Here is a 55167-nt window from a genome sequence, read left to right on the forward strand (position 1 = left end):
GGTGCTCTCGGACCTCGGTCCGAAAATTGACGAAGAGCAACTGGCTCACCTATCCCGAACCGTAGAGCGGCCAGTGGTGCAGCGGCTGGGATACTTGCTGGACTGGCTTGGTCATGGCGCCAAGGCAGAAGCAATGCATCATGTATTGTTGGCTCGCAGCCAGAGCAACTGGACTGAGCTTGATCGTGCAGAAGCACGAGACCCAGACTTCGCGTTCGATCCAATCGACCGCAATCCTCGTTGGCGTGTCATCATTCGCCGCAATCCGGAGGTCGATGAATGATCCCGTCGCAGAACATAGTCGCGTGGGGAGCAATTGCACCATGGGCCGAGCAACGTCAGATCGAACAGGATCTGATCATCAGTCGTGCGCTTGTCGACATCTTCTCCGATGAGATGCTTCGAAAGGAGTTGCGCTTTCGCGGGGGAACAGCTCTCAACAAGCTGCACTTCCCGAAGCCGCTTCGCTATTCCGAGGACATCGATCTAGTCCGTACAACCAACGGCCCCATCAGCGAGCGGCTTGGCGCTCCCTACCCAATGGTGGCTGTTCAACTATTCGATGCGCTCTTGCTCCCACCGAGCGAAGAGGGCGACGACACTGTGTCAACGCCAAAACCTTTGAATGACGAGCAAAGACGTGCGGCGGAACACAGCGGAAAGGCTTTACTTCTGAAGGCCGGACCGGGAACCGGCAAGACGCAAACGCTTGTCGGCCGGCTGTCGGCTCTGAAGAATCGGAGCGTTGACCCGGAAGGCATCCTGCTTCTAACCTTCTCAAACAAGGCGGCCGGCGAAATGACGGATCGCGCCATGGTGGCCTGGCCCGAAGCTGCCGGGTCCGCTTGGATCGGAACGTTTCACTCCTTCGGACTTGATATCCTGCGCCGGTTCCACGATCGCGCAGGTTTGCCATCTGACCCGCGGTTGATCGACGCCACCGAAGCCATTGCGCTTTTGGAAGACGAGTTTCCGCGGTTGAGACTGACACATTTCAACGACCTCTTTGATCCGACCGACAATTTGCGGTCCATTCTCTCGGCCATCTCACGCGCAAAAGACGAAGTCGTCGATCATCACCAGTATCGTGCGCTCTCACAGAAAATGGCCGACATAGCACAAACCGAAGAAGATCGGACTGCAGCAGAGAAATGTCTCGAGATCGCTTCGGTTTACGACCTATATGAGCGACTAAAGGCTGATCTCGGTGCAGTCGATTTCGGTGATCTCGTCGCTCGCCCAACGGCGCTGGTCGAGTCGGACGAGGCTGTACGGGCGCAGCTGCGGGACCGATATGAGCATATTCTCGTAGATGAGTATCAGGACGTAAATCGCGCGAGCGTACGACTTTTGCGTGCGCTGAAGCCGGACGGCGAAAACCTATGGGTCGTGGGTGATGCGAAGCAATCCATCTATCGTTTCCGTGGCGCATCCTCCTACAATATTGATCGGTTCGAGACTGATGATTTTCCAGGTGGGACATCGCTGCAACTCGGTACGAACTACCGCTCATGCCAGGAAATCTGCGATACATTCAGCGAGTTTGCGAAAACGCGCATGGAAGCGCCGGACTTCGAGGCAAATGCATTCAAGGGCACAAACGGCGTGGCGCCGTCGTTCGTTTCAGTCGAGTCGAAAGATCATGAAATCGACGAGGTCACCGCACGCATAACCGCCGCCCTTACCAACTCGATCTCTTGTCGAGATCAGGCAGTCATCTGCAAGGGAAACGCACGGTTGGCAGAAATCGCTTCGGGTCTGGAGGCACGTGGAATACCGGTTCTGTTCCTCGGCCCTTTGTTCGACCGGCCAGAAATCAAGGAAGCATTGTCGCTGCTGTCGCTCGTGATTGATCCGCGAGCGATGGGATTGACATGCATCGCCTCGATGCCGCCGTTTCGGATGCCTATCGAGGACGTCGCCGAAGCCGTTGAGACGATCCGGTGTGCTGACAAGCCTCTCCCACTCGATTGGCGGACTGTTCTCGGAGCGACTCCGGGATTGTCGGAAGAGGGCCGACATTCGCTCAAAGCGCTAACAGACGCCTTCGAAGGGATCGAACCAACGTCCACGGCCTGGCAGGTGGTCACGAAGATCTACCTGGACCGAACCCGCCTGGCAGCCGATATCGCGACCGAGGCTCGGAGCGGCAACGCCAACCCCGCGCTTGCCCTCTGGCAATTCCAGAATTTTCTGCGGTCGGCTCTGCCTGAAAGATCGGGCTACCCGATACGGGACCTTCTGGAGCACATCCGGCGGCTTGTGATCCTCTCGGACGAGCGCGATCTGCGCGATCTTCCAAGTGCCGCTCAGAGCTTGGATGCCGTCCGCCTGATGACGATCCACGGGAGTAAGGGCCTCGAGTTCAAGGTGCTTCACCTGCCGTCTTTGACGAGCAGTTCAATCCCCCGATCAGCCAATCAGAGCCGTGGCCTCGCACCGCCGGACGGGATGATCGAGGGTGCGCCATTCATTGGCAGCGAGGCTATCAAGGCTGGGCATGACGAGGAACAGCGTTGCCTGTTCTTTGTGGCATTGTCCCGAGCGGAAGAGCACCTAACGCTCTATGCACCAAACAAGCAGTCCAATGGTCGGCGGCAGAGCAAATCCAGCTTCATCGACGACATTTCTGGCAAGCTCTGTGAAGCATCGCCGATGTCCGCTCCAGCTGACGTTTTGGCCGCCGACGAATACTTCAAGTTGGAAGTCGACGGGATTGCCCGAGTGTCGCCCTCTCAACTTGCCACCTACGACAAATGCCCCCGTCGCTTCTTTTTCGCACATGTGTTGCAAGTCGGTGGTCGTCGCATGGAGTCCGCCCCCATGCGCATGCACAATGCCGTTCAGGCCGTTGTCGATGAGCTAACGAGACGCCTCGGTGATGTGACGGACCAGCGAGAGTTGCAGGCGATCATGGACACCGCGTGGACTGCCCATGGACCGATTGAACACGGCTACGCCTCGGAGTATCGTCAAATCTCCGGCGAGTTGCTGCAGTTTTTCCTCCGGCTGCGGCAGGGCGAGACCCGGCGCGTGCCGCAATCCCTTTCACTCCGGTTCGGCGATGCGGAAGTCGTGGTGACAGCTCACGAGGAGATCGACACGGGAAACACCACGGTGTTCCGACGCATTCGCACGGGGCGCAAGACAAGCACCGCGGTGACCGCGCTTGATGCGGCTGCGTTTCAAATCGCCGCCGATGGCCGCGGCAAAGCCGAATTCGTCTATTTGACCGGTGGATCGCAAGATCGGTTGTCGATGAAGAGTACGCAACTCGGGAACAAGAAGGCAAAAATCGCAGACGCTGCGATTGCCATCATCGAGGGCCGATTTCCACCCAACCGCAACGACCGATGTGCGCGATGCCCCTACTTTTTCATCTGCAATCCGCCACCATCCGGCACCCTCAGAAAAAAAATCGGATCAGGCTTACCGGATTCTTCCTGACGCCGCGATTGTCCTTGTGAAGGCGCAGACATGGTGTCTGTGGCCTCAAAGTGTACAAGGACTAAAACTATGAAATCGCAAGGAAACACTCCTCGCTTCCCTGTTCTCATCGCCGATGAGGACCTCAACTTCAGAAAGCACGTCTTCGACGATCCCAAAGTCTTGGGGCGCCAGCTTATCGAGGCTGCAGGTGGTCACCCCGTCGACGAGCATGCGGCCATCGCGATCCTACCCAATGGCGACTTCGAAGACATCCGGCTCGACGAAAGCTACGACCTACGTGGCCGTGGTGTGGAAAAGGTGCTCGTCGCCCGTTCCGATCGTAGCTTCAAGTTCAAGATCGACGACGCCGATCTCGAATGGCCTCGGGCGTGCATCAGCGGCTTCGTGCTGCGCAAGTTGGCCAAGTTACCGCCGAACTACAACCTCTGGCAGGAAATCCCTGGGCAGCACGACAAGAAGATCACGGATACGGATGTGATCAACCTGGCGGATGCCGGAGTTGAGCGGTTCGTTTCGCTGATCGACCAGACGACGGAGGGGGATGCCCTTCCGTCGAAAGATCAGATCTATCTTTCTGGTCACGGCTACAAGTTCGAGGTGGTTTCAGAGGGTGGCAACACAGGGATCATCCTGAAGAACCACGCGCTGCCGGACGGAAAATTCAACCACACGGCGGCAGATGTTCTGATTCTGCTGCCCAGGGGATACCCAGACTGTCCGCCTGACATGTTCTACGTCGCGCCAAAGCTGACTTTGGCAGGCACCGGACAAGTGCCAAAGGCTTGTACCGTTGACCTCCGCTTCGGTGGTCGCGTATGGCAGCGGTGACCACGCCGGACGGTTGTTTCTCAATCGCTTCACGCGGTTCTACGGCATCCCCGTTATCGATGTGGGGCTTGCGATGCAGCGGCGCACCGACACAGCCTATGATCTCTTCGCCCGTGTTTCGACACTCGTGCCTGGGCATCCTTGCCTACTTTGCGGCGGCTACGTCGATCCGCCGCGGGCACGTGAAGAAGTTATTAGGCGCGACGACCCTGACGCTTATGAGCGACTGAAAGAAGAAGCCTATGTTTTGGGCGAAGGCGATCCATCTCCGGCAGTGGTCACCTTTACGACCGAAGCGGCGGCGATGGCGGTCAATGAGTGGCTGGCCGGCGTGACTGGCCTCGCTGGAGCGGCCGGTATGGTGCCTACGCGCATGCGGCGCTTTCACGCCAGAGACGAGCGTAGGCCCCTTGTTGAAGTCCGATCCGACTGCCCATGCTGCGACGCGGCGCAGACGCTTGGTCGGGGCGATGTGCAACCCTTTCTGGACATGGTGACCTGACATGAAACAAGCCATCTCACGTCTTTTTCGGAGAATGGGTTTATTGCCATTTGACTTCCTGACGACCCGGGCACCGTCCTTGCAAGACCGAACGGCGCTTCTACCGGAAACGCTTGCCGTCGTGGAAAGTGGCAACGTAAAGAAATGGGCATGCCTCAGATGTCCCGGCGGCTGCGGAGAAGTCATCACACTATCATTGAACCCCAATCAGCGGCCACGTTGGGGTATCTCTGAAGATTTTTGGTCGCGGCCAACGGTGCATCCCTCTGTCCATCAAAAGAATGAGTGCGGATGCCATTTCTGGATCAAAAAAGGACAGGTGAATTGGTGTCGCGGCGGTCGCCCGAAAAGACCGGCCAAGGATCCAGTTCGCGATAAGCGGACACCGACTTGAGGATAGTGCCATGCGATTCGCAGTAAATGAATATCAGCGTGTCGAAGCGACACCGGGCGCAAAGGGCCGATGCCCCGGTTGTGGCGCAGAAGTGATCGCCAGGTGTGGAACCCGGAAGGTCTGGCACTGGGCCCATATGGGCCGCCGTCACTGTGATCATTGGTGGGAGAACGAGACGCAGTGGCACCGGGATTGGAAGAACCACTTCCCGACAGACTGGCAGGAAGTGGCTGCGAGGGACGATCAGGGCGAACTACACATTGCGGACGTCAAAACACCCAAGGGTTTGGTCGTCGAATTCCAACACTCATACCTAAGGCCAGAGGAAGCAAAGAAGCGGACTGAATTTCATCAACCGATGTTCTGGGTCGTCGATGGAACGCGGCGCCAGACCGATCGAAAGCAGTTTCAGTCGGCCATCAAAGATGGTGTAAAGCATCCAACCAAAGACGGGGTCGTGCACCAGCTCTGGATCTTCGATTCGCGATTGCTGAAAGAATGGGTTCATGTCGGCGTCATTGTCGCCTTCGACTTCGGAGAGGACGTTGTTTGGCTTCTCAGGCGTATCAAAGGTGATTGGATCTATGGCTTTGAATACCCGAAGACAAAGCTAGTCCAACACATATCGGAAAACTCCGCGATTCCCGATGTGTTGTTCGGCGAGCCCACCCGGCAAAAAGTGCGCTTTCGCCGCCGCCGCGCGAGGTTTTGATTTGTGCTTCTTAACAGTCTCTCTCGGAACGGAGCACTAGGCCTCGGCACTCGCGTTCGCGTCAAAGTCGAGCTCCAGCTCCGGCAAATCCCGCAGGCTCTGCAGATCGAAGGTCACCAGGAACGTCTCGGTCGTCACGAAGGTATGCGGCGCCCCAGGCCGCGGAGACCTGGGCCCGCTTGCGATCAGGTCTTTGTACCGCAGCCTAGACAACAGATCGCGGCTGACCTCCTTGCCGAAGATGTCCGCCAGCCCGGCTCGGTCGATCGGCTGATGATAGGCGATGGCGCAAAGCACGCCCATCTCCATCTCAGTGAAGGCAAGCGACTGGTCACCGAGATCGGCCGCGGCCTTGATCGCGTCGGCGAACTGCGGTCGCGTCCGGAACATCCAGCCGCCAGCCACCTGCGCCAGCTCGTAGGGCCGCCCGGTGAGCTCGGCCTGGATGTCCTCGATCAGGATCTCGACCGAGGCCCCCTGCCCCACCACCCGCGCCAGATCTTCACGGCCGACCGGTGAGGCGCTGGCGAAGAGCACCGCCTCGATCCGTCCCATCCATTCGCGCCAGCGCAGCTCCTGCGGCAGTTCGTCAAGGTTCCGGTCAAAGACGGCGCCGCCCTCCTCCGCCGGTTTCCGCTTCCGGGTCGCGGTCGTCATGGCGCGATCCCGTAGAGCCGGAAGGTGGACCGACCGGTCAGCTCCCGTGCCACACCCAGCTCGACCAGCCGGTCGCAGAACCGCCGCGCGGCACGGTCCGTCATCGGAATGTTGGTACCCCGGATACGCGGCGACAGCATCGACGCCGGCGCCACGGCATCCTCGGTCAGGAATAGATCGACGGCGGCATCCGATCCTCTTGCCCGCAGCTTTGGTGCAATGGCGCAAAGCGCATCGGCGCGACGAGCAAGCTCTCGCGCCAATCGGATAGTCTCCTCAGTGCTTTCCAGAATCCGGGCCTGAACCGCCAGCTCTGCCCTCTGCCCGCGCGCGGTCAGCTCTCGCAGCACCGCCTTTGTCAGCCTCAACGCCGAAAGCGGCAGCACGGTCTTCCAGTTCAGGGCCCGGGCCAGGACGACATCAGACAGCAGGCAGGCGACCCGCTCCGCCCGGACGTCCACGTCGAGCACGGCGCGTAGGACCGCCAGGCCGCCAGCCAGCGGCCCATGGGTCCGTGCACGTTCTTGTCCGGCGTCCAGCCAGCCAGCCACATCCTCCCCGCGGTCGGGCCCGATCAGGTCTGCGATCTCGCCGGGTCCTTTCAGCCGAAGCCGCACCGCCTCGCGCCAAAACGCCAGCAGATCGCCATCCGGGCCCCGCGCCTCGCCTGGCGGCGTCAGATGGTAGTCATCGCGGATATCCGCCTCCCGCGCCAACCGCCCTTCCAGTTTCGAGGTCGCCACAGCGGCACTCAGCGCCAGTCGGTTGGCGAGCAGTTTCAGCGGCACGCCATACCTAGGATCGCTGATCAGTTGATCGAGCACTGTCAGCGCCGCCCCTGACCGAAAGGCCACAGTTTCAAGGGTTTCCGCACGCCCGGAGGTGACCCATGCGGGCAGCTTCGGTAGGGTGGTCAGGTCGTCGGAGATCGTGGCGGGCTGGTATGTCATGTCACAACACTAGTCTCTCGCGGCGCTTTCGTCCACAATATGATGAGGAAACCGCCCCACCCTGCTGGTCTCTGCCATGTCCAATAATCTTGCCTTATCGGACGTAAAAAGATATGCTGCGAAGCAGGCACAAAATTCGGGAATTTTCGGGGAAAAGATGGCCGCAGACGACGAGAAATCGAGATCATCGCACTCTGCTGCGCCTGATGATGGTCAGGACGACGAGAGAGATCAAGACAAAAGCGAATCCATCGCCCTGCCTTCGCATGTCGCAGGATCCGGCACGCTGGATCGACTGGTCGACACCGCCCGCGACTATGCGCGTGCTGCTGCGTCGGAGAACACGCTGAAGGCCTATTCAAAAGACTGGAAACATTTTGCGCGCTGGTGCCGGCTGAAGGGCACCGAGCCCCTGCCCCCCTCGACCGAGATGATCGGACTCTACCTCGCGGATCTGGCGTCCGGTTCGGGCCCCTCCCCTGCCCTCTCCGTGTCGACGATCGAACGCCGCTTGTCCGGCCTGTCCTGGAACTACGCGCAGCGCGGCTTCACCTTCGATCGCAAGGATCGGCACATCGCCACTGTGTTGGCTGGGATCAAACGCAAGCACGCGCGCCCGCCGGTCCAGAAGGAAGCGATCCTGCGCGAAGACATCCTCGCCATGGTGGCCACCCTGCCCTACGACCTGCGCGGGCTACGGGACCGGGCGATCCTGCTGCTCGGCTATGCCGGTGGCTTGCGCCGCTCGGAAATCGTCAGCCTGGATGTTGGCAAGGACGACACGCCTGACAGCGGTGGTTGGATCGATATCCTTGACCAGGGGGCCCTGCTGACGCTGAACGCCAAGACCGGCTGGCGCGAGGCCGAGATCGGCCGGGGATCCAGTGACCAGACCTGCCCGGTTCATGCGCTCGAGCAATGGCTTCACTTCGCCAGGATCGATTTCGGGCCAGTGTTTACGCGCACCTCGCGGAATGGCAACAAGGCGCTTGAGGACCGCCTCAGCGACAAACATGTCGCGCGGCTGATCAAGCGATGCGTGCTGGAGGCCGGCATCCGGTCTGAGCTACCGGAGAAGGACCGGCTCGCGCTGTTTTCTGGCCACAGCTTGCGCGCAGGTCTCGCCAGCAGCGCCGAGGTCGATGAGCGCTACGTCCAGAAACACCTCGGCCACGCCTCCGCTGAGATGACCCGCCGCTACCAACGCCGCAGGGATCGGTTCCGTGTGAATCTGACCAAGGCAGCCGGGCTTTGATCGGTCAACGCCGTGCTGCGCTGATCTTTGACTTCACGGGTTTTCCCCGTGTCATCGGGATCTCGGCAACAGTGCCATCGGGCATCTCAGCGACAAGCCGCAACCGCCCACCCATGCCTTCGACATAGCGCTCCAGCGTCCCAAGTTTCGCGCCGGTCAGCTCCGCGTTCTCGAACCTTGATACCTCGCCCTGCGCCAAGCCTGTGCGCTCCGCCAGGTCCTTCTGGGTGATGGACAGCGCCTTGCGAATTTCGGAGAGATGCAGTTCCGATGCCATCTCTTTTGCAAGAGCCTCGATCCGAGCCCGTTTTGCCGCCGGAAGACCCCGAATGCGGTCACCGGCGTTCACAAAGGATGCTTTGGTCAACTTTGCCATGGTTTCTCTCCTTACTCCGCCGCGAGCCACTCATCGAAGCGCTTATCGGCGGTCGCAATCAACGTTTTGTAGAACCGCTTCTGGTTCTTGCCTTGTTTATTCCCTCCGACCAGGACGACAGCGTTTCGCTCCTCGTCGAATGCGAAGGCAAACCGCCAGACCCCCTGCCCTTTCACGCGTATTTCCTTCATATTCGCGTGTCCCGAGCCAGCCAGTGTATCGACATGAGGCCGACCTAACTGAGGACCGTACTGCTCAAGCAGCAAGATCACCGCATCAAGCTTGTCACACACCTCTTCCGGCAACCCGTCGCGTTCCCCAACGAAGTCCGGGTGTTCAAGTACGGACCACGTCATGACAGCAATATAGGCTCAAACAGATATCGGTTCAAGATGATATTTCCGATTTTGCCAGCTTCGATTTTAAGATTCATGATCGAGTTACGCGCGAAAGTTGGTGATGCCCTGAGGGGCGGCATATCATGGCGGTGTTCAGACGCCGTCGATTCTCTGCTGAGAAAAGGATATGCCACATGTCAGAGACTACCATTACCCAACTGCCCGATCCATCGGGATTTAGCACCGACGCGTTCACGGATGTCCTCCGCGATGGCGCACGCAAGTTGATCGAACAGGCGATCCACGCCGAACTGGCGACGCTCATGGCCGCCTTTTCCGGAGAAAGGCTGGAGGACGGGCGGGCACGCCTGGTGCGCCATGGTCACCTACCCGAACGCGAGGTGATGACCGGCATTGGGCCAGTGCCCGTGAAAGTGCCGCGCGTGCGGGATCGGGGCGCTGGCGAAGACAAGATCACCTTCACGCCCAGCATCCTGCCGCGGTATCTTCGCAAAGCGAAATCGGTCGAAGAGCTGCTGCCGTGGCTATACCTCAAGGGCGTGTCCACGGGTGATTTCACCGAGGCGCTGGAGGCGTTGCTGGGTCCGAACGCCAAGGGCCTGTCTGCCAAGACTGTCACGCGGCTGAAGGCTGACTGGTGGAAAGACTACGAGGCTTGGCAGAAACGCGATCTCGGCAACCGCCGCTTTCTCTACATCTGGGCGGATGGCGTCTATTTCAAACCGAGAATGGCCGAGGAAAAACAATGCGTTCTGGTGGTTGTCGGGGCCGACGAATATGGCCGCAAGGAACTTCTGGCCATGACCGACGGCTTTCGCGAAAGCACGCAAAGCTGGCGCGAGCTACTGCTCGATCTCAGACGTCGCGGCCTGAAACAGGATCCCAAGCTTGCCATCGGCGACGGCGCCCTGGGGTTCTGGACGGCGCTGCGCGAGGCATTCGCCACGACGAGGGAACAGCGGTGCTGGGTTCACAAGACCATGAACGTGCTGAACGCGATGCCGAAATCCGTGCAGGCAAAAGCCAAGGGCCATCTGCACGATATCTGGCAGGCCGAGACAAAAGCCAAGGCCAACCTCGCCTTTGATTTCTTCGTCGAAAACTACGGAGTGAAATGGGATAAGGCGGTGGCCAAGCTGGTTAAAGACAGGGACGCGTTACTGACCTTCTACGATTATCCGGCGGAACACTGGAAACACATCCGGACGTCAAACCCGATCGAAAGCACCTTTGCCACCGTCCGGCATCGCACCAAACGAACCAAGGGGTGCCTCAGCCGCAAGACCGGTCTGGCCATGGCCTTCAAGCTGATGATGTCGGCGCAGAAGAAGTGGCGCAAGCTCGACGGTCAAAACCGCATGCCCGAGATCATCCAGGGGATTGAGTTCCGCGATGGGATCCGCCAACTTCAAGCTGCCGCCTGATCAAGCGTCACCAACTTTTGCCCATATCTCTTCATGATCCTCTCCTACGCCGTCTGTCCGCTCAATCGGCCATAAAAACTGCGATCCAGATGCAGATCCCCAGCTCTGGCCTTCTCGACCATGCCGCGCAGATAGCCGCCAGGCGATTTGACCTCTCCGGTGGTGTGTTTGTCGAATATCAGAGCGATTGCAGCAGATGCCACAACTGGTCCAAGCGCCTTTTGCGAAAGGTTCCACGCATCCTCGGAAATCCCGGCCATGCCCCTGATCTGACCCGCCGCACGGTGTAATTCGTTCCAGTTTCGGATATATCCGCCGCCAACAGCGCGCGCCATCTCCGCAAAATGCGGACAAGTGGCCATCAGCATCGGAATATCGACCTCTGACGTACGTTTGTTGGTGTGCGTGCTCCAGGCGATATCGAGATTCTCTCCTTCCAGTCTATCAACCCCCTCAGACTTCGGCATTTCTGGCGCAACGCCTGCCGCGTGCTTTGTTTCAAAGCGATTACTATTTACAGGATCATGTTGATTTGTAGTTAGTATATGGGTGTCATTTGAGACACCCGTGGGTGTCATATTTACATTGATTGGAACAATATTGTCCGTCGAGAACACCTGCAGAGGTGATGGTTTTGCGTCCGATTCTTCGGGACAATCAAAAGCGGCTTCGAAAGCTTGCTCTACGCGATCCTTGAAGGCTTTGAACCAGTCTACGATGTCCATAAGCCTGTTGGCCGCTGTCGTGCGCTTGGGAAGCCCCTGTAGTAGCACGGCGAACTCGTCCTCCAATTGCTTCCACGGGCCTCTGAGGCCGCTTTCCAGGGCTCTGTCGATCTTAGCCCGGATAACACGGCGGGTAATCGTCACGACATTCCTCAGCGAGGCGCAGAGCGCGCGTTCCTCTTTCAGCTGCGCATAGAGCGTCTCGAACTCCTCTGTACGTGCTGCGAGCGGCGCCAGATCGAAACCATAGGCCTCCACAATCACACCATCTTCGTCCCTACGACCATAACGCTTGCCGTTGGGGCTGTCCTTGATCCAGATAAGACCCAGTTCTGCCAGCCGGCGCACGTGGCGTCTCAACGTGGATAGCGAGAACCCTGTTTGCTCCATCAGGAAGTTGTTTGAGGCCCATACGATCGGCCGCCTGCCCTGCTCCCAGTCCTGTGGTTGCGTGAACGCGGCGAATGTATCGAGTAAGAGCAAGTCTTGCGCTCGCAGCCCGATCGCGGCTGCTACCCGCTTTGCCGCACTGGTTGCCTGTGATTTGGGTATAGAAAGCTGTTCACCGGCTTGTGCGTGCTTTTCAGCGACCACAAGGCCCGGCGTTGGCTTGCGCCATCCGTTATGTTTCATGGGTGTTGTTCCACCTCCATCAGTTGAATGAAGGCAAAAGGTTCCCGTTCACCAAATCGGTGTTGTTTCGTTGACATCGATCCGCGGGAGAGTTATCTAAAAGCTGCAACACAAATTAGATCAGCTCTCAGGCCGCATGGTTTGGGGGCTTTTCTTTTGCCGTTAGATCACGTGGTGTTCCTCTCTGCTCTTGGCCTCAATAGGGGTCGTACGCCCTTCCATGTCGTTGCAGGCGAACGCTTCATTTTTTCGACCCATGTTCTTGCAGATAAGCGGCGATTACGTCGCCAAGGCCCTCGAGACCCTGCTTATCTAAATCCAGTCCGGCAGCGCTGACTGACAGCTTCCCGCCTTGTGACGACATCGAGAGCTTTCTCGATCCGACTGATCTTGTGACAATCACCTTCTTTGGTTTTGCGGGCGCCTTAGCCTTTGCCTTCTTGGGTTCAGCGAGGCTGGAAACAGCCTTCTGAAGCTCGGGAAAGCTAAGATCATACGCATTCTTGAATTTATTCAAGATCTGCTCACGGTCCCTAAAAACCGATCTCCCTCGCGACACGATGCTCTCGTGGACGCCTATGCGCTTGGCAAAAGAAACGGCGGTGACATTGCTCGAAGCACTACTGGCTTTGAGGTTTTCGAACATCTCTCCAATCGATAGGAGCCGTTCGAACGGGCCGAGGTTTTCTCGCTCTTCGTTCTCTCTGAACCGCATGAAGAGTAGTTCAAATTCTTCATTCTCAGATCCACGTTTTTCCGGCGACGCCAAGACCGCGCGCAGGGGCATATTGAGCAGTTCTGCGATGGCATGCCGTCTTCGCCCTGTGATAAGCTCGAACTTCACCCCATCAACGTTTTCTGGGTCTAGCGGATCTGGCTTCCAATCCGGATCACTGGGCCAGACCTGTATCGGAGTGTCTTGTCCATTTGCTGCGATACTATCTTTTAGAGAGTGAAATGCTTCTTGGCTTTGCCAGTCGGAGCGGCGGTCCGATCCAAGCCTGTCAGTGACCATCTTCCAGTCTAGCGACAGTTCGTGGTGACCGTTGAGAATATCCTCCGCAATCTTTTCGCGGGCTCGATTCAGCGCCGCTTTGTTTTGCTCAACAGCGCCCGCCTTCCACGCGCTTCCAGCGCCGCCAACGCGTGGCTTAGCATCCTTAGCTGGAACCGGATCCGTCGCGTCACGCTTCGGATCGGGCTGCGCTCCCGGTCTTTTGGCTGACCCGTCATCCTGTGGCTTGTTCGTGTCTTGTAGCAAGGAACGCTTGAGTTTCATGCGGTTTCCTCCCCGTCTTCCTCATAGAATTCATTGATCCAGCTCTCCGCATAGCCTCGCTCACGACCTGGCCAGATCCGGGATACAATAGCATCGTTGACGGCGTCAGCATTTGTAATGAAGCGCTCGATACCCTTCTTCTTGCCGCGTGTATCGGGCTCATACTCATAAACTGACTGATAGACGTCTGACGCGTTCGCGATCGCATCCGACCGGAGGTAAAAAACGGGCAGCACTTCTGTTGGACAGTGCTCCAACAGATTAGCTACTTGTTTCAAGTCCTGGTCATTTGTTCGTTGCACGATTGTTGGCAGCAACATATTGGCCCCAGTACCAATCTCGATGCGGTCGTGATCAAGTATGTGATTGATCATCCCGCGAAGCCCAGTGACGAAGGTAGACAGCGTGGCAATGTCAAATCCCTTCATTGTCTGAGGAATAACCAAGTTGGTCGAAGCAACGACGTTGTTCAGCTGAAACAGAGTGAGCGCCGGCTGGTAGTCGATGATCAGGCAATCGAGTGTCTCAACGAGAGCGTCGTTGAGCTTTTCGGTATCGACCGAGCCATTGGACACAAGCTCGTTGGGCACCGTCTTGGGCTGGTGATGGTCACGCCAGCGCTCGACGGAGTCCCGAAGGTATCTGTAGAAAGCTTTATCGGGAGGATTATCGCGGATGAGTCGAGTGATCTGAAGTTCACCTTCAGAAGTCTCTCCGTGCGCAGGCAGGATTCGCAATCCGGGCCAAGATGTCTTCAGGAAAAAGCTGTCCAAGGTATCCGCGTCATGCTCGGTGTAAGGGCTACCATCTTCGCTCATGTACAACCCGGCAAAATCGACCAGTGTCGCCGTATCTTCCGTGGGAAGTTGAGGCAGGCCTTCGCCCCCGACAAAATAAAGTGTGATAGTACTCTGAGGGTCGGCGTCCATGACACCCACGCGCATCCCATAGTTGAGGCTCAGGTATTGCGCAAAATGTGCGGCAGTCAACGATTTGGCCGTGCCGCCTTTCTGGCTCGCAAACGAAATCACCGGGAGCGTTTCACCGGGCTTTCTCCAAGCAAGATAGTCGTACGGTCGCTTAGCAGATGCGGCCAACAACGCTCGGATCTGCATCAAATCCACGAGAGTGAAAACCCGCTCTCTGCCAACATACTCGCCGGCGGGGAAATCATCATTCTCGCGGGCAAACTTTGTGAGGTACTGTATGCTGACATTGAGAAAGCGGGCGCACTGCCGCATGGACCAAGAGCGCTTGATCCGATTTCGAATCGTCAGGTCTTTGTTGACCGACACCATCGTCTTATCGAGACCGCGCGAGAGGTCGTTCAAAAATTGTTCTAGTGTACCGCTCATGATACTTACCACTGCCTCCGATTCTCTTATGGAATCAGTTCTGACTACTTGGTAGCATGGTTTGGTACATGTTGTATAGATATCGCGCTCCTATGCTATATAGACGCTCTTTATGGTCGCCACCGCGGCCGGATTGAGGTCTTGAATATATTCAAGACCGAGGATTTTGACGTTGATCGAGCGCTCACATTCAAAGCATCCGACCCATAATCCACCATCGGCCTGAGCCGCGTATATGCCACCGCCGGGCGGAACGGTCCGACCAGCTTCGAGCGCGCAAGCCGCAGGACATTCTCGAGCGCGTACTTGAAATAACCCGCCGCGGTGAACCCGGCGATCGCGAACACCAGCAGGGCGAAGGTCCACCAGCGGATGTGGAAGGCGAAAAGGACAATGAAGAACACCAGGCGCGCGTCGAAGGACGCGAGGCGCGGTCGCGCCATGGCGTAGCGCCAATGCACGGTGGAGCGATAGATGTTGTATCTGGTCTCGGGCATTGGGGGGCCTCCGGTCATCAGCGGTTCGGCAACAGGACGTTGCCGGTGAACAGGACGCCGATGATCTGGCGTGAGCGCAAAGAAATCAGCGGACCCCTGGGCGCGCTTTGGACAAACTCCCCCGCGAGATCGTTGCCGACCTCCGCGAGGCCCTTGTAGAGGCCTTGCTCGATTGTTGGCGCCCGGCGCGTGACGCCGGTGACGCCGCCGAGATCGATCAGCGATGTGCCGGGATCGGAGAGTGCGTCGCCCACGCCCGACACGAACGCCGCCGCGACCCGCGGCGCGTAGCGTGCGAAGAGACGCCGATCCAGATCGCTCCGCACCGCGAGTGACTTTTGCCGCGCATCGACCGCATAGGCCGATACGGGGACCTGGGTGCCGTCCGCGAGAACCGCGGTGTTGAACCGGACAATGAGATGTGTGTTGCCCTGGTTGGCTTCGAACCCGCCGAGGAGCCGGGCGCCCTTGAGCGGCCCTTTGCGGATTTCAGCGACGACGGGGCCGGGCGTGTCGCTGTCATTGGTGATGATGGTAGAGGCGAGAACGACCTCGCCGGCGCGAACGAGCGGCTCGGAAAGGGCAGGGGGGTCGGCCTGGTGTCTCATGCCATCACTCGCTATCGCAGATGCAGCGTCTTCGCCGGAGACCAGGTCTTCCTCGACGACGACGGTGACGGCCGACGGCTGGGCGCTCCATGCGCCAAGCAGCCCCTGCTGCTGCGTCGCCATCAACTGCGCGAGCTGGTTGATGCGCGCATAGTCCGGTGGTTGCGGCTGACCGGCCACTGGCCGCACCTGTTGCTGCCCCGGTTGCTGACGGTCGATCACAACGGTTCTGGGGGGCTCGGTCTCGACCGGATCGTTTGCCGGGGGTAGCGGGCGATTCGGGTTCGGTGCCGTGGCGGGCGGCTTTTCATCGATCCGGTGCAAAGGCTCGTCCGGCGTCGCGATGAACGAGGTGTCGGACTCCTCTGCCTCGCGGGCGCCGTCCTCGTTCTGTCGGCGCAGATTGTCCCGGTAGCGCTCGGAGTCGCGCAACTGGTCACCGGCGGGCGTATCGTCGACATTGGGCGTTCCGGCGACACGGCTCGGGCCGATCAGCTCCGGGTTCTTCCAGACCTCGTAGCCGACAGCACCGCCGACGGCCAGTATCGCCAGCAAGGCCATGTTTCTGAAGGATAGCAGCCCGCGCTTGCGCTCGCGAATCACGCGCCCCGCGCGGGGCTCCTCGGCCGCCCCGGTTGGATCTCCCGCAGACCCCTCGCCCGCTTCATCATTGTTTTCATTTGCGTTTGTCGGATCGTTCATTCGGATATCCTCACTTTGGAGACGCGCCCGTTCGTGGAGATCAGGGCGACGTTTGTCGGCCGGATCCGGTAGGCTTTGACCTGGCCGGGCCCGGTCAGGATGCCGGAGGCGGGCGGCGAGATGATCGCATGAGCCGATTGCAGATAGATCGCCCCGCCGTAGCGCCAGGCCTTGACGGCGCCGTTATCCGTGGAAAGGCGCACGGCGTTGCCGGGAATGTCGGCGCCGGTGGCAAAGGCCATCATCACGTCGTCCGCGGCGCGGGCGATCGGTTCGCTCTGCCGGGTCTGGAGCGGCTGCTCGGCGGCGTTCGGCCCCAGGCCATGCACCGTGAAGTCACGGCGATAATGCGTGTTGAGAGAGTTCGTGCGCACGTCGAAGACCAGCGGGCGGCTTTCGCCCACGAGCGAGACCACGATGTTGGAGAACCCGTGCGCGATGAGCGGCGTGACCGCCAGCTGGTTCGAGCCTTCCTGCATCGCATAGACCTGGAAGCTCTTTGGCTTGCCGATCACGTAGGACGCGATCGGCCAGGCCGCGCCGGTCCGGTCGTAGAAGGCCATGACACTTACCGTATCCGGACCGGTCAACAGGATTTCCGGATCCTGGGCCGAATCGAGTGTCAGGCGCTTGGCGTCCGTGATGGCATTCGGAAACTGGCCCGAGGGGGGTGTCGCGGCCGCCTTCTGACTTTCATCGACGCGGCGGCGATAGTCGCGGATCATCTCCGGCGTCATCGGGAACTGGCTCTGGAGCGCAGCACCATAGGCGGTGATCTCCTCGGGCGTCAGCGGCCGGTCGAGATCGTCGAGGCTTTGCAGCAACTCCTGTGCGCCGATGATCGGGAAATCACCGGCCTCGACGGGCGGCAGGGGCCCATCCGGCTGCTGGCGCTGGTTGATCTCGTTCTGGGTCAGGGGCTCGGCCCCGGTGGGCAGTCTCTGCTGAGTGGAGGAATCCGGACCGCCGTTCTCGATGGTGACCACCGTGGGCCCATCTCCCTGACCCGGAAGCGTCGCGGTGGGCCGGGCCGCAGGTCGGGGCAGGGGGGTCTGGACCTCGTTGCCGGGCGGCACGGTTTCCTCGCCCTCCGCATCTCTCAACACTTCTTGCGCCTGGGCGGGTGATAGCGCCACGCCGAGCAGGAGAACGCCAAGGACGGCAATCGACCGGCGCGGTAGTTGCATCATTGATCGGACATATACTGGCATCAGGCACCTCCGGGGGCGGCGATGAAGCGCGAGATCGCCATCGCATAAGGGGATTCATAGGTCTGCAGGCGCTCGATATTGACGGTGATCATGAAGTTCTGCCCGGTCACCTCGGAGGCCGACTGGTAGGTGACGCGGAGCGGGATCTGCACGACCCATTCATAGATGCCGCGATCGTTGATGCCCTCGCGCACAATGACCGCGTTGTTGGCAACGGCGGTCGTGTTGAGACGGCGGCTTTGCACCAGCTCGAGCATCTGGCTCTTCTGCACGGCCTCGACGAACTGGTTCCACCCGGCGGGCTTGGTGAAATACTGCAGCGCGTTGTTAAAATCGGCGCGATAATTGGCGAAATCGTAGGTGAGCGACGTCGTGACCGCCTTGACCGCGAAATTGCTCACCTCGGCGGCGGACTGGTGCGGCTTGTCGAGAGGCACGAGGGGCAGCAACTGGCCGTCACTCGTGGTGGCGAAATAGCGTGGCTCGGGCCGGTTGACGGCAAGATAGGCGGTCGAGGCCGCCAGCACGGTTGTCGAGACGGCGAGGCCGAGCGCGACCCTCGCCATGAGTTTGTAGGAGATCTCGAAGGTGCGGGCCGCGCGCAGGATCGATTCGGCGGCGCCCAGATGTTCATTGTCCGGCAGCATCGGCGCGTCCCGTCACTGACCTGCGGGCCGGGCGACGGCGAGGGCGTCCGGCGGCAGTTCCGAGAAGGCGAACTGCGCACCCTGGTCGGTTTCATAGAGGAAGAACGGCACGCCCGGCATCCGGTTGGCGCGCATCCAGTTGATGTTGTCGACGATGCCCTGGATCACGGCCTCGTCGGCTTGGGCCGTATCCATCTGCACGACGGCAGGTGTCCCGCGGGTCTTCGACGTCATATGCGCCATGAAGCTCTGCGGGATGTCTTGCGAATGCAGGATCGACAGGGAGGTGTTGAAGCCCCGGACCCCGGTGATCGGCGCGAAGATGATCCGCAGATCGATCGCGCCGCTGGCGATGGCCTCTTGCATCTGATCGATCGTCCACTGGCATTGCGGACAGTCCGGATCGGCAAGCATGTAGATGACGGGCGCGCCGGGCTTGGGTGTCCCGGCCGAGAACCAGACCCGCTCGTTCCCGGCCTGGCTGAAGAGGACATCGAGCCCCGCCTGTACATCGGCCGAGGGGTGATCGATGGCGGTGAGCGCGGCCGTGGTGGGTCCGCCGCCAGGGGGCGTCTGCGGAGTTTCGGCGTCCCGCAGCTGCGTGGTCCCGCTCGCAGCGCCGGCCTGCAGATCTCCTTGGGATTGGCGCAAAGCAGGTGAGACCGCAACGGACGGGACGCCTTGGGACTCTGGAACCGGCGCCATCTCTTTCCAAGACGTCGTGGCCGGGGCCTGAAGTTCTGCGCTTATCGGATTTGGCACCTTCAGGTCTGGATCGGGTACGGTCGCCAGCAAGGCCGCGGAAATGTCTTCGCCCTGCGGGCCGATGATCCGGCCCAGGATCGTCAGCCCGTCCGGCGTCGTCAGGGCGGTCGCGGGGATCCCGTCCGTATCCTTGATCGCCCACCCGGAAGCGTTGACTGCGCTTGCGGTCGATCTTCTTCTCATAGGAAAAGTCCAATGGCCGCCCGGCGCTCACAAGCGACATCGCATCGTTGGCGGACCACAGATGGGCCAGCATGGCCTGCACCTCCGTGATCAGCAGGCGCCGCTTCGTCGCGAGTTTCTGATCGCCATGCAGCTGAACGCGAATACGCAGATCGGCGCTGATGTTGATGTCAGACGCGCCTTTCATGGCCGCGCCGACGAGGAAATGATCGAATGCGGACAGATCGCTGTCGAAGCGGTTGGGTTCATCCCTGAGGATCGTCACCTCTGAAGCGTTCGGGTCGTCCGGGGCGAGGTCGATCCGGCCCGGATCGATCATTTCGTCACCGCATAGCGCCTCCGCAGCGGCTTCCAGTGCTTGGGGTCGCGCACGAACCGCGCGGTGCTGACGATACGAACCCGGCGTTCGCCGATGAAGAGCTCGTCGCCTTCGCCCGCAGAGCGCCTCTCGGAGGATTCCAGAACAAGCTCTCGGACCAGTCCCGCCTGCACCATCTTTCGGTATTCGACCATGCCCAGATAGTCGCGCTTCAACCGCGCGAAGTTGAGCCCGAGCGCCTCGTCGGCCTGTTCGACCCCGGCCTGCCAGCCTTCCGCGGCGAAGCGGTTGAAGACCTGCTTCTCCTCCCGGTCTTGAGGCAGAAAATCATCGTCCGGTTCGCTCGCCTCTTCGAGCGGAAGGATCAGATAATCCCGCCAGGTCGGCAAGATGGTGACGATGCGCCCCGGGATTTCGAGGCGGTAGAATTCATCGGCGGCCACCGCGGATTGGCCGCTCTCATCCACGTTGATGGCCGCCGTGGCGCGGCTGACAACGGGCGGGAGAATATAGCCCGTCTCTCGCGGGGCGGCATAGGCCACGCGGTTGAAATCAAACGTCCGCGACAGTTTCGGGCTGTCCTGCTCGAGCTGGCGCATGACCTCCCAGACCCGGTGCTGGTAGCCGGCCTGCGCCGCGTAGGAGACAGCAGCCTCGCGCAAGAGATCATAGCGCTCGTCCTCCACCGAGGTTTCGTAATTGCCGCGCTTTGTGCGCCGGGAGAATTCGGCAAAATCGGCAGGGGGTCTGTTTGATCGGTACTGGTCCGGGCCGCCAACGAAGATCGGGTCCGGCTCGACGGCTTCCGGCTCTTTCAGCGTCAGAGCCTCGCATCCGGAGAGAACCACCACCGCGCTGAGCACGATCACGGATGTTTTGAGCCGGCGCATCATGTTTCGGTATCCTCGATATGCGGAACCGGGCTGCGCTCGGGTCTGCTGTAAACGATCGTCATGGTTCTGGTCCGTTGATCGACGATCAATTGCGCGCGGCCTTTGCCCTGGAAGAAGGCTTCGCGCAGCGCGCCCATGGCGGGCAGGTTCTGCTGGACGAGTGTGATCAGGATCGGCGCGCCGGGCTTTTCGCCCTGGGCGATCACGCGGTAACCGGTCTCAAGCGCAACTTTGCCGACAAAATCCTCGACCGGCCCGGTGAAGGCGGAATGGACTACGGTCATCAACCGCGCGTCGGTCACATGAGCGGGGTTTTTCAGCGTGGTGGTGCCGGTCGCATAAGGCTCCAGCACGCCGTCGTAGAGTGCCGCATCAGCGATCTCGCGGTCCACAACAGAGGTTTCCGCCTCGATCAGCGCCGACAGGCCAGTCGACACCGGCGGCCTGGTGGCACCGCAGGCGACACAGCCAAGAAGGCTCAAGGAAACGATCATGGTCCGCGCCAGAATCATACAAACTCCCATCATGCGGGCCGCACCCCGTAATACATCAAGACATTCCCCCGTATATCGCTATATATAACGATATTAAATCCTGAACATGATTGCTTTGACAGGGAGGGTTTATGAACAGGGCGCAGATGGATGAATTCAGGCAAAAACTCGCTGAACTGGCCGCGCGCCAGGACACCAGCCATGCGCTACGGGCTTTCCTGCTGACGGCGGGTCAGCGAGACAGCGTCGATGTGATCAACGAGATCGAAACCCTTGCCGCTGTCATGAACAAGATAGCCGATATCGCTCCTGAATAGCGCATCTCAGGTTCTCAATAGCAACAAATGTTGTTTTTGCGGGTTTGTTGTCTTATGTTTCTGCCAAAGGAGTTTTCCCATGCCCAGGCTTTCCATCGACATCAGCACGCAGGAACATCAGCAACTCAAGGCGATTGCCGCCCTCAGCGGAAAAAGCATCAAGGCCTATGTGCTGGAACGCACCCTCGGGGATGCCGCCGACGCCTCGGAGCTGAGCGAATCGGAGGCGCTGGCGAGTTTGAACCGGTTGCTGTCCAGCAGAATAGCCGAGGCGAGGGCAGGCAAGGTCACTGCCCTGTCACCGCAAGAGATCGGCCAGGAAGCGCGGCGGCGGTTGTCACCGCGACAGATGGCCAAATACCGGCTCACCCACGGTGCCAGGGAAGACCTGATCGGTATCTGGCTCTACACGCATGAGACCTGGGGCGAGGCGTAGGCCGTAATCCTGATAGTCGCCTCCGGCGAAGGCGATGCGGGTGCCGTCGGGACAGTGGATTTCGGTCTTCTTGCGCCGCTCGGCGGAGAGGAAGTTGCGGCTGTCGACCACCGACGCGGTGAGGTTCCTGTGCGAGACCCGTGAGCCCGTCCTCGGCATCCAGATCGATCCGGTCTCTGTGTGGAAATGGGCGGCTGACACATCCCGCATCGCTTCATAGGCGTCGCGATGCTCGATGAGCTTCTGACCGCGCTCGATCTTGCGCTCCAGTTCCAGGCTTTTGACCTCCGAGCCGTCCTGACAGCGGACCAGGGCGCGCTGGTCGAATTCGTTCTCGTCGAGCTGGCGCTCCAGACTGGTAAGGCGGCGATGAAAGATGTTGGTGAGCGACCAGAGCATCTCTTGCAGACCTCTTCGAGCTGGGTGTCAGCGAGCAACATGTGGCTGGCCTCGACCATGGCGGTGATGGCGGTCTCAAGTTGATCCTCTTCGGGCAACCGCATCATCGGTGGGATCAACATCGTCGTCATCCTGATTGTCATTGGTTGCGACCGGCTCCGGAATGTCTTCGGGCCGTACCAGCCCGGTCTCAAGCCGCGGCTCGCCATCGTAGTTGATGGTCACGACACATCCGGCGATGGCGTATTGCTGCTCTGTATAGGCGACGTTTGCCTCCTGGATCGCCTCGATTTCATGGATGCGGTCCCAGATCCGCTCCTCTTCCGCCTGCAACGCCTCCGTCCACGTCTCCTCATCATAGTCGGCTTCCAGGACGTCATGGCGTGCTTGCAGATCGGCCAGCTCGGCTTCGAGCTTGGGATCGGGATCGAGCGGTTCGGGATAGACCCGGCCATAGGGGCGAAAGCTGTCATAATCCGTCTCAAGGTGCGCCTCCGCCCATTTCCAGGTCTTGGCCGCATCCGCTGCCAGTCCCTCCAGTTTCTCCTGGGCGAGACGTTCCAGCAGGTCGGGATCCTCCAGATGCATCGCATCGCGCTCGGCGAAGAGGTCTTCGATGACGGAGCCACCGGCGGCCTTGTAGGCATCGAGGCCGACGAAGTTCGCGAGCTTGGACGATCCGGAATAGGATTGTTCCGTAAGCTTGCTGCGGATCGAATGGGGCGAGGGCGCATAGTGCTGCTTGACGGCCTCCCAGACCTCGACCTGCCGGGCGTGATCATCCGTGAGCGTAAACGCCATTACGCAGTCGAGCGACATGTCGCCATCCCGAAAGATCTGCATCAGATCGGGCGAGACGCTTGCGAGCTTCAGGCGCCGCCGCACGAGATCGGTGGTGATCCCGAACCGGGCCGCGATTTCGTCTTCGGTGCGGCCTTTCTTGCGCAGGGCGGCGAAGGCTTCGAACTGGTCGGCCGCATGCATGGCAACGCGCACCATGTTCTCTGCGGTCGAGGTGTCTTCGGCCTGGTCCGGCTCCTCGATCGCGCAGGCAACCGCATGGCTTTGGGTGATCACCTTGTCGTCCGCCAGCTTGTTCAGCGCGGCAAGACGGCGCCCGCCGGCATGGACATGGAACTTCGCGCCGACCTTGTGCACGAGCAGGTTCTGCTTGAGTCCGGTCTCCTTGATGCTGGCATAGAGTTCGGCGTCTTCAGCCTCGCTTGCAGGCGTCTTGCGCACGTTTTTGGGACTCAGAACCAGCTTGTTGAGCGGGATCATCTGGAGGTCTTGTGGGGCGGCGCTGCCTGCCGGAACGGTGGTGCCCGCGCCCTTCTGGGATTTGCGCTGTGTCATCGGAGTGCTCCTGTTCGGAGCCGGACCGGGAGAGCCTCTCTCTCCCTTCAAAGCCCGGCAACCCGGGCTTTCCCTCCTCTTGCTCTTCGCCGACCTTGTCGCCCAACGACAGGGTCAGAAGGAACGGCGCCAATTGCGTCGTATTTATCTGCATGGGCAGAATTTGCTCACAGCCCTTCTGCGGCGTAGTCTCGCGAAGGACGGCTACGAGATGTTCGTATTGCTGAGTTGCCGACCAGAACGCATGCTGAGATTCCAATCAGAATTGCAGCGCCGCACCCAAATAAAATGCCCGCCCTTCGCCTGGTATGAACGCCGCCTGATCCGGCCGGGCCTGATCAACCACCAATGTCGACGCAGCATATGTCTCGTCGAACAGATTGGTTATTCCACCTTGCAGGACCGCCGTTTCGCTGAGGCGATATTCCGCCTGCAAATCGACCACGACATAGGGATCAGCATAAAGCGAGTTCATATTGTCGACCGGGGTTTTCCCCGGCACCCACCGCACACCGCCAAAGGCGGTCAGATCCGATGTCGCCTCCCAGGCGAAGGCGAGATTGATCAGGTTGCGGGGTGCGCCCGCCAGCCGGTTGTCGCCGCGGACCGGATCATTGTCGAACCGGAAGTCCTGCCAGGTCCAGGCCAGGCGGGCGCTGAGCGTGTCTGTCAGATATCCGCTGATGCCGGCCTCGATCCCGGTATGGGTCGTCTTGTCGGCGTTGATCGATCCGCGCGGCGATGCGGCGGCATCACGCAGTGACAGGATCTCGTTCTTCACCCGCGAATGATAAGCCGTCACGTCCCAGGCAAGGCCAGACGGTGCGCGCCCGCGCCAGCCGATTTCCAGGGTGTTTGCTTCCTGTGCGGCAAGAGCAGCCGTGGAAAATGCCGCTGCGCCGGAAGATGGCACCCCAGGGTTGGGCCGTCCCGGCCCGGAGAACGGCGTGCCGCCGGACGTGGCCAGCAGGTCGTCATGCGTGGGCGGCTCGAAACCGTGCGACAGGGCAATCCACGCGGTCTGGTTCTCGCGCGGCTTCCAACTGAGGGCGAGGCGCGGACTCCAGCCGGAATAATCCAGATCATAGCTGTTGGAAACTGTCGGAACGCTTCCATTGGGCAGTTGAACCGTCTGGTTCGCCGGGTTGAAGCCGACCGTCGGTCGAGTTGCAGCGGCCCAGAGATCATCGTTCCGGCGCGTTGCATGCGTATAGGACAGAGATGGCGACAGGACGACCGAACCACCAAGGGGCAGGTTCGCGCCCAGATAGGCCGAGACTGTTGTCGACTCGAGTTCGTTGGCACCGAACTGCGGCCCGCGACTGCCGCTGACATTGTGATAATAGTCGCGGTCCGCCTTTCCGAATGCGTAGTTGAGTGTTGCCTCGATCAACGGCTGTTCATTGACCGATCCTGGCCGAAACGCGTAGCGGGCGGTCAGGTTGGTATCCCAGCCGTCGGTCACACGTTCACCGGCCGAGATGGGAAAACGAAAGCTGTCATCGGTCTGCGCGGCGCTTATGCCGAGGTCGAACCGGTGATCGTCAAGATCGAAAGAGGTACGCGCCCCGGCGAGAAACTGCGTTGCTTCGCGGCGAGGCCGGTCGCGTGGCACGTTCGGGCCGGGATCTGCGATCATGCCGGGCCCCATGAAGGTCGGGCCGGGATGAACGGCACTTGGATCGCGCGCCAGCCCGGCCTTGGTCAGGGGGCCGGACACATCGAATTGCAGATCGGTATAGGACAGGAACAGTTGCGTCGCAGCCGTGTCGCCGTGCGGAATTTCAACGTTCACACCGACCGAATCGCGCCGTGACGAGTTGTTGAGGTCGCGAAACCCGTCCTTGCGGTTCAACTCGAACTGGAACAGCGCACTGGCTTTTTCGCCACTTACCGAGGTTTGCCCCGATGCACCGACGCGACCAAAACTGCCGGTTGAAAAGCGCAGGCGGGTGCCCGGATCGCTCGACGCGGTGGGCGAGATGAAGTTGACTGCCCCGCCCAGCACCGTCGCGCCCAGCCGGTTGGCAGCTGCGCCGCGCCAAACCTCGATCGCTTCGGCATTGCCCGGCGCGGCGAGACCCACAATGTAGGATCCGTCGGCGCGGTTGACGGGCATGCCGTTCTTCAACACGAGCAGGCCGCGTTCGGTCGGACTTTGTTGCAGGCCCGAGCCACGGATCTGGATGCGTGGCTGATCGTTGCCGCCGAAGAACTCCTGCACAACGACCCCCGGTTGGGTGGCCACGGCATCCGCGACGGTCGGATTGGGGATCTGACCATAGTCCTCGCGTCCGACAACACCCGCGGCGCCCGCGCTTTGCGCCATTTGGTCGCGCAGGCGGTCGGCCTTGCTTTCGGCGTCCAGCACAATCGTGCCCAAGTCATAGACCACGCCGGCTCCGGGCTGCGCGGATTGGGCTGTGGCGGTCGCGCCGGAGAAAACCGTACCGCTGGCAAGCAGCGCGGCTGCGATGGGTCGGATCATGTTTGGTCGGTAGGTCATGTCGCTTCATTTTTGGCGTTCTGCCGGATGGGCTGCCCGTAGACCCACAGCGTTTCTGCGGCCTTCCGGTCACCCAATTCGCAATGCACCAATGAAATGCGGATACACTGCCGAAACCGGCCTGGTTTCATATTTTGAGGTGGGGGAACTGGCGAGAAGCGGGAACCGCAGCGCTGGCTTGTTCTGATGCGAAGTTAGCGGCCTTTTTGGCGGTGACTTTGACCTATGTCAATAACCACCGACAAAAACACTCAACAATAAAATGAATACGCTACGACGGCTTGGCCTGCTGCCGCAAAGTCCAAGCGGCAAGCGGTCATGTCATGGCATAAAAGGCAACGGTGTTTGATCAGTCATTTCGTCAGGATCAGTTTTCCCGCACGCGTGATTCGTAACGTGTAGGTCTGCCCATCCAACACAAGCTTTGCCAGACCGCTTTTTTCGACCAATGCGCGCACATCATAGAGCGGACAACCGTCCTGACGCGGGCAGTCATCGTGCTTGTCCGGCTTGTTGCCGGCACCGCAGATCGGGCATTTCATCTTCTGCTCCTCACATGATCAAGGACCGTTTCCAATGCCATGCCGGGCATGCATTCACAGCGAAACGCTTCTTCGATTATCTCAACAGCGTGTTGTGCAATTGGGCGCGCCGGCTCGCACAGGTTGGACGCGGTGACCTCCTCTGGCTCGAAAGCCAAGGTTGCGCAGGGGATTTCCAGCTTTCGAGCATGCCACATGGCAATAGTTGATAAAAATACTCGGATAATGTCAATTTGTATTTTCCGAACAGGCGCTACCGCGCCTGAAGCCAAGTTTGCTATCATTTCCCATCAATCCTCAGGGTGAAACTGCGCCGTGCGCCTGCCGGGGGTGGCGGAAAAGGGGCGGCCCGGCGGATCTGTTGCAGCGCCACCTGGTCCAGACGGGCCGAGCCGGAACTGCGTGCGATGCCGACAGCCGCCAACGCGCCATTCGCGGCAATGGTGAAACTGACCTGCGCCGAGCCGCGCGCGTTGACACGCTCGCGTCTTGTGCGCTGGATACGGCGCATGACCTGACCCGGATAGTTTGCTGCCGCGGCGTTCCCGGCTTGCGTGGCGGCGCTCTGCGAAGATCCGGCGCGCTGTTGCTGCGCGTTTTCCCGCCCGCTTGCATCACCCGCGCGCGCGTCTCGGTTGGCGTTGCCCGATTGCTTTGGCGTGGATGTGGTTGCCCGCTTCGGCTTTGGTCGGTCCGGGCGGACCTGCGGCCTGAGGGAGCGCTCCGGCGCGGGCGTCCCGGTTTCAGCTACCACGCGGTCAACGGAATCCGGCGACGGAGCAAGGGCCTGCTCGACCGGTTGCGCGCTATCCGGCGCGGGGGCGACGCTTTCCTGCAGCGGGGTCAGGGCGGCCATTGTGCTGGCCTCTGGCACTGTCGATGTGGCGGGCTTGGCCGTGGGCGCCTGTGTTGGTGTTTCGGGCCGGGACGCCTTTTGGGATTGCGGGACCGTCGCGTCGACCGCTCTGGGCGGGACCGCCGGTGTCGGCACTGGCGTCTCGGAAACTGTTGTTTCGGGCGGCGGCGCAGGCGTCTTTACGGGTTCGGCCATTGTCGTCTCTTCGGGTTCGGGTACCGATGCGCCCTCGGCCATGTCGGCGAAGCTGTCGCCCAGCGTCGAGATGCTGGCCGCTCCGCCGCCGCCCTCTATCGCGATCCGCTCCGGCTCTGAGGTTGGCAGGACTGCGATGGCGGCATGCAGCGCCCCGGCCAAAGCCAGAGAGGCCACAGCGATATAGCGGGAGCGTGGGATCATGGCAGCGCCCGTTCGGTCACGACCATCACCCGCGCCGCGCCGCCTGCGCGCAATTCACTGGACAGTCGCACCAGAAGCTCGGCGGGCAAGGCCCGATCGGGCACGATGCGCAGGGTCTGGTCCTGTCCGCCCTCGGGCTGCCCGGCCATGAAGGCCGTCGCAGATTCGACCGGGTCACCGCGCCAGCTGAGGCGCCCGTCTGCGTGCACCACCAACGTATCGGGCGGCGCACCGCCTTCCAGCGTCTCGGTCTGCACCAGGGTCAGATCGCCATCCATCGGGGCCGCCAGCGTGCCCGCGATCATGAAAAAGATCAGCATCAGGAACACGACGTTGATCAACGCGATGGTCGGCTCACGCGTGCTGGCGGGTTTGGGGCGGGCAAGGCGGCTCATTGCAGCACCGTCACCTCCAAGTTATCGACGCCGCGCAGCACCGCCAGCACATCGACCAGCCGCTGCGACAGCACGTCGCCCAACAGGCTGACCAGCAGGCGGCGCTCATTGCGCCCGATCAGCGCCGCCTCTAGCTCATCCAGCAACACCGCCTCGCCATTCAGGCGCAGTGCCGATGCGTCAACCGACAGGAACAGCGGCGGTGTCTCGGCGCTGGCACCGCCGCGTGCGGCACCGGACAGTTCCACCTCGCCGAACCGCGAGAAGGTCGAGGTCAGCATGAAGAATAGTAAAAGCAGAAAGATCACGTCGATCAGCGACGTCATCGACAACGGCCTGCGCCGGGGTTTGCGGATCTCAAGCGGCATGAACCTGTGTGTCCTGCTTCGCTGTCGTGGGGGCCAGGATGGTGCGCAAGCCACGTTCGGCAAAGACCCGTTCGCGGTGCATGCGCCCCTCGAACCAGGACAGCACCAGCGCCGCCGGCATGGCCACCACCAGCCCGGCGGCAGTGGTCAGCAGCGCCACCCAGATGCCTCCGGCCAGCAGCGACGGGTCCACCGCGCTACCTGCATCCTGAAGCGTGCGGAACGCCTCGATCATGCCCAGAACTGTGCCGAACAGCCCCAGAAGCGGCGCCAGTTGCGCGACCACGTCCAGAACCTTGAACCCCGATTCGAGCCGCGCGAACCGCGCCTCGGCCTCGGCATCCAGCCGTTGCGACACCAGCGCATTGCCGGAATCGGCCTGGCCGATGGCTTGCTCGATCACCGGGGCGAGATAGCTGGTACTTTCGGCCAGATGCCGCGCGGCCTGAGGCCTTGCGCCCTCGTCCCAGGCGCTGATTGCAGCCGAAAGGGCGCGATGGCGCCCGACACCCGCCGCATGGAACTGCCACAGCTTGTAGAAGATCAGCGCCAGTGTCAGCACCGAGACCAGCGCGAGAATCGCGACGACCGGGCCCCCGAGATCGAGGATATTGCCCAGCGAGCTACGCAGTTGTTCCATCATGTCGCTCATCCCAGAAGCTCGATGTCGGTGCGCGAGGTCAGGGTGAGGGTGTCCATGCAGACGCCCTCGGCCACGCCCTCTCCGGTGCAGGTCTGCGCGCCGTTGATGAGGATGCGCCCGATGCCCGCGCATGGGACGCCGTCGATCTGGAACTGGCGCACCCGTGGGCGCCCGGTGGGCAGGTCGCGCATATCAAACAGCGTCAGCCGTTCAACCGCACCTTCGGCATCGAACAGTACGGTTTCAAACACTGCGCCGGACAGGTCCGCGCCCAGCCCGTTTTCCACCAGAAAGCTGATACGGCAGGTGCCGTCCACATCGGCAGCGTCGTTCAACTCGATCTGCAAGCCGGGTTTCGCCGCCCGGTCCGCCGCGTCCTGCGCGAAGGCGAGGCTGCCGGGTCCGGCCAGCGTCACCGCAAAAAGGAATGTTTGGATTGGCTTCATGACCCGACCTTCCCGTGTCGTCCCGGCCCTTGGGTCTAAATACAGCATTAATGCGAAGAGCGCAGACCAGCTAGCCCAGCACACGCACAACGCCGAACCGCTCCCGGCCGACATGATGTTTGCAATTTTCTGGCTGGCACGCGGCTGGCTATCTCAGAAAGGTGCATCACACACGGCACACCTTCTTGCTTGCGGTCGATATTTTATCCGACTAAAAGTGTCAAGAACTACGGATCGCGTGCACGTCGCGCTCCATCCAGCTACGGGCGCGCATGCTGTCCCAGCCAGACACCCCCAAACTTGAACAAAAAGGTGACTTGCATGGCACTGGATAATTTTCCCTCACCTGCTGACATTCGCGCGGCAAGGACCGACAACCCGAAGATGCGCGAGCGCGACCTGGCCGATAAGCTGGGCATCTCGGAGGCGCAGTTGATCGCGGCCCATGTCGGGCAGGGCGCCACGCGGATCAATGCGCATCCTGACGGAATCATGGCCGCAGCCTGCGCCTTGGGCGAAGTAATGGCCCTGACGCGCAACGAATCATGTGTCAGCGAAGTCGTGGGCCGTTACGACAATTATCACCCCGGCTCTCATGCCGCGATGATCCTGAACGAGCCGATCGACCTGCGGATTTTTCCGAAATTCTGGATGACCGCTTTTGCCGTCGAAAAAGAGATCGAGGGCGGTTTGCGGCGCAGTCTTCAGGTCTTCGATGCCGCCGGCGATGCCGTGCACAAGATATTCCTGCGCGATACGTCGGATCTGGAGGCCTACGCGCAGGCTGTCGCGACCCTGCGCCATGACGATCAGTCCGACACGCAGGAGGTTGCGCCGCGTGCCGCGACGGAACCGGCAAGATCCAACCCCGAAAAGGCCGATGCGCTGCGTGACGGATGGTCGAAAATGACCGATACGCATCAGTTTTTCGCCATGGCGAAGCGGCTCAAGATGAATCGGCTGGGCGCGTACCGGATCGTCGGTGCGCCCTTCGTGCGCCAGCTCGCCACCGAAGCAGTGGACCGGATGCTGCACGCCGTGCACGCGGCCGAAATCCCCATCATGATTTTCGTTGGCAATCGCGGCTGCATCCAGATCCATTCCGGCGCGCTCAGGAACCTGAAACCGATGGGGCCGTGGCAGAACGTGCTTGATCCGGGGTTCGACATGCATCTGCGTCTCGATCATGTGGCCGAGGTGTATGCGGTGGACAAACCCACCAAGCGCGGCGCTGCTATTTCGGTCGAGGCGTTCGACGCCCAGGGTGGTCTGATCTTCCAGATATTTCCGGTGCCCGCGGGGCGCGCTTTGCCGGACAGTCGGGCGGAATGGAAATCGATCGTGGACGCTCTGCCCGACCTCGCGAACGAAGAGGTGGCGTGATGACGAAACGCTGCAATCGCGGATCGGGGATCGCCGCACTCACGGCGCTTTGGGTGGTGGCGTTTGGGGGTGTCATGGCCGGGTCTGTCAGCGCCGAAAACACCGAGACCCCCGCGAATCCGCATGCGGATATCGTCTCGATCGGTGGCTCGATCACCGAAATCGTCTATGAACTGGACCAGCAGCATCGTCTGATCGCGCGCGACACCACGTCGAGCTATCCCGAGGCCGCGCTGGCACTGCCCGATGTGGGTTATGTGCGCGGGCTGTCGCCCGAAGGGGTCCTGTCGATGAACCCCGATCTGGTGCTGGCCGAGGCCGATGCCGGCCCACCCGAGGCACTGGACGTACTGAAGAAAGCAGGCGTACGGCTGGTGCTGATCCCGGATGAACCAACGGCTGCGGGCATCCTTGCGAAAATCCGCGCGGTGGGTACCGCGCTGGATGTCGAGGCGCGGGCAGAGGTTCTGGCTGATGACGTGGCGGCACAGCTTGAACGCGCGACCGTCCGCGCCGACGCCATCGCGGACGGGGATCGCAAACGCGTGCTGTTCGTCCTCAGCGTTGAAGGCGGGCGCATATTGGCCGCCGGGCGCAACACCGAAGCGGCAACCGTGATCGGGATGGCCGGTGCCATCAACGCGCTTGACGGGTTCGAAGGCTACAAGCCGGTCAGCGACGAGGCCATTGTGCAGGCGGCGCCGGATGTGATCCTGATGATGACGCGCGGTGGCGTGGTAATGGTGGACGATGCCGCCCTGTTCGCAATGCCCGCCATCGCGGCGACCCCGGCGGGCGAGGCCCGCGCGGTGATCCGCATGGGCGGGCAATACCTGCTGGGGTTCGGTCCGCGCACGGCTGAGGCGGTGCAGGATCTGACGGATGCACTTTACGGAGAGCAGGCACATGACGCTGGCAGCTTATGACGAGATCGCCGTAGCGGACCCGCCCGACCGGGCGGCGGCGGCGCGGCGGCTGACGCTCTGGCTGGGGCTGCTGCTGCTGGCGACCATGACGGCCAGCCTTGCCACGGGCGCGGCGGGCACATCGCTCTGGGCGGCTTTGGGCGATCTGGCGCAGGGCCGCGCCCTCTCGCGCGTGGATGAGACGATCCTGTGGAACATCCGCGCGCCCCGGACGCTGATGGGCGCGCTGGTGGGGGCCGCGCTGGCGACCTCCGGCGCGGTGATGCAGGGGCTGTTCCGCAATCCGCTGGCCGATCCGGGGCTGGTCGGCGTCAGCGCCGGGGCCGGCCTTGGCGCGATTTGCGCCATTGTTCTGGGCGCGGCGCTGCCTGCTGGGCTGATGGCGCTGGTCGGGGCACATCTGGTGCCGCTGGCGGCTTTCGCCGGGGGCTGGATCACAACGCTGGTGCTGTACCGGGTCTCGACGCGCGGCGGGCGCACCTCGGTCGCAACGATGCTGCTGGCGGGCATCGCGCTCGGCGCGCTGGCGGGGGCGGTGTCGGGGCTGCTCGTCTATGCCGCCGACGATCAGCAATTGCGCGACCTGACGTTCTGGGGCTTGGGCTCCCTCGCCGGGGCGACATGGGGCAAGCTGCTGGCCGCCGCGCCGATCATCCTTGCCGCGATGCTGGGTGCGCCGTTCCTGGCGCGCGGGCTGAACGCGCTGGCCTTGGGCGAGGCGGCGGCGGGCCATCTGGGCATCCCGGTGCAGCGGGTCAAGAACCTGGCGGTGCTGGCCGTCGCCGGGGCCACCGGTGCGGCGGTCGCGGTGTCGGGCGGCATCGGCTTTGTCGGCATCGTGGTGCCGCATCTTTTGCGGCTGGTGTCGGGGCCGGATCATCGGGCGCTGCTGCCCAATGCGGCACTGCTGGGTGCCAGCCTGCTGCTTGGCGCCGACATGATCAGCCGCACCATCATCGCCCCCGCCGAACTGCCCATCGGCATTGTGACCGCGATTCTTGGCGCACCTGTTTTCCTGTGGATCCTGCTGCGCCGCCGCATGGTGGTGGACCTGTGAGCTTCCTCGGGCAGAACATCCGCGTGGAACTGGGCCGTCGCACCATCCTGCATGGTGTCGATTTCAGCGCGGCAGCCGGTCACGTGACCGCCATCGTCGGCCCCAACGGGTCGGGAAAAAGCACGCTTTTGCGCGCGCTCTGCGGCGAGGTGGCGTGTTCGGGCCGGGTCGCGATCAACGGACGGGACACCGGCCAGCTGAAGGGCTGGGAACTGGCGGGCATGCGCGCCGTGTTGCCGCAGGCGGTGACGCTGGCCTTTCCCTTCACCGTAATCGAGGTGATCCGCCTCGGCCTGACCGCGGGCGTTTCGGCCGGACGCGACCGCCTGCCGATGCGCGCGCTGGAGGCGGTGGGCCTCGCGGGCTATGGCGGGCGGTTCTATCAGGAACTTTCGGGCGGTGAGCAGCAGCGCGTCCAACTGGCCCGCGTGCTGACCCAGGTGTGGGAGCCGATGGCCCACGGAACCCCCCGCTGGTTGCTGCTGGACGAGCCGGTATCGAGCCTTGATATCGGCCATCAGCTTATGGTGATGGAAGTGATGCGCGACTATGCGGCGCGCGGCGGCGGGGTGGTCGCGGTGATGCATGATCTGAACCTGACGGCGATGTTCGCCGATGCGGTCACCATGGTGCATTGCGGCGAAATCGCCGCCACCGGAACCCCCGCCGAGGTCCTGACCGACGCCATATTGTCGCATGCCTATCGCTGCAATCTGCGCGTCAACTGCGAACCGCCCCAAGGCGGAACTTGGCTGCTGCCGCATGCGGCGACCTTGTGAGACAACCGCCAGCATCATGAATGAGCGGCACTTTCAGGTGTTTTCTTATGTTCCTGGCAGAGATTACTCCGCTAGCCACTGGCCAGACAGGCGCAGGGGTGTTTTCGGCGGTGATCTTTGCCCCGCCCGCGTAACGTCACGGGTGTGTACCGCTCGCGCAATCAATCCTGAGTGTTTTGATAGGACTTTCTTGTCTCCCAAGCTTATTCGCTGTAGGAGGTAGAAAACACCAGTAGGACGAATCCTGATGCACTCAGACATCCAAAATAGCCCGCTTCGGGTCTTCTGGTTCCTGACCGGTGGTGCCACTCTGATGCTCGGGGTGGCCGGTGTCATCCTGCCGCTTCTGCCGACCACGCCTTTCGTGATTCTTGCCGCTTTCGCATTTGGCAAAAGCGTCCCGGCGCTCCAGGCAAGGCTGGAGCAGAGCCGTCTTTTTGGGTCGGTCATCGCTGACTGGCGGGCATCGGGCGCCATCGCCCCGCGCTACAAGACACTCTCGGTGGCGATGATGGCCGCGGCGCTGGCGTTCGGACTGTCGTCCACCATGCCCGATGCCGCGAAACTGTTTCAAGTGGCGGTCATCGCTGCCGCTGCAACCTTCATTCTCAGCCGACCCGGTTCGGTGACATCCAATCCTTCTGACGTAAGGAAACACTCATGAAGACCACGCTATTGACTGTGCTCGCAACGGCTGCCGCCTTTCCCGTGCAGGCCGACACGGTATCGATCGATCCGGCGGCATTGCCGGGCAAGACCGTCTATGACGCGGCAACGCTCACGCCACTTGCGCTCTCCTCGGCAGGCAGTCCCGCAGTGGTTCTGCTGGACGTGGCGGCGGGCCAGGTTGTCCCGCCCCATGCCACCGAAAGCGGCCTGCGTCTGCTGACGGTCCTTTCGGGCGATATGTCCTGGGGCGATGGCGATACAGTCGATCCGGCGGCGGAGCAGGTCTATCCCGCCGGCAGTTTTCTTATTCTGCCGCCGGGCGAGATGCACTGGCTGGCCGCGCGAAGCGATGCGGTAAGGCTGCAACTTGTGGTTCTGGATGACGAGACACCGGTTCCGGCCATTGCCGAGTTGCTGAAGTAGGAAAGGGCGTCTTGATATGGGCCGCCACACTGTCATGGAAACCAAAGGGTTGAGCAAGGCCATGCGCCTTATGCTCCATCTGCTGGTCCTGATCGCTTTGGTGGCGGCGTCTATCGGTTTGGCCACGTTTCTCGGCGGGCTCTGGCCGTTCGATCTGCGCTTTTCGGCGCTGATCGCGGCAAGCGGTCTCGCGGTGCAGGCGATTGCCTGGTGGCCGGCCGCTTTGGCGTTCGTCGTCATCGCTGCATTACTGCCGCGGACTGGCTTGCGGCTCGCCGTCTGGCCGCTGGCGGTGCTCGGAATGGCGGTGCTTCATGCGGTATTTGGTCCCGATCTGGGGTTTGCACCTCTTGGCGTACTCGGACTCGCGGACGTACTGGAACTCTACGCCATCCCCACGGCATTGCCCATCCTGGCCGGATCGGCGCTGCGAGAGGCATTTTCAGGTAATCCCGAACCGAGATCAGCAGCGCATATGCCCTCTCCCGAAAGGAGCTCACCATGACGACCATCTACCCGCCCAGCCGCCGCACCATCCTTCTCGGGGCGGTTGCTTCTGCGTCGGCGCTGGCAATGCCGGGTCTGCTGCGCGCGCAACCCCGCATCGTAACCCTTGCCCTTTACGGCCCGCCTGCCGGGCCATCAGTGACGCTGGCGCATGCGGTGGCGACCGATCTTTTCGCGGATATTGCCGATGCGGCCAGCATGGCCGCGTGGCGCGCGCCTGATGAATTGCGCGCCGGTCTCACCTCGGGCAGTATCCAGCTGTCCATCGTGCCGGTGCAGGCCGCCGCCAACCTTTACAATCGCGGCTTCGCGATCCGGCTGGCCAATGTGATGACCGACGGGCTGCTTTATGTCGCCACAGGCGATGACAGCATCGAGGGCATTGCGGATCTCAAGGGGCGCAGCGTCGCCGTGCCGTTTCGCGGCGACACGCCTGAAATCCTGTTCGGCCAGCTTCTGGTCCATCATGGGCTGAGCCCCGAAACCGATTTGCAGATCACCTATGCCGGCTCGCCCATTGAGGCGATGCAACTGCTGTTGGCGGGCCGGGTCGAGGCGGCGCTGACCGCCGAGCCCTCGACCACCGCCGCCGTGATCGCGGGGCGGCAGGCGGGCAAGGATATCCGCCGTGCCATCGACCTTCAGGCCGCCTGGGGCGAAATGACGGGGGCGGTGCCCGTCCTGCCGCAAGCCGGGCTGGCGATCACCGGCGATTTCCTGAGCGCGCATGGCGACACTGTTCCGGCGCTCTTGGCTGCGATCGAGACTGCAACGGATGAGGTTCTGGCCGATCCTGCCACGGCTGCCAGCCATGCGACCGAGGTTCTGGGAATGCCTGCACCGCTGCTGGCGGCGTCGATACCGCATTCCAACCTAGTCGCGCGCCCCGCCACAGAGGCCCGTGCGGATATCGAACGGATGCTGCGCACGATGACCGGTGCCGACATGGCCGCCATCAATGGCCACCTGCCCGACGACGATTTCTATCTCTGAACCGAGCCGAAGGTGCCAGCCATGACCGCCAGCCTCAAACCGCCGATCACGACCCGCCTGGCGATGCGGGCCGCGCGGGTGCTGGAGTTTCTCTGGGCCGGCTGGGCCGGGCTGGCGGCGCTGTTTCTGCTGGCCGCCGTCTGGCAGGCGGGGCACGAGGCATATGGCCCGTTTATCCTGACCTCGCCGCAGGCAACGGTGGTAGCGGTTTGGCAGTTGGCGAACGATCCGTCGGCGTGGGCCGTGGCGGGGCTGACACTGCAACGCGCGGTGACGGGGTTTGTCATGGTCAGCGGCGTCGGCGTGGCGCTGGGATTGGTCGCGGGATATTCGCCCGCGACGCTGCGCCTGACACAGCCTCTGATCACGGTGCTGATGGGGGTGCCACCGATTGCGTGGATCGTACTGGCGATGATCTGGTTTGGCGGGTCGGATGCCACGGTGCGCACGGTTATCGTTGTTTCGGCCCTTCCGGTGGTGTTTCTGGGCGCAGCGCAAGGTATCGCCACACGCGACCGTAGCCTCGACCGTATGGCAGAAGCGTTTGGCGCCGGACCGATGCAGCGCTTCTTGACTGTGGGGTTGCGGCAAACCACGACAACGCTGTTTCCGGCACTGATGCTGGCCCTTGGTACGGCCTTCAAGGTGGCTGTGATGGCCGAGCTTTTGGCCAACGCGGGCGGCATCGGCGGCGCGCTGGCCAATGCGCGCATCAATCTCGATATCGCGACCGCGCTGGCCTGGGTGCTGATCGCCGTGAGCCTGCTGATCGCGGTGGAATATACGCTGGTGCATCCCGTCAAGGGCGAGATCGAGCGCTGGCGCCGCGCCGCGCAACCCTGGGGGGTCAAGCGATGAGCGCATTGTCACTGAGCGGCGTCGAGCATGCCTATCTGGGCCGGTCGGTGTTGCGAGGGATCGACCTTAGCGTCGGCGCGCAAGAGATCGTGGCGCTGGTCGGCCCGTCGGGTTGCGGAAAATCGACGCTGGCCCATGTGGCTGCGGGATTGCTGGAGCCCAAAGCCGGCCATATCGATCGGCACTACAGCCGCCATGCGATGATCTTTCAGGACCCGTCGCTGCTGCCCTGGGCGACGGCGGCAGACAACATCGCCTTTGGTCTGCACCTTGCCCATCTGCCGCGCAGCCAACGCGCCGAACGGATCAAAGAGGCCGCGGCGCAAGCTGAGCTTCAGCCAGCCGATCTGGCCAAATACCCCGTGGAACTGTCCGGCGGGATGCGCCAGCGCGTTGCCATTGCGCGTGCGCTGGCGGTGCGCCCCGACTTTATCTATTTCGACGAACCCTTCACCGCGCTTGACGTGGCGTTGCGCCGCCGGATGCAGGATCTGGTGATCGCGACCTGCGCGGGCGCGGGACTGTCAGGGCTATTCATCACACATGATTTGAATGAGGCGGCGCGGATCGCCCACCGGGTTGCGGTGCTGGACACCTATGGCGCCGGAATCTTGGGCGATCGCCCGCTGCCGGGCCGCCCCGGCGCGCGCAGCGAGGCGCAGGTGCAGGACTGGGTCAGCGCCGCGCTGGAGCGTGATCCGCTGTTCCGCCACATTCACGACGTGGACGAAAGGCAGATCGCATGAGTTTTGCACCCACCGCCGGGCCGGGTCGGACCCTGCCGCAGACGACTCTGGGGATGCTGGCCGATGAGGGGTTCCGGCTGCTTTTTCCGCTCGCAGCCCTTTACGCGGCGGTTTTTCCGCTATTCTGGGTGCTGGCGATGGGGTTCGATCTGCCGCTGGCGCGCAGCGTGCCGCCATCGCTGTGGCATGCGCATGAGATGCTGATCGGCGCATTCGGCGCGGCGCTGATCGGGTTCCTGACGACGGCAGCCCCGGAATGGACCGATACCGAGCCGCTGCGCGGCCGCCCACTGTGGCTGCTGGCCACGCTCTGGGGGGCGGGGCGGATCGTCGGGATCCTCGGCTGGGACGGGCTGAGCATGGCGGGCGCGCTGGCCGATCTGGCCTGGATGGGCGCGCTGCTGGCCTATCTGCTTCGCCTGTCATGGGCAAAGCGGACCGACCGGTTGCTGACCTTCGCGTTCTGGCTGGGCCTGCTGATCGCCTGCACCGCCACGACACGGGCTTTCTTTGTGACGGGCGATAGCGCGGCGGCGCAGACTTGGATTCATCTTGCCGGTTTCGCTTTTCTCGGTCTCCTGGGGCTGGCGCTGGCGCGGATCACCGTGCCGGTGACCAATCTCGTGCTCGACCCGTCCGAGAACAGCTCGCCCTTCCGGCCCCATCCCGGGCGGTTGAATCTTGCGCCGGGGCTGGTGCTGATCGCGATGATCGGGCAGGCGGCTGGGCTGTCGCCCGCCGTGAACGGCTATCTGTTGCTGGCCGCCGGTGCCGCCTTCATGGACCGTGTGGCCGAGGCATTCATCGGGCGCGAGGCGATGCGCACAGAGATTCTGCTGCTGGCGGGGGCCAGTGCGCTGGCGGGGGCGGGGCTGATGATGACCGGTGCCGCCGCGCTTGGCGCGCCCTGGGGGCAGGTCACGGGCCTGCATGCGGCGTTCATGGGCGGTCTGGGGCTGGGGGTCTATGCGGTGTTTTGCATCGCGGGGCTGATGCACACGAACCGCCCGCTGGGCCTGCCGTGGCCGGCGCGGCTGGGCGCGCTGGCGCTGGCGCTGTCGGTCGCGCTGCGACTGGCCCCCGATCTGGGATTCGACATGCCCGGCCCGCTGCATGCGGGCGCATCGCTACTCTGGGCACTGGGCTATCTCACCTGGCTTGCGGTCTTCTGGCCTTATGTGTCCAAAGCCTCGGTTCCGGCGCCGATGATGGAGGCGCCGCAGATGGCGGGCCCGAGCGAACATGTGCACCATGTTGCCGCCGCCGAATAAAGCGCGCCAACAACAGAAAATGCGGATAATCACAACCGCCGCTTGACATTTTTCAGCCGTGGCGGCATTCACCTCACAAATCTGACAAAAATACTCAGTCAATGCCAGCCCACCGCCAGCCGTGACGTCGACACAAGATGTCTGCGGCAAGTCCTGCAGACGGGCGAAGGGAAAAGGCAATGACAGGATTTTGGCAAAAGCGCGATATCTGTGCCACTTTACTGACCGGGGCCGCGATGGCGTTGGTTGCGCAGGGCGCGGATGCGCAGCAGGCCGATGGCAAGACGACCGATCTGGGGACGATCACGCTTCTGGGGACAGGGCTGGAAACCACGGTTTTCGAGAACCCTTCCGCGGTTTCGGTCATCGACGAAGAGAAAATTTCACGGATCCCGCCCGCGCGTGTTGCCGATTATCTCAAGGATATCCCCGGTGTGCGCGTCGAAGAGCAGGGAATTACCCGGATCCGCATTCGGGGCGAGGAAGCGCGCCGTGTGCGCATCCTGGTCAATGGACAGGCGATCACCGATCATACCACCTACGGCCCGCCGGTGGTGGTGGATCCCTCCACGGTAGAGCGGATCGAGGTCGTGCGCGGAGCGTCCTCGGTGATCAGCGGCCAGCGCGCCATTGGCGGCACCATCAACATCATCACCAAGCGCGGCACCGACAAGCCGTTCGAGGCCAGCAGCACCCTGTCATATTTCGGAGCGACCGACGGCTGGCGGCTGTCCAACTCGGTCGCCGGACGGCAGGGCGGCTTTACCTGGCGGCTCAATCAGAGCAAATCCGATCTGGGCAACCGTCACGCCGCAGGCATCGGCGAACTGGTCCCATCGGGCGTCGAGGATCAGAATCTGTCGGGCTATCTCGGCTACGAATTCGGCAATCACTCCTTCGGACTGGAGGCGCAGGCGTTCGATCTGTCGTCGGATGTCTATACGGGCGATCCGAATTTCTCCATCGATCTGCCGAAACGCGACCTGCGCAAGCTGGGGTTTTTCTATGAAGGCACCGACCTGACCCCGTGGATGACATCGCTGAAAATCGACGCGTTCGGCCAGACCATCGACCGCGAATTCCGCAACCGGATCGCACCGGGGCCGTTTGCGCCGGTGATAGAGACGATCAACAACGACGAACAGGAAACCTGGGGGCTGAACGTCTCGACCGAGCTGCGGTTTTCGGACAGCATCCGCACCATCGTGGGCGCGCAATACGAGAACGATTTTCTGGATGTGGACGCCAGCAGCCAGATCACGCCGCCCGGCGCGCCCTTCCCGCTGCCGCCGACCCTGCGGCGCGACGAGGCGCGCATCGTCACCACCTCAATCTATGCGCAGAACGAGATCACGTTGTCCCCGCAATGGGCGCTGCATTTTGGCGGCCGTTACTACAACGTCGAGGCGGAACTAGAAGAAAGCAACTCCGCGCCGCTGTCAAAAAACACGGATGACCGGTTTCTGGCCAGTGCCGGTGTCGTCTGGACCCCGAATGACACCTGGGCGCTGCGCGGGCTGTTCTCGCAAGGCTACAACTATCCGACGCTGAACCAGCTTTTCACGCAGACGACGGCAGGCGGGCAACTGACCTTGCCCAACCCGAACCTCAAGCCCGAAACTGCGAATAATTTTGAGCTTGGAGCACGGTTCGACAATGGTGCGACGATCCTTGATGCGACGCTGTTTTACACCGATGCGAAGGACTACATCGTTCGCCAGGGACTGCCGCCGGTGGGCGGGCGGCCCAGTGCGCAGTATCAAAACGTCAATGGCGCCAAGACCGTAGGGTTTGAGATCTACGCAGAGCGCGATCTCGGCAACAGCCTGACGCCCTATGTTTCGGGCGCGATCCTGAACCGCGAACTGCAGTACGGGAACGGGTTCTCAACCTCCGACAGCGGCACGCCGGGCTTTTCCGGCACCATCGGTTTGCGCAAGGATTTCGACTTCCGCGGTATGCCGGCCTCGTTTGATCTGTTCGCAACAGGCGAAAGCAGCGCAAAACTGCGCGACGACGCCGGAGCCGTGACATCCAGTGCCGGCGGTTGGACCACGGTCAACCTGCGCGGATCGCTGGATCTGACCGAGAATGCTTCGTTGACGGTGCAGCTGAACAATATTTTCGACAAATCCTATGAACCGTTCGACCAACTTCCCGGTGCCGAACGCAGTATCGACATCGTGCTATCAGCCCGGTTCTAATCTCTTTACGAAGGAAAAATCCGATGCTGAAAACTGCTCTGCTGATCCTGACGCTTGGCGATGGCGGCACCACCCATATGGCGCTGAGCGAGGCCGACTCGCTGGCCGATTGCGAAGGCAAGGCCGAAGCGGTCGAACAGATCCTGACCGGCGCGGGCTACACGATTCAGGCGATGCGTTGCGGCCAGACCGATCTGGACCTGACTCCGTACGAGCACGGATACACCGAAGCCGATATGCGTTGGCACTACCAGGTCGCGCTGAACGGGATATCTCTGGAGGATGGTTTCACTGTCCGCCCCGTCGCGCCAGACGCTTGCGAAACAGGCGGTGAGGCAAACGCGTATTGCGCCATTTCTGCGCAGGGTCCGGTGACGAAATGACCCAAGGCGCGCTCAAACAGCCGGTTGCGGCACAGGCCGGAGACGATTGCGCCGCCTATTTTGCGCGCATCAGCGACACGCCGCTGCGCGATGCGTTCGACGATGCGCGCCGCGCCCATCCGCCCTCGCAAGGCGCGCCCATCCCGTCCGAAGATCTGCACGCCACATGGGCGCGTCTGCTGGACACGCCGCGCACCAGGCCGGGCGTGGCTTATGTGCATATCCCGTTTTGTGAAAATCATTGCCTGTTCTGCGGATTCTACCAGAACGCCTGGCGCGAGGGGTCGGGCACGCCCTATGTGGACACGATCATCGACCAGCTGGACCGCCTCGCGGATCGCGCAGTGCTGGACGGCCCGCCGCTGAGGGCACTCTATCTGGGCGGCGGCACCCCGACCGTCCTGTCGGCACATGACATTGATCGGCTGATCACCGCCCTGCGCCATCGCCTGCCACTGGCGCCCGATTGCGAGATCACGCTGGAAGGGCGCATCTGGAATTTCACCGATGACAAGATCGCCGCCGCCTTTGGTGCCGGGGTCAACCGCATCTCGCTGGGCGTGCAGACCTTTGATGAAACCGTGCGCCGCGCCATGGGGCGCAAGGCCACCCGCGCCGAGGTGACCGCCCGGCTGGAACGGCTGGTGGCCGCCGACAGCGGCAGCATCGTCATCGACCTGATGTATGGCCTGCCCAAGCAATCCTTGCAGACATGGGCCGACGATCTGCACACCGTCAGTGAACTGGGTCTGGATGGCGTGGACCTTTACGGGTTGAACCTGATCCCCGGCACGCCTTTGCTGTCGGCCGTGGAAAAGGGCAAGCTCGCCCCCGCCACCCGCGAAAAGCTGGGCCGTTTCTATGCCGCCGGATCCGAGGCGATGGAACGCGCAGGCTGGAAGACGATCTCGACGACTCATTGGCGCAGCCCGTCGATGCGTGAGCGGTCCGTTTACAATTACGAGGTCAAGACCGGCGCGGATTGCATCGCCGTCGGCGCGGGCGCGGGTGGATCGCTGGCGGGATACGGATATCGCAACACCGCCAACCTGGACGACTACGCCGCCCGCGTCGCAGGCAATGACGCTCTGGCCATGGGCATGACCGGGCCGCAACCCGGCGCACCGGTGTTTCAGGCCATCCGCGCCGGTATGGAGCGCGGCCGCCTTGACCCCGCGCGCATCAGCGCCGCGCCCGAGGGGCAAGCCGCGCTTGCCCGGGTCGCGCCGATCCTGTCGCAATGGACCGAGGCCGGTCTGCTGCGGCCCTTCCACGGCTTTCACGATCTCACGCTGGCCGGGCGCTTCTGGCAGGTCCAGATGACCGGGCGGCTGCTGGCGCGTCTTGCCGACGCAACTTTTTGATTCGACTCACCGAAAGGACAGACCATGACCGAACAGGACCCCGCATTGCGCATCAAGGCCGCGACGGCCGAAACACCGACCGCCGCGCTGGAAGATATCGCAAAATCCGCGGGCACCAGCGTCGCCGCCGTATTGCGCGCGCTGCCCGAGGGCGAGGCGTATTGCATTTCGGGCGCGCATTTCGTGACCGTCATGGACGACTTCCGCGACTGGGGTGACATGACTTTCATCGTCAATACCGGCGATGTCATCCTCGAGGCCAAGGGCGTGGTCAAGGGCGCGATGGGGAGCGGTATGTACAACCTCAGCGGCAAGGCCGTCGGCGGGCATCTTAAAGCCGAGGCCTGCGATATGATCGCCTTCGTCTCGCGCAAGCTGTTCGGTATGGAGACCCATTCAATCCAGTTTTACAACGCCGAGGGCGGCTGCATGTTCAAGATCTATCTGGGCCGCACAGCGGACCGGCAACTGGTTCCCGAGCAGGTCACGAAATACCATGACCTGCGCGCCGGGTTCGACACGATATGAATGCGCCGCGCGGCACCGCCGCCCACCGGCATCTGTTCTGTTTCGGCTGCGGCTACAGCGCGCAACGACTGGCCCGCACGATCCTCGCCGAAGGCGGCAAGATATCGGGCACCTCGCGCAGTGCAGAAGGGATGCAGGCGCTTGACGCTGCGGGCATAACCCCGTGGCTGTTCGACGGCACCGCCCCGGTGCCGCCCAAGGCGCTGGCGGGAGTCACCGACATCCTGATCTCGATCCCGCCGGATGATGACGGCGACGGCGTCCTGACGCATCATCCGGATCTGGCGCAACAATGCAGGCATCCGGCGTGGATCGGGCTTTTGTCCACCACCGGCGTTTATGGCGATGCGGACGGGGCTTGGATCGACGAGAGCTATCCGCGCAACCCGCTGACGCAGTCCAACCGCAACCGGGTGGAGGCCGAAGATGCCTGGCTGGCCTTCGGCGCCGCCTCGGGTGTGGCGGTGCAGGTGTTCCGCCTGCCGGGAATCTACGGCCCGCAGCGCTCGCCCTTCGCGCGGTTTCGCGCAGCACAGGCACAGCGCATCGTCAAACCCGGTCAGGTGTTCAACCGCATCCATGTAGATGATATCGTTGCCGCACTGCGCCTTGGCATGGAGCGGCCCGGGGCCGGACCGGTATTTCACCTGGCCGATGGCAGCCCCGCACCGGCCGATGAGGTGCTGACCCATGCCGCAGAACTTCTCGACCTACCCGCTCCGCCCGCCATCCGTTTCGATGATCCTGCGCTGTCCCCCATGGCGCGTCATTTCTACGCCGAGTGCAAGCGGCTGGATATTTCGCGGGCGCGCGAACAACTCGGTTTCAAACCTATCTATCCAGACCATCGCGCCGGGCTGGCGGCGATACTGAATGAGGAGACGAGCAATCCTGAGTAGATTATCTGATATTGAACTGCGCACTGGCGCTGGAAATGGCCCCTTCGGTCACTCTTTCGAACGCAGACTGTTGGGCAGGAATACCATGGATAGCTACGGTTCGGAGAAAATGCATGCAAATGAGGTCAGAGCATAGATTGTGGCAGCATGTCCTGCTCGCCATCCTCACCGATCTGCAATCGAGGAGCGAACATAAACGACAGGACCGAGAGTTCGCCAGACGATGGGTTGGACATTATCCGAGCCGGGATTTTCAGCTGGTTTTTGACCTTGCGAGCCTCGATACGGAGTGCGTGCATCGATACTTCAAGCAGATGGCTTGGTGTGCCCGACCCCACCGTAATCCCGTCACGCACGAACAGACTTTCGACTGCACAGATCATTCCTTGGACAAATGCAAAACGGCTACTTTTGGCTTGCCGAAAGTTGCCTCCGCTCGTTGATCCTCATGTGACAGACTCCCGAGGTTAATTACGATAGAAGACCATCGGATCCCTAAGGCAAAAAATCCGAGAACATCAGAATCATATTATTGACACCTGGCGACCCTTTCAGAGCTGAATGGTTAGTATATCGCGTGGTTAAATACTGATCACCATGGCCGTTTATCGGCCATGAACTTACGAGACCGCGTCGGGCAAAACATTCAGGAGTTGAGACGATCGCTTGGCATCAGCCAGGAAGATCTGGCCCTGCGTGCGCGGATCAACCGTGGCTACATGGGCAAGGTCGAGAACGGCAAATATTCCGTGTCGCTCGATATACTCGAGAAGATTTCATTGGTTCTCCAGGTCGATCCGTCTGTCCTCCTCCGACCAAGAGACACGCAAAACCCTGCTTCGGAGTGCCCGGGAAACAGCGCGAGTCTGGGCCAGAATTCCAGTTCTTGAACAATATGCGAAAGATTTGACCACGAGAGGGGATCTGCTCAATGCCAAAGCTCACTCAGCCGTCCCTTGAAAATGTGGCTTCAGTTCTGTCTCAGGGCGTCATCGTTCCGACACTCACGCCTTTTAACGACAGCGGCGCGGTTTTAGCGGATGCCATCACAGACCAGACCCGCCGACTCACCCGGATCGATGGCCTCGTCGGGATCGCAGTGAACACGGCGGATCGTGAGCGCGACAGCTTGACGCTCGCTGAGCGTAGCGAGGTGATCCGCCGGACGCGCGAAGGACTGGACCCTGGTCGGCTGCTGCTCGCACATGTCGGCACGCTTTCGAACGCGACCCTCGAAGAGATCGAGACCTGCCAGTCGGCCGGTGCCGATGCCGTGATCGGAAGCGCAGGTGACTGGCAACAGGGGCGTGCCGGGGGTTCCGTCGATGAGCGTCTCGACGCTCTGACCGATCTCACGGATCGCCTGTCCCTGCCCGTCATTGTGGCCCTCGACGGTGACAGACGCTGCCGCATTGCCTTCAGCGAGAAGCTCATCAATCTCGCCCGGCACTGCGACAACGTCATCGGTTTCGTCCTGGGAGCGGATGACGACGTCGTGCAGTATGACCAAAACTACTACGCCCTGAAATCCATCGGACGGCCCCTGGCGTGCCTGACGTCCTCGGCAGGCGCGCTGTTTCACAATCTCAATACCGGGGCTGACGGTGTGTTGTCGCCGCTGGCGCAACTGGCGCCGTATGAAGTGGCGGCCCTCTACCAGGCCTCCCGATCGGGCCGGTTCTTTGACGCGCAAGCGCTCCATAACCGGCTCTCGCCCCTCATCGGGTTGCTGTCCGGCCACGACGACATTACCCGCGAGCGAATCTGCCGCGAAATCGCCCATCACCGCGGGTTGCTTGCCACGCCGGAGATGCGAGGCGTTGCCGACCCGCTTTCCGACCAGCTGATGCACCGGATACATCAGACCGTCGAGGAAACCGGCCTCGACCCCGTCAGCTGGGTCTGACACGCCTCCTACCGCTCAATCCCTCGCGAATTGTCCTTGCCGAGTTCCGGGGCGCGATCCCGCTGGCGGATCTGCTCGCGCATCTGGCCGATCACCGGGATGGATTGCGTGACCGCCGTGACGCGAGCCTGAACGAGGTTTCGCTCCGTGGCGGGCAGTGACGTTAGGGCCGGATCCTGTTTGATCCCGTTCCGGATCGCATCGCCGCCTTGACCATAGCGTTCGGTGAGGGCCTGGCGGAACCGCACGATCTCCTGGAGCGACGCCTTGTCCGTCAACAGCAAACACGTCCGGTCTTCCTTCCCAGCCCCTGAGGGCATCCTTTGTATCTGTGCCATTTGATCAAGAAAGGTACAGGCCTCCCGGGACAGGTCCGGCAGAGGTTTGTGCATGGCGACGCGGCGTGCCTCATGCTGCCGGGCGACGCGCTCCTTGATCCCGTCCAGCGCCGCGAAGTGCTTTTCCATTTGCCGCGCCATCATCGGCGCCTGCTCAAGCGCTGCGCGGCGGTCCCCGTTGGCGATCCCGAGACGGGTCGTGCCCCGGACCTCACCAAAGCTCGAGGGCGATCGTTCGATGACCGAGACCAGTGCTTTGCCGTCCGCATGCTCGGCGTATTGCGTGATCATTCGTTCAACAGCCTGATCGGGATCGCCATAGATCCGGCCGGCGATGTCTTTTGCCGTTGCCAAAGTTGGCCGAACCGAAATGTCCGCGGCTGCGCGGGAACGCAGTTCTCGATCCTCCAATGGCGGCAACTCGGAAACAGCATCGATCAAAGGTTTTTCTGGCAGCATGTCGGACCTCACGCGGTGTTGTGCCTGGTCATTGTCTTCAGCTCTCGTCGGCGTTCCATCGGCTCCATCGGTGAGGGCCGCGACATCCCAGGGACGGCTGCGCTCCATCAGTGGCAGCAACTCAGCGCGTGTTTCAGCCCATTGCGCTGCGAAGAGGGCTGACCAATTCTCACGAGCGTACTGCTTCCAACCGTCCGGCAATCCATCCAGAGCCGGCGCGTCCTCATTCGGCGGATGCGAGCCGTGGTTCAGGATCGCGTCCTTCGGAAACACCGACCGAACGTCCGCGTTGAATCTGCGCAACTCATCTGCCGATGCGGCCAGGTTCAACTCATAATGCGCGCTGCACTCAAAGCCCTGGGCCTTGCGGCCGCGGCAATGCTCCGAGGCCAGATTCTGCGCCAGGCGGCTGACGGACCGGTGCAGCCGCTGCGACATCTCCGGCGGTCGCGCGCGTGCGCGCTCACGCATCGCGTCCGCTCTGCTTCCGTCCCTGTCCGGCACTCGCAACTGTTCACGCTCCGGTGCCGGATGTCGCAGACGATCAAACCGGGCGGCCAACCTGTCGAGCCGCTCGCGCAGATAGTGGAGATTGGCTTTGACGAAATCGGTGATGACTCTCGTGGTCGGGAAGCCGCGCCGTTCGGCAAAGCCGCGCACGATGTCGCGATGATCGACCCGGTCGCGATAGAGTGCGGTCGAATCCTGCAACCGGTCGCGGGTCATCTGTTCGATCAATTCACCCCGGCTGCGGAAATCCTCGCGTGAGGCATAGAGCGTGACGTCATCGCGATGCCGGGTCAGCGCCACGTAGGAGAGTTGCGCGTCCATGCTCGGCGACAGATAGACGAAGGCCCGGTCCACCGTGTTGCCCTGCTCCTTGTGGATCGTGCGCGCATAGCCGTAATCGATCTGGTTATACTCGTTGGCCCGGATCGTGATCGGATCGGCGTGACCCTCGACCAGGACCGAGAGGCGATTGCGGTGCGCTTCGACCACCTGCCCGGTCGATCCGTTGAACACACCGAGGCTGCGCTCGTTTTGCAAGAAGAGGATCCGGTCACCCACAGCGAACGGCTTGCCGCCGCGCTCAGAAGAGAAGGTATGATCTTCCCCCACAGCGTTGATCCGTTTCAATGCTTCCCGTGCCGCGGCATTGAGCGCGATCACATCCTTGTTGCGGTGCGCCATGATGGTGACGTCGGCGCGTGCCCGGTGATAGGGCAACCAGTCCTCGATGAGCCCTGCCCGCGCGTCGTCTTGCGACTCGCGCCAATCCAGCCTGTCATTGTCAAGATAGGCGGACACGCCCGCATGCGCGCGTCCCGATCCGAACGCGATCGCCGCGTCGCGCATCCAGGGCTCACGTTGCCGAACGACAGAGTCGAGTTCGCAATACCCTGTCACATCGACAAAGGCGCGGAATGCCGCTCCGGCCTGGATCGGCTGCAACTGACGGGCATCACCAAGCACGATCATCCTGGCTCCGGCCTCGTTCAACGTGCGCGTGATACTCTCCATCTGGCGCGAGGACACCATCCCAGCCTCGTCCATCACGAATACGGTTTTGGCATTCGGTAGCAGATCGCCCTTTGCCCATTGATACTCCCAAGAGGCCAGCGTGCGGCTTTCGAGTCCTGCCTCGGCGCGCAGGTTATCCGCCGCGATCCCCGCCAGTGCGCCGCCCACGACGGTGCAGCCCTGCGCCTCCAGCGCCATCCGCGTGGCCTCGATCGCCGTCGATTTGCCCGCACCCGCATAGCCCACCAGGGCGGCCGCACCGCGCTCACCGGTCAGATGACGCACGACCATCTTCTGCTGATCGGTCAGATCAAACCCGCGCTTTGCCTCGAACGCCCGACAGGTTTTCTCGAGCTGCGCGTCGGTGATCGGTATCGATACCCGGTGCGCCAGCCCTTCGATGTTCTGCACCATGCGATGCTCCAGTTCGACCATCGTTCTGGTCGAGAACAGCGCCTCGCTTGTCGCCTCGCCGGTGAATGGATCAAACGCCGGGGCCGCCACCGACACCAGTTCCTCATGCGCGCCGACATGATAGAACAGCGCCTGAAACTCTGACGCCGAACATTCCGTCCGATGTATCTCTCGCGCAATGTCATGTCGGGTAAACACCGCCTTCTGGGTGGTGATCTTCTTCAGCACCAGCGATGGATCCTCGACAAAACGCTCGTAGTTCTCCCGCGCAGCAAGCCTGGCTTTCGTCATCAGCTCTGACGGCGCGCCCCGCGCATCCATGTTGTCGGCGGCCACGCCGCGATGTTTGCTCGGCACCGCGTCGATCCCGAGATCCTCGAACGAGCGGTGATCGACGCGGATGTCATGGCCGTGCCTGGCCAGGTGGTGGTTCTGAATCTCCGCCCAGGCGGCGCGCATGGCGCGCAACCGCTCCAGCCCGCCGGTGAACTGCTCCGACCTGATCTTGCCATCCGCTCCGCGCGAGATCACGCCATCGTCCCCAACGACCGGCACGCGCTTGGCTCCGAACCCGTCTTCGCTCAGGGGTCGCAACGCCGTCATCAGGTGGATATGCGGATTGCCGTCCGGATCATGATAGGCCCAGTCTGCAACGATTCCATGCGCGGACATCTCCTGCGCGACGAAATCACGGACGAGCGCGATGTTCTGCTCGGTCGACAATTCCACCGGCAGGGCCAAGACGATCTCGCGCATGAGCTGCGCGTCCTTGCGCGCCTCGAACACCTCGACAGCGTTCCAGAAAAAGGCGCTGGTTTCCGCCGCCGTGTGATCCGCTTCAAACTCGGCAATCCAAGCGGGCGCATCCTTTGGCAATGCAAACTCCGAATGCGCGTTGCCGCCCTTGCGCGAATAGTCGATTTCCTCGGCGGTCTCTTCGCGCGCCATCTTTGCGCAATGCCGGTAGGCGGCCGCGGCCACGGCGGACCGTCCGCCTCCCTTTCCCACGATCTGCGCCGACAGATGAAAAATCGCCACCCCGCCCTTCCTTTCCGGCCCGCCACCGGAGCCAGACGCTGCGCCCTCCGCGATGGCGACCAGCGCCAGTCAAACTGCGGGTCCTTGTCGCTCTGTCCGCTCGTCGCGCCATCTCTGGCTGATGTGTCGCGGCCTCGCGGGCCGCACATGTCGCCTGCGACGTATAAGTGCGCCATTCTTCCATCTTTCTATCGTATTTTTATCGCTATATCAATCGTTATGTATTACGATATGATCAGTCAGCAGCACCGCTCTCCAGACCAGCACCGCCAAGGCGAGATTAAAGGAACAGCACCCATGGCCAGAAAACCCAAGTCAGTGACCGACATCGACAAGGAGATCGAAACGCTCAAGGCGCAGCGGAGTGCGGCGCTTGAAGCCCGCGCCGCGCAGATCGGCAAGATCGCCGCAAAGGCCGATCTGACGGTGCTGGAGATTTCCGACGCGGATCTCTTGAAGGAGTTCCGCCAGGTCGCGGAGCGATTTCGCCGCAATACCGCGCCTCCCCGAACTCCGAACCCTTGATGCCCGGATTGCCAAACAGGAGCAGGTGATGCAGCGCGCCAAACATGCCAACCGCAAGAAGCAGACCCGCGCCCGGATCATGATCGGCGAGGCCGCGGAGCGCGCCGGGGCGATCCATCTTGGGCCCGAAGAGATCGAGGCGGTGCTCGCCCACTACGTTGAAACCGGCGGCGAACCAGCACTCAAGGCGTTCGTCTCTGCCTATCGCCGTGCAAGGTCAGAGAGTGACGAAGGCGGCAGCGCAGCGTCCCGCCGAGGGGTCGTCTCAAGGATAGCGGCTAGCGCGCGCGGGAGTGGTTTGACATGATCCTTAAGCCCGATGTCGCACCCTATCGTTGGGTGATCATGGCGATGGTCGGATGCGCCGTCGCTGCGGGCCTCACCTACTGGGTGTTCTTTCGCCACCTTGGCTATGACACACCGGACGGCGCGACCGTGCCGATGCGGTGGACCTATGTGAAGGCATGTCTGAACCCGTTCGACCAAGCCTATTGTCGTCAGATCAAGGCGGCGCTGTCACCGGACTCCGAACACCAGTTCTATCAGGGAACGACGACATTCGCCGCATTCGTGATGATGGCTTTGGGCTGTCTCGGCTATCTGGTCTGGGACTGGGGATTGCGGGTCCGCCCCCTCATCATCAAGGCCGGGCTGACGGTCGCCGGGGCGAAAGAGTTGGTCCAGGCCTCCGACAGGGAGATCAAACAGGATGCGCCAGGGGTGCACTGGTTTGGAGATTTCCGGGTCAGCCGACTGCGCGAAGTGAACCATTTCCTGATCTTCGGCGCCATCGGCGGTGGCAAGACCCAGACCATCCTGCCCCTGCTCAGATCGGTCATGGAACGCGGCGACAAGGTCGTCGTCTTCGACTTCAAGGGCGACTATACCCGCATGGCGTTCTCGAAACCGAAAAATGCGCAAACCCCGCAAGAGCCGCTCCTGCTCGCCCCGCATGATGACCGTTCGGTGATCTGGGATATCGCCAACGATCTCATCGTCGAAGAGGATGCGATCGAGGTGGCGAACCGGATCATCCCCGAAAGCAAGGACCGGTTCTTTTCGGACTCCGCGCGCACGGTTCTGGCGCTCTGCATCATCACCCTGATGAAGACCAAGCCTCGGCGCTGGACGTGGTGGGAGTTGATGGAAACCACGCAGCTACCGCTTGAGCAATTGCAGACCTTCGCGCGGCAATATCACCGCGACGCGATGATCTATCTCAACGCCGATTACCGCCAGGTGGCGGCGACGATCTCGACCATGGCCGCAGGCCTCGGCGCGGTGCGCATGCTCGCCTATGGTTGGCGCGAAGGATCAGAGGGGCGCATTAAATTCTCGCTCCGGCGCTGGCTGCTGGACGAAGACACGAAGGATCGCACGCTGGTTTTGCAACGCTCGGGTCGGTTTCAGGATCAGTCCGAGGGGTGGATTTCCGCCTTCCTGACCGTCATGTCGTCGAACGTATCGGACATCTCGTTCGGCGACAGCGCGGATCGTCGTGTCTGGCTTTTCGTCGACGAGTTCGCGCAACTGCCCAAAGTCCACCGGTTCGAGGCGATGCTCGAAACCGGTCGTTCGAAAGGGCTGGCGGTCGTGCTCGGCATCCAGGGCGTCGAGCAGCTGGTCGCCAAATACTCGCAACAGGTGGCCGACCAGATCGAGTCCCTGATCGGCACGAAAGTCATCGCCAAGATCAATGTCGGGCAGACCGCCCGGCGGCTCGAAGAGCAGTTCGGCAACACGATCATGATCACCCATCGGCGCGATACGGATGGTGGCGGGCGGCTCAAATGGATGCGCGAAGAGAAGCGCGAACCCGTCGTGCACCGCACGGATTTCCAGACCGAGCTGGGGCCGCTGCTGCACAGGAAGGGCGTCTACGTTCTCGTCAGCGGAATCGGCAAGCACATCTACAAGGTGCTGGTCCCTTACTCGAAATCAGCGGACCTGCGCGAGGCCGAACGGCCCGCAACATGGACGACACGGCTGCGCGAGATCTTCCACGACGCGGCCGAACTCGCCCGCCAGGAGGACATCACCGCGCAGGAAGAGATGCGGTTCGGGGACCACGCGCCGGAGCATTCCATCGAACCGGGCGATCATATCAAGCGTCGATGAGATGTCGCCATGACCTGGAAGCTTTACGCGCAGTACGAGAATGATGGCATCGCGTTTTCCGCTCGAGGCGCCCGGCGTCAGAACTTGAAAATCGCCTTCTTCGCGGATTTGGGTTTGATGACCTCGCCCTCCGCATCCTTGCGTACGGCTACTTTCGGATCGACCGAATAAAGTCCGTTCCGGTTTTCCCGTTTCAGCAAACCGTTATCGGCAAAGCGGGAGCGCCAGCGCTGAACCGTCACGACGGTAGTCGACAGCCGCGCAGCGCTGTCGTCCATGCGCCCGAGATAGCCGCTGTCGCGAATGTCCTGACAGATATCGGCAAGCACCCGGCAGGCAATGTTCTCCTTGGCCTTGTTGTAATGCGCCTTGACCTGGCGGAAGAGATCGATGTTCACGCCGAGCTCGCCGGGCCCGAGCGCCTCCGCCTCAGGTGGCCCCTCGAAGAAGGTGACAGGCGTCGCGCCAAATAATGTCTTTTCTTCGGTCAATTTATGCTCGTCTCTTCCGCATGGTCTCATTCCCAATACCTGTTGCGCCTGTCCCGAACCCGGGAAGACGCAGAAGGCGTGCGCCTGTCATTCCTGCAAACGCTTTGCATCCGATCCGGGCATTCAGATCGAATGCAAAACGCTCTGCCTTGCCTGCGCATTGCTGCTTGCGCAGGTGACGCTGTTTATAATCCAGTCGGACTTTAGGGGAAGGGGCGATCTGTGTCATCCGGGCTTCCAAGACCGCATTGTGACGGGGTGGGAGGATTGATCGGCCCCGGCGGTGGGAGGGTCCACCGGGACCGATCTCGGGGTCAGGCGACCATCTGGTTGCTGGCGGCCTGGGGTTCGCGGGCCGACCAGAGCATCAGGTGGGTGACACCGTCATCACCGATCTCGTCGAGCGCGATCACGTTGGCGTAGATCGCCATGGCACCCAGTTCGGGGGCGGCCATTTTCACTGACAGGTAGTCGTTGCCGGTGGTCTCGGAGGTCTTCTTCCAGGCGGCGCCGATTTCGTAGGTGCCATTGGCGAAGACGCGGTAGTCCGGCTGATCGCTGTGGGCCTTCGCGTTGGGGACGATGGTGATCTTCGAGCGAACGGCCATGGTGGCGAGCGTGCCGGTGAAGATGTTCTTGTCGTTCCGGATGAGAGATGCGAGTTTGTTGCTCATGGTATTTTCCTCTTCTTTGGTGTCAGGAACCATTTCCTGATGACACTGGACCAGCATGGGTGAAGCCGAGAAAACGCACCAAGAAAACCCGAGTGGTGCGGCTCGCAGCCAACCAAGCGCAGCGCCGGGCGGCGAGAACTCGGTCGGGCTTTTTGACATTGCGTTTTGGAGCGCCCATGCCCAGTGGCGGTCAATCAGGAACTGGTCCCTGACAGCCGGGTCAAGTGAGGAAATTCCCTTGGGCAATGTGCACCTCACCCCACGTGAACGGCGATGACGGCACCGGCCCCTGCCCCATTCCCGGCCCCGTGCAGGATCATGGCCCCAACGCGAAAGCCCACAGCGATCAGCGCTGCATCGCATCGCCATCAGGTGCCCGATCGCGCTGACGCCGGAGACCTCCGGGACCACCGGCATCGACCGTTCTGCGAAAATGGGGCTCAGGCGGTGCCGTAGCCCCTACGCCAATATGTTTGCGGGACGGGATCCGTGGCGCGTTTCATCCGGCCGATGCTCTGGTCTGCTCCACAGCCCGGCAGCCAACTGATGGCACCACTCCCGTGATCCGGTGCATACCCGCCCGCCGCCGGGGGCGTTCGATCCTCCCGTCAACCGCCATCTCAGGGATCGGTGGGGCCGTCGATATGTTTGTGAAGGAGATCGAACCGCTGGATGACAAGATCCACCGCGCGCCGTTTGGCATCCGCATCGTCGGTAAAGGTGCCGGTGCGCACATACCCATGAAAATGGCACAGATCGCCCGGCGACAGGTGGTCGGCGATCTGGTCGCGCAGCGGTCGCTTGAAACAGAC

General features: G+C 61.9%; 59 protein-coding genes (1 of these 59 only partly in view). 32 read left to right on the top strand and 27 right to left on the bottom strand.

Going from position 1 to position 55167, the window contains the following annotated elements:
* The 6 genes from FGD77_RS02125 to FGD77_RS02150 form a co-directional block, all read left to right on the top strand.
* Positions 1–283 (top strand): hypothetical protein (locus tag FGD77_RS02125; RefSeq protein WP_255005895.1); only part of this gene is annotated, 283 nt, incomplete at its 5' end.
* Complete coding sequence (locus FGD77_RS02130) at positions 280–3447, top strand: nucleotidyl transferase AbiEii/AbiGii toxin family protein (protein WP_255005896.1); 3168 nt, start codon at positions 280–282, stop codon at positions 3445–3447. The genes FGD77_RS02125 and FGD77_RS02130, both read left to right, overlap by 4 nt.
* A 69-nt stretch (positions 3448–3516) precedes the next feature.
* Complete coding sequence (locus FGD77_RS02135) at positions 3517–4278, top strand: multiubiquitin domain-containing protein (protein WP_255005898.1); 762 nt, start codon at positions 3517–3519, stop codon at positions 4276–4278.
* Entirely contained in the window at positions 4241–4780 is a 540-nt protein-coding gene (locus tag FGD77_RS02140; RefSeq protein WP_255005900.1) for a hypothetical protein, read from the top strand. The genes FGD77_RS02135 and FGD77_RS02140 overlap by 38 nt, the downstream gene beginning before the upstream one ends.
* Positions 4781–4814: 34 nt before the next feature.
* A complete protein-coding gene (locus FGD77_RS02145) occupies positions 4815–5174 on the top strand; it encodes a DUF6527 family protein (protein WP_255006113.1) in 360 nt (119 codons plus the stop codon).
* A gap of 10 nt (positions 5175–5184) precedes the next feature.
* Complete coding sequence (locus FGD77_RS02150; protein WP_255005902.1) at positions 5185–5886, top strand: competence protein CoiA; 702 nt, start codon at positions 5185–5187, stop codon at positions 5884–5886.
* 36 nt (positions 5887–5922) lie between these two features.
* Here FGD77_RS02150 and FGD77_RS02155 read toward each other — a convergent pair whose 3' ends face one another.
* Together FGD77_RS02155 and FGD77_RS02160 are read right to left on the bottom strand one after the other, a co-directional pair.
* Complete coding sequence (locus FGD77_RS02155; RefSeq protein WP_255005905.1) at positions 5923–6543, bottom strand: SMC-Scp complex subunit ScpB; 621 nt, start codon at positions 6541–6543, stop codon at positions 5923–5925.
* The gene (locus tag FGD77_RS02160; protein WP_255005908.1) at positions 6540–7493 is read right to left on the bottom strand and encodes a DUF1403 family protein; all 954 of its coding nucleotides are present in this window, start codon (positions 7491–7493) and stop codon (positions 6540–6542) included. The genes FGD77_RS02155 and FGD77_RS02160 overlap by 4 nt, the downstream gene beginning before the upstream one ends.
* Positions 7494–7650: 157 nt before the next feature.
* On the opposite strand from FGD77_RS02160, the gene FGD77_RS02165 reads away from it, so the two are divergent.
* Positions 7651–8748, top strand: coding sequence for a tyrosine-type recombinase/integrase (locus FGD77_RS02165; protein ID WP_255006123.1), 1098 nt, complete (start codon positions 7651–7653; stop codon positions 8746–8748).
* Positions 8749–8752: 4 nt separating this feature from the next.
* On the opposite strand, the gene FGD77_RS02170 is transcribed toward FGD77_RS02165, so the two are convergent.
* Both FGD77_RS02170 and FGD77_RS02175 read right to left on the bottom strand, forming a co-directional pair.
* The gene (locus FGD77_RS02170) at positions 8753–9124 is read right to left on the bottom strand and encodes a helix-turn-helix domain-containing protein (RefSeq protein WP_080459096.1); all 372 of its coding nucleotides are present in this window, start codon (positions 9122–9124) and stop codon (positions 8753–8755) included.
* Between the two features lie 11 nt (positions 9125–9135).
* Positions 9136–9480 (bottom strand): type II toxin-antitoxin system RelE/ParE family toxin, encoded by a 345-nt coding sequence (locus FGD77_RS02175; RefSeq protein ID WP_255005909.1) that lies wholly within the window; start codon positions 9478–9480, stop codon positions 9136–9138.
* Between the two features lie 176 nt (positions 9481–9656).
* Between FGD77_RS02175 and FGD77_RS02180 the strand changes: the two genes are divergently transcribed.
* Entirely contained in the window at positions 9657–10907 is a 1251-nt protein-coding gene (locus tag FGD77_RS02180; RefSeq protein ID WP_255005911.1) for an IS256 family transposase, read from the top strand.
* Positions 10908–10951: 44 nt separating this feature from the next.
* On the opposite strand, the gene repC is transcribed toward FGD77_RS02180, so the two are convergent.
* The 8 genes from repC to FGD77_RS02220 all read right to left on the bottom strand — a co-directional run bounded on the left by repC (position 10952) and on the right by FGD77_RS02220 (position 19512).
* Complete coding sequence (repC, locus tag FGD77_RS02185) at positions 10952–12265, bottom strand: plasmid replication protein RepC (protein ID WP_255005913.1); 1314 nt, start codon at positions 12263–12265, stop codon at positions 10952–10954.
* A 241-nt stretch (positions 12266–12506) separates the two neighbouring features.
* Positions 12507–13544: a replication protein gene (locus FGD77_RS02190; RefSeq protein ID WP_255005914.1), complete on the bottom strand. Its 1038-nt coding sequence runs from the start codon at positions 13542–13544 to the stop codon at positions 12507–12509.
* Entirely contained in the window at positions 13541–14899 is a 1359-nt protein-coding gene (locus FGD77_RS02195) for a ParA family protein (protein ID WP_255005917.1), read from the bottom strand. Before FGD77_RS02195 ends, FGD77_RS02190 begins: the two co-directional genes overlap by 4 nt.
* A gap of 110 nt (positions 14900–15009) precedes the next feature.
* Positions 15010–15396, bottom strand: a complete 387-nt coding sequence (gene icmT, locus FGD77_RS02200) for an IcmT/TraK family protein (RefSeq protein WP_080459093.1) — start codon at positions 15394–15396, stop codon at positions 15010–15012.
* A 17-nt stretch (positions 15397–15413) separates the two neighbouring features.
* The gene (locus tag FGD77_RS02205; protein WP_255005933.1) at positions 15414–16706 is read right to left on the bottom strand and encodes a hypothetical protein; all 1293 of its coding nucleotides are present in this window, start codon (positions 16704–16706) and stop codon (positions 15414–15416) included.
* The gene (locus FGD77_RS02210) at positions 16703–17917 is read right to left on the bottom strand and encodes a DotH/IcmK family type IV secretion protein (RefSeq protein ID WP_255005934.1); all 1215 of its coding nucleotides are present in this window, start codon (positions 17915–17917) and stop codon (positions 16703–16705) included. The genes FGD77_RS02205 and FGD77_RS02210 overlap by 4 nt, the downstream gene beginning before the upstream one ends.
* On the bottom strand, positions 17917–18564 hold the full coding sequence (locus tag FGD77_RS02215) for a type IVB secretion system apparatus protein IcmL/DotI (RefSeq protein ID WP_255005935.1): 648 nt from the start codon (positions 18562–18564) through the stop codon (positions 17917–17919). Before FGD77_RS02215 ends, FGD77_RS02210 begins: the two co-directional genes overlap by 1 nt.
* Positions 18565–18576: 12 nt before the next feature.
* A complete protein-coding gene (locus FGD77_RS02220; RefSeq protein WP_255005937.1) occupies positions 18577–19512 on the bottom strand; it encodes a hypothetical protein in 936 nt (311 codons plus the stop codon).
* Between the two features lie 61 nt (positions 19513–19573).
* Here FGD77_RS02220 and FGD77_RS02225 point away from each other — a divergent pair, with 61 nt between their 5' ends.
* Positions 19574–19783 carry a hypothetical protein gene (locus FGD77_RS02225; protein WP_255005939.1) on the top strand — a complete coding sequence of 70 codons (210 nt, stop codon included), beginning with the start codon at positions 19574–19576 and terminating at the stop codon, positions 19781–19783.
* Positions 19784–19827: 44 nt separating this feature from the next.
* On the opposite strand, the gene FGD77_RS02230 is transcribed toward FGD77_RS02225, so the two are convergent.
* Together FGD77_RS02230 and FGD77_RS02235 are read right to left on the bottom strand one after the other, a co-directional pair.
* On the bottom strand, positions 19828–20724 hold the full coding sequence (locus FGD77_RS02230) for a type IV secretory system conjugative DNA transfer family protein (RefSeq protein ID WP_255005940.1): 897 nt from the start codon (positions 20722–20724) through the stop codon (positions 19828–19830).
* The gene (locus FGD77_RS02235; RefSeq protein ID WP_255005942.1) at positions 20721–21218 is read right to left on the bottom strand and encodes a DotD/TraH family lipoprotein; all 498 of its coding nucleotides are present in this window, start codon (positions 21216–21218) and stop codon (positions 20721–20723) included. Before FGD77_RS02235 ends, FGD77_RS02230 begins: the two co-directional genes overlap by 4 nt.
* 131 nt (positions 21219–21349) lie before the next feature.
* Here FGD77_RS02235 and FGD77_RS02240 point away from each other — a divergent pair, with 131 nt between their 5' ends.
* On the top strand, positions 21350–21535 hold the full coding sequence (locus FGD77_RS02240) for a hypothetical protein (RefSeq protein WP_255005944.1): 186 nt from the start codon (positions 21350–21352) through the stop codon (positions 21533–21535).
* Between the two features lie 79 nt (positions 21536–21614).
* Positions 21615–21971: a hypothetical protein gene (locus tag FGD77_RS02245; protein ID WP_255005945.1), complete on the top strand. Its 357-nt coding sequence runs from the start codon at positions 21615–21617 to the stop codon at positions 21969–21971.
* Here the strand turns inward: FGD77_RS02245 and FGD77_RS02250 are convergent.
* From FGD77_RS02250 to FGD77_RS02290, 9 genes are all read right to left on the bottom strand, one after another.
* Positions 21873–22370 carry a hypothetical protein gene (locus FGD77_RS02250; RefSeq protein WP_255005947.1) on the bottom strand — a complete coding sequence of 166 codons (498 nt, stop codon included), beginning with the start codon at positions 22368–22370 and terminating at the stop codon, positions 21873–21875. The genes FGD77_RS02245 and FGD77_RS02250 overlap by 99 nt on opposite strands.
* A gap of 75 nt (positions 22371–22445) precedes the next feature.
* Positions 22446–23726 carry a ParB/RepB/Spo0J family partition protein gene (locus FGD77_RS02255; RefSeq protein WP_255005948.1) on the bottom strand — a complete coding sequence of 427 codons (1281 nt, stop codon included), beginning with the start codon at positions 23724–23726 and terminating at the stop codon, positions 22446–22448.
* Positions 23727–23985: 259 nt separating this feature from the next.
* Positions 23986–26232, bottom strand: coding sequence for a TonB-dependent receptor (locus FGD77_RS02260; protein WP_255005950.1), 2247 nt, complete (start codon positions 26230–26232; stop codon positions 23986–23988).
* A 353-nt stretch (positions 26233–26585) separates the two neighbouring features.
* Positions 26586–26774 carry a hemin uptake protein HemP gene (gene hemP, locus FGD77_RS02265; RefSeq protein ID WP_255005953.1) on the bottom strand — a complete coding sequence of 63 codons (189 nt, stop codon included), beginning with the start codon at positions 26772–26774 and terminating at the stop codon, positions 26586–26588.
* A 280-nt stretch (positions 26775–27054) separates the two neighbouring features.
* Positions 27055–28029, bottom strand: a complete 975-nt coding sequence (locus FGD77_RS02270) for an energy transducer TonB (protein WP_255005954.1) — start codon at positions 28027–28029, stop codon at positions 27055–27057.
* Positions 28026–28424 carry a biopolymer transporter ExbD gene (locus tag FGD77_RS02275; protein WP_255005955.1) on the bottom strand — a complete coding sequence of 133 codons (399 nt, stop codon included), beginning with the start codon at positions 28422–28424 and terminating at the stop codon, positions 28026–28028. The genes FGD77_RS02270 and FGD77_RS02275 overlap by 4 nt, the downstream gene beginning before the upstream one ends.
* The gene (locus FGD77_RS02280) at positions 28421–28792 is read right to left on the bottom strand and encodes a biopolymer transporter ExbD (RefSeq protein WP_255005957.1); all 372 of its coding nucleotides are present in this window, start codon (positions 28790–28792) and stop codon (positions 28421–28423) included. The genes FGD77_RS02275 and FGD77_RS02280 overlap by 4 nt, the downstream gene beginning before the upstream one ends.
* On the bottom strand, positions 28782–29435 hold the full coding sequence (locus tag FGD77_RS02285) for a MotA/TolQ/ExbB proton channel family protein (protein ID WP_255005960.1): 654 nt from the start codon (positions 29433–29435) through the stop codon (positions 28782–28784). Before FGD77_RS02285 ends, FGD77_RS02280 begins: the two co-directional genes overlap by 11 nt.
* Positions 29436–29440: 5 nt before the next feature.
* Positions 29441–29881: a hypothetical protein gene (locus FGD77_RS02290; protein WP_255005963.1), complete on the bottom strand. Its 441-nt coding sequence runs from the start codon at positions 29879–29881 to the stop codon at positions 29441–29443.
* Positions 29882–30202: 321 nt separating this feature from the next.
* Here FGD77_RS02290 and FGD77_RS02295 point away from each other — a divergent pair, with 321 nt between their 5' ends.
* The 18 genes from FGD77_RS02295 (at position 30203) to FGD77_RS02380 (ending at position 46777) form a co-directional block, all read left to right on the top strand.
* Positions 30203–31264, top strand: coding sequence for a hemin-degrading factor (locus FGD77_RS02295; RefSeq protein WP_255005964.1), 1062 nt, complete (start codon positions 30203–30205; stop codon positions 31262–31264).
* The gene (locus tag FGD77_RS02300; RefSeq protein ID WP_255005966.1) at positions 31264–32190 is read left to right on the top strand and encodes a hemin ABC transporter substrate-binding protein; all 927 of its coding nucleotides are present in this window, start codon (positions 31264–31266) and stop codon (positions 32188–32190) included. Before FGD77_RS02295 ends, FGD77_RS02300 begins: the two co-directional genes overlap by 1 nt.
* Positions 32171–33247, top strand: a complete 1077-nt coding sequence (locus tag FGD77_RS02305; protein ID WP_255005967.1) for an iron ABC transporter permease — start codon at positions 32171–32173, stop codon at positions 33245–33247. Before FGD77_RS02300 ends, FGD77_RS02305 begins: the two co-directional genes overlap by 20 nt.
* The gene (locus tag FGD77_RS02310) at positions 33244–34026 is read left to right on the top strand and encodes a heme ABC transporter ATP-binding protein (protein ID WP_255005968.1); all 783 of its coding nucleotides are present in this window, start codon (positions 33244–33246) and stop codon (positions 34024–34026) included. The genes FGD77_RS02305 and FGD77_RS02310 overlap by 4 nt, the downstream gene beginning before the upstream one ends.
* A 247-nt stretch (positions 34027–34273) precedes the next feature.
* Positions 34274–34690, top strand: coding sequence for a YbaN family protein (locus FGD77_RS02315; RefSeq protein ID WP_255005972.1), 417 nt, complete (start codon positions 34274–34276; stop codon positions 34688–34690).
* Positions 34687–35118 (top strand): hypothetical protein, encoded by a 432-nt coding sequence (locus FGD77_RS02320; RefSeq protein WP_255005973.1) that lies wholly within the window; start codon positions 34687–34689, stop codon positions 35116–35118. Before FGD77_RS02315 ends, FGD77_RS02320 begins: the two co-directional genes overlap by 4 nt.
* A 16-nt stretch (positions 35119–35134) precedes the next feature.
* The gene (locus tag FGD77_RS02325) at positions 35135–35623 is read left to right on the top strand and encodes a hypothetical protein (protein WP_255005974.1); all 489 of its coding nucleotides are present in this window, start codon (positions 35135–35137) and stop codon (positions 35621–35623) included.
* Positions 35620–36618: an ABC transporter substrate-binding protein gene (locus tag FGD77_RS02330; protein ID WP_255005975.1), complete on the top strand. Its 999-nt coding sequence runs from the start codon at positions 35620–35622 to the stop codon at positions 36616–36618. The genes FGD77_RS02325 and FGD77_RS02330 overlap by 4 nt, the downstream gene beginning before the upstream one ends.
* A gap of 21 nt (positions 36619–36639) precedes the next feature.
* Positions 36640–37476, top strand: coding sequence for an ABC transporter permease (locus tag FGD77_RS02335; RefSeq protein ID WP_255005977.1), 837 nt, complete (start codon positions 36640–36642; stop codon positions 37474–37476).
* A complete protein-coding gene (locus tag FGD77_RS02340; RefSeq protein ID WP_255005978.1) occupies positions 37473–38222 on the top strand; it encodes an ABC transporter ATP-binding protein in 750 nt (249 codons plus the stop codon). The genes FGD77_RS02335 and FGD77_RS02340 overlap by 4 nt, the downstream gene beginning before the upstream one ends.
* Positions 38219–39493, top strand: a complete 1275-nt coding sequence (locus FGD77_RS02345; protein WP_255005980.1) for an NnrS family protein — start codon at positions 38219–38221, stop codon at positions 39491–39493. The genes FGD77_RS02340 and FGD77_RS02345 overlap by 4 nt, the downstream gene beginning before the upstream one ends.
* Before the next feature lie 179 nt (positions 39494–39672).
* A complete protein-coding gene (locus FGD77_RS02350; RefSeq protein ID WP_255005982.1) occupies positions 39673–41697 on the top strand; it encodes a TonB-dependent receptor in 2025 nt (674 codons plus the stop codon).
* 23 nt (positions 41698–41720) lie between these two features.
* Entirely contained in the window at positions 41721–42080 is a 360-nt protein-coding gene (locus FGD77_RS02355) for a hypothetical protein (protein ID WP_255005984.1), read from the top strand.
* The gene (gene hutW / locus FGD77_RS02360; protein WP_255005987.1) at positions 42077–43444 is read left to right on the top strand and encodes a heme anaerobic degradation radical SAM methyltransferase ChuW/HutW; all 1368 of its coding nucleotides are present in this window, start codon (positions 42077–42079) and stop codon (positions 43442–43444) included. Before FGD77_RS02355 ends, hutW begins: the two co-directional genes overlap by 4 nt.
* A gap of 24 nt (positions 43445–43468) precedes the next feature.
* Positions 43469–43972, top strand: a complete 504-nt coding sequence (gene hutX, locus FGD77_RS02365; RefSeq protein ID WP_255005991.1) for a heme utilization cystosolic carrier protein HutX — start codon at positions 43469–43471, stop codon at positions 43970–43972.
* Positions 43969–44871: an SDR family oxidoreductase gene (locus FGD77_RS02370; RefSeq protein WP_255005992.1), complete on the top strand. Its 903-nt coding sequence runs from the start codon at positions 43969–43971 to the stop codon at positions 44869–44871. Before hutX ends, FGD77_RS02370 begins: the two co-directional genes overlap by 4 nt.
* Positions 44872–45485: 614 nt before the next feature.
* Positions 45486–45761 (top strand): helix-turn-helix domain-containing protein, encoded by a 276-nt coding sequence (locus FGD77_RS02375; protein WP_255005993.1) that lies wholly within the window; start codon positions 45486–45488, stop codon positions 45759–45761.
* A gap of 41 nt (positions 45762–45802) precedes the next feature.
* Positions 45803–46777, top strand: coding sequence for a dihydrodipicolinate synthase family protein (locus tag FGD77_RS02380; protein ID WP_255005994.1), 975 nt, complete (start codon positions 45803–45805; stop codon positions 46775–46777).
* An 8-nt stretch (positions 46778–46785) separates the two neighbouring features.
* Here the strand turns inward: FGD77_RS02380 and traA are convergent, their stop codons facing one another.
* Positions 46786–50547 carry a Ti-type conjugative transfer relaxase TraA gene (gene traA, locus FGD77_RS02385; RefSeq protein WP_369682674.1) on the bottom strand — a complete coding sequence of 1254 codons (3762 nt, stop codon included), beginning with the start codon at positions 50545–50547 and terminating at the stop codon, positions 46786–46788.
* A gap of 297 nt (positions 50548–50844) precedes the next feature.
* On the opposite strand from traA, the gene FGD77_RS02390 reads away from it, so the two are divergent.
* From FGD77_RS02390 to FGD77_RS02400, 3 genes are read left to right on the top strand one after another with little or no spacing between them, the layout of a single operon-like run.
* The gene (locus tag FGD77_RS02390; protein WP_255005996.1) at positions 50845–51072 is read left to right on the top strand and encodes a TraC family protein; all 228 of its coding nucleotides are present in this window, start codon (positions 50845–50847) and stop codon (positions 51070–51072) included.
* Positions 51073–51100: 28 nt separating this feature from the next.
* Positions 51101–51379: a hypothetical protein gene (locus FGD77_RS02395; protein ID WP_255005998.1), complete on the top strand. Its 279-nt coding sequence runs from the start codon at positions 51101–51103 to the stop codon at positions 51377–51379.
* Positions 51376–53190: a type IV secretion system DNA-binding domain-containing protein gene (locus tag FGD77_RS02400; RefSeq protein ID WP_255006000.1), complete on the top strand. Its 1815-nt coding sequence runs from the start codon at positions 51376–51378 to the stop codon at positions 53188–53190. The genes FGD77_RS02395 and FGD77_RS02400 overlap by 4 nt, the downstream gene beginning before the upstream one ends.
* 77 nt (positions 53191–53267) lie before the next feature.
* Here FGD77_RS02400 and FGD77_RS02405 read toward each other — a convergent pair whose 3' ends face one another.
* The 3 genes from FGD77_RS02405 to FGD77_RS02415 all read right to left on the bottom strand — a co-directional run.
* Positions 53268–53681 carry a hypothetical protein gene (locus FGD77_RS02405; protein ID WP_255006002.1) on the bottom strand — a complete coding sequence of 138 codons (414 nt, stop codon included), beginning with the start codon at positions 53679–53681 and terminating at the stop codon, positions 53268–53270.
* A 314-nt stretch (positions 53682–53995) separates the two neighbouring features.
* On the bottom strand, positions 53996–54355 hold the full coding sequence (locus tag FGD77_RS02410) for a DUF736 domain-containing protein (RefSeq protein ID WP_255006004.1): 360 nt from the start codon (positions 54353–54355) through the stop codon (positions 53996–53998).
* A 620-nt stretch (positions 54356–54975) separates the two neighbouring features.
* Positions 54976–55167, bottom strand: the 3' portion of a protein-coding gene (locus FGD77_RS02415) for a single-stranded DNA-binding protein (RefSeq protein WP_255006008.1). Its footprint extends 117 nt past the window's final position; only the last 192 of its 309 coding nucleotides appear in the window; its start codon lies beyond the right edge, outside the window; the stop codon is at positions 54976–54978.

This window comes from Roseovarius sp. M141, from assembly GCF_024355225.1.
GTDB lineage: Bacteria > Pseudomonadota > Alphaproteobacteria > Rhodobacterales > Rhodobacteraceae > Roseovarius.

Excerpts from the sequence above, each read along its gene's own strand:
- FGD77_RS02195 (WP_255005917.1), bottom strand. The coding sequence starts at position 14,899 with ATGAGCGGTACACTAGAACAATTTTTGAACGACCTCTCGCGCGGTCTC.
- FGD77_RS02180 (WP_255005911.1), top strand. The coding sequence starts at position 9,657 with ATGTCAGAGACTACCATTACCCAACTGCCCGATCCATCGGGATTTAGC.
- FGD77_RS02215 (WP_255005935.1), bottom strand. The coding sequence starts at position 18,564 with ATGCTGCCGGACAATGAACATCTGGGCGCCGCCGAATCGATCCTGCGC.
- FGD77_RS02410 (WP_255006004.1), bottom strand. The coding sequence starts at position 54,355 with ATGAGCAACAAACTCGCATCTCTCATCCGGAACGACAAGAACATCTTC.
- FGD77_RS02320 (WP_255005973.1), top strand. The coding sequence starts at position 34,687 with ATGAAGACCACGCTATTGACTGTGCTCGCAACGGCTGCCGCCTTTCCC.
- FGD77_RS02175 (WP_255005909.1), bottom strand. The coding sequence starts at position 9,480 with ATGACGTGGTCCGTACTTGAACACCCGGACTTCGTTGGGGAACGCGAC.
- FGD77_RS02285 (WP_255005960.1), bottom strand. The coding sequence starts at position 29,435 with ATGATGGAACAACTGCGTAGCTCGCTGGGCAATATCCTCGATCTCGGG.
- FGD77_RS02280 (WP_255005957.1), bottom strand. The coding sequence starts at position 28,792 with ATGCCGCTTGAGATCCGCAAACCCCGGCGCAGGCCGTTGTCGATGACG.
- FGD77_RS02225 (WP_255005939.1), top strand. The coding sequence starts at position 19,574 with ATGGGCCAGCATGGCCTGCACCTCCGTGATCAGCAGGCGCCGCTTCGT.
- FGD77_RS02390 (WP_255005996.1), top strand. The coding sequence starts at position 50,845 with ATGGCCAGAAAACCCAAGTCAGTGACCGACATCGACAAGGAGATCGAA.
- FGD77_RS02290 (WP_255005963.1), bottom strand. The coding sequence starts at position 29,881 with ATGAAGCCAATCCAAACATTCCTTTTTGCGGTGACGCTGGCCGGACCC.
- FGD77_RS02355 (WP_255005984.1), top strand. The coding sequence starts at position 41,721 with ATGCTGAAAACTGCTCTGCTGATCCTGACGCTTGGCGATGGCGGCACC.
- FGD77_RS02395 (WP_255005998.1), top strand. The coding sequence starts at position 51,101 with ATGCAGCGCGCCAAACATGCCAACCGCAAGAAGCAGACCCGCGCCCGG.
- FGD77_RS02205 (WP_255005933.1), bottom strand. The coding sequence starts at position 16,706 with ATGAACGATCCGACAAACGCAAATGAAAACAATGATGAAGCGGGCGAG.
- FGD77_RS02135 (WP_255005898.1), top strand. The coding sequence starts at position 3,517 with ATGAAATCGCAAGGAAACACTCCTCGCTTCCCTGTTCTCATCGCCGAT.
- FGD77_RS02160 (WP_255005908.1), bottom strand. The coding sequence starts at position 7,493 with ATGACATACCAGCCCGCCACGATCTCCGACGACCTGACCACCCTACCG.
- FGD77_RS02380 (WP_255005994.1), top strand. The coding sequence starts at position 45,803 with ATGCCAAAGCTCACTCAGCCGTCCCTTGAAAATGTGGCTTCAGTTCTG.
- FGD77_RS02300 (WP_255005966.1), top strand. The coding sequence starts at position 31,264 with ATGACGAAACGCTGCAATCGCGGATCGGGGATCGCCGCACTCACGGCG.
- hutW (WP_255005987.1), top strand. The coding sequence starts at position 42,077 with ATGACCCAAGGCGCGCTCAAACAGCCGGTTGCGGCACAGGCCGGAGAC.
- FGD77_RS02270 (WP_255005954.1), bottom strand. The coding sequence starts at position 28,029 with ATGATCCCACGCTCCCGCTATATCGCTGTGGCCTCTCTGGCTTTGGCC.
- hemP (WP_255005953.1), bottom strand. The coding sequence starts at position 26,774 with ATGAAATGCCCGATCTGCGGTGCCGGCAACAAGCCGGACAAGCACGAT.
- FGD77_RS02150 (WP_255005902.1), top strand. The coding sequence starts at position 5,185 with ATGCGATTCGCAGTAAATGAATATCAGCGTGTCGAAGCGACACCGGGC.
- FGD77_RS02375 (WP_255005993.1), top strand. The coding sequence starts at position 45,486 with ATGAACTTACGAGACCGCGTCGGGCAAAACATTCAGGAGTTGAGACGA.
- FGD77_RS02165 (WP_255006123.1), top strand. The coding sequence starts at position 7,651 with ATGGCCGCAGACGACGAGAAATCGAGATCATCGCACTCTGCTGCGCCT.
- FGD77_RS02295 (WP_255005964.1), top strand. The coding sequence starts at position 30,203 with ATGGCACTGGATAATTTTCCCTCACCTGCTGACATTCGCGCGGCAAGG.
- icmT (WP_080459093.1), bottom strand. The coding sequence starts at position 15,396 with ATGCCCGAGACCAGATACAACATCTATCGCTCCACCGTGCATTGGCGC.
- FGD77_RS02220 (WP_255005937.1), bottom strand. The coding sequence starts at position 19,512 with ATGAGAAGAAGATCGACCGCAAGCGCAGTCAACGCTTCCGGGTGGGCG.
- repC (WP_255005913.1), bottom strand. The coding sequence starts at position 12,265 with ATGAAACATAACGGATGGCGCAAGCCAACGCCGGGCCTTGTGGTCGCT.
- FGD77_RS02240 (WP_255005944.1), top strand. The coding sequence starts at position 21,350 with ATGAACAGGGCGCAGATGGATGAATTCAGGCAAAAACTCGCTGAACTG.
- FGD77_RS02315 (WP_255005972.1), top strand. The coding sequence starts at position 34,274 with ATGCACTCAGACATCCAAAATAGCCCGCTTCGGGTCTTCTGGTTCCTG.
- FGD77_RS02400 (WP_255006000.1), top strand. The coding sequence starts at position 51,376 with ATGATCCTTAAGCCCGATGTCGCACCCTATCGTTGGGTGATCATGGCG.
- FGD77_RS02305 (WP_255005967.1), top strand. The coding sequence starts at position 32,171 with ATGACGCTGGCAGCTTATGACGAGATCGCCGTAGCGGACCCGCCCGAC.
- FGD77_RS02325 (WP_255005974.1), top strand. The coding sequence starts at position 35,135 with ATGGGCCGCCACACTGTCATGGAAACCAAAGGGTTGAGCAAGGCCATG.
- FGD77_RS02145 (WP_255006113.1), top strand. The coding sequence starts at position 4,815 with ATGGGTTTATTGCCATTTGACTTCCTGACGACCCGGGCACCGTCCTTG.
- FGD77_RS02155 (WP_255005905.1), bottom strand. The coding sequence starts at position 6,543 with ATGACGACCGCGACCCGGAAGCGGAAACCGGCGGAGGAGGGCGGCGCC.
- FGD77_RS02330 (WP_255005975.1), top strand. The coding sequence starts at position 35,620 with ATGACGACCATCTACCCGCCCAGCCGCCGCACCATCCTTCTCGGGGCG.
- FGD77_RS02345 (WP_255005980.1), top strand. The coding sequence starts at position 38,219 with ATGAGTTTTGCACCCACCGCCGGGCCGGGTCGGACCCTGCCGCAGACG.
- FGD77_RS02275 (WP_255005955.1), bottom strand. The coding sequence starts at position 28,424 with ATGAGCCGCCTTGCCCGCCCCAAACCCGCCAGCACGCGTGAGCCGACC.
- FGD77_RS02245 (WP_255005945.1), top strand. The coding sequence starts at position 21,615 with ATGCCCAGGCTTTCCATCGACATCAGCACGCAGGAACATCAGCAACTC.
- FGD77_RS02250 (WP_255005947.1), bottom strand. The coding sequence starts at position 22,370 with ATGCTCTGGTCGCTCACCAACATCTTTCATCGCCGCCTTACCAGTCTG.
- hutX (WP_255005991.1), top strand. The coding sequence starts at position 43,469 with ATGACCGAACAGGACCCCGCATTGCGCATCAAGGCCGCGACGGCCGAA.
- FGD77_RS02370 (WP_255005992.1), top strand. The coding sequence starts at position 43,969 with ATGAATGCGCCGCGCGGCACCGCCGCCCACCGGCATCTGTTCTGTTTC.
- FGD77_RS02335 (WP_255005977.1), top strand. The coding sequence starts at position 36,640 with ATGACCGCCAGCCTCAAACCGCCGATCACGACCCGCCTGGCGATGCGG.
- FGD77_RS02230 (WP_255005940.1), bottom strand. The coding sequence starts at position 20,724 with ATGATGCGCCGGCTCAAAACATCCGTGATCGTGCTCAGCGCGGTGGTG.
- FGD77_RS02190 (WP_255005914.1), bottom strand. The coding sequence starts at position 13,544 with ATGAAACTCAAGCGTTCCTTGCTACAAGACACGAACAAGCCACAGGAT.
- FGD77_RS02350 (WP_255005982.1), top strand. The coding sequence starts at position 39,673 with ATGACAGGATTTTGGCAAAAGCGCGATATCTGTGCCACTTTACTGACC.
- FGD77_RS02340 (WP_255005978.1), top strand. The coding sequence starts at position 37,473 with ATGAGCGCATTGTCACTGAGCGGCGTCGAGCATGCCTATCTGGGCCGG.
- FGD77_RS02260 (WP_255005950.1), bottom strand. The coding sequence starts at position 26,232 with ATGACCTACCGACCAAACATGATCCGACCCATCGCAGCCGCGCTGCTT.
- FGD77_RS02130 (WP_255005896.1), top strand. The coding sequence starts at position 280 with ATGATCCCGTCGCAGAACATAGTCGCGTGGGGAGCAATTGCACCATGG.
- FGD77_RS02210 (WP_255005934.1), bottom strand. The coding sequence starts at position 17,917 with ATGCCAGTATATGTCCGATCAATGATGCAACTACCGCGCCGGTCGATT.
- FGD77_RS02170 (WP_080459096.1), bottom strand. The coding sequence starts at position 9,124 with ATGGCAAAGTTGACCAAAGCATCCTTTGTGAACGCCGGTGACCGCATT.
- FGD77_RS02255 (WP_255005948.1), bottom strand. The coding sequence starts at position 23,726 with ATGACACAGCGCAAATCCCAGAAGGGCGCGGGCACCACCGTTCCGGCA.
- FGD77_RS02235 (WP_255005942.1), bottom strand. The coding sequence starts at position 21,218 with ATGATCGTTTCCTTGAGCCTTCTTGGCTGTGTCGCCTGCGGTGCCACC.